General features: G+C 67.1%; 46 protein-coding genes (2 of these 46 running past the window's edge). 21 read left to right on the top strand and 25 right to left on the bottom strand.

What is annotated here, in order from left to right; genetic code table 11:
- The 7 genes from ABD679_RS01815 to ABD679_RS01785 form a co-directional block, all read right to left on the bottom strand.
- A protein-coding gene (locus ABD679_RS01815) for a DUF58 domain-containing protein (protein ID WP_344758214.1) crosses the window boundary here: on the bottom strand, positions 1-675 show its 5' portion. 627 nt of this gene lie to the left of the window's left edge; only the first 675 of its 1,302 coding nucleotides appear in the window; it begins with the start codon at positions 673-675; its stop codon lies beyond the left edge, outside the window.
- 199 nt (positions 676-874) lie between these two features.
- Positions 875-1,864 carry an AAA family ATPase gene (locus ABD679_RS01810; protein ID WP_344758213.1) on the bottom strand — a complete coding sequence of 330 codons (990 nt, stop codon included), beginning with the start codon at positions 1,862-1,864 and terminating at the stop codon, positions 875-877.
- Positions 1,861-3,018, bottom strand: coding sequence for a DUF4350 domain-containing protein (locus ABD679_RS01805; RefSeq protein ID WP_344758212.1), 1,158 nt, complete (start codon positions 3,016-3,018; stop codon positions 1,861-1,863). The genes ABD679_RS01810 and ABD679_RS01805 overlap by 4 nt, the downstream gene beginning before the upstream one ends.
- A complete protein-coding gene (locus ABD679_RS01800) occupies positions 3,015-4,580 on the bottom strand; it encodes a DUF4129 domain-containing protein (RefSeq protein WP_344758211.1) in 1,566 nt (521 codons plus the stop codon). The genes ABD679_RS01805 and ABD679_RS01800 overlap by 4 nt, the downstream gene beginning before the upstream one ends.
- Entirely contained in the window at positions 4,577-5,584 is a 1,008-nt protein-coding gene (locus ABD679_RS01795) for a stage II sporulation protein M (RefSeq protein ID WP_344758210.1), read from the bottom strand. The genes ABD679_RS01800 and ABD679_RS01795 overlap by 4 nt, the downstream gene beginning before the upstream one ends.
- Positions 5,581-6,261 (bottom strand): RDD family protein, encoded by a 681-nt coding sequence (locus ABD679_RS01790; RefSeq protein ID WP_344758209.1) that lies wholly within the window; start codon positions 6,259-6,261, stop codon positions 5,581-5,583. The genes ABD679_RS01795 and ABD679_RS01790 overlap by 4 nt, the downstream gene beginning before the upstream one ends.
- A 264-nt stretch (positions 6,262-6,525) precedes the next feature.
- Positions 6,526-7,080, bottom strand: a complete 555-nt coding sequence (locus tag ABD679_RS01785; RefSeq protein WP_344758208.1) for a gamma carbonic anhydrase family protein — start codon at positions 7,078-7,080, stop codon at positions 6,526-6,528.
- Positions 7,081-7,170: 90 nt separating this feature from the next.
- Here ABD679_RS01785 and ABD679_RS01780 point away from each other — a divergent pair, with 90 nt between their 5' ends.
- Both ABD679_RS01780 and ABD679_RS01775 read left to right on the top strand, forming a co-directional pair.
- Complete coding sequence (locus ABD679_RS01780; RefSeq protein ID WP_344758207.1) at positions 7,171-8,595, top strand: coniferyl aldehyde dehydrogenase; 1,425 nt, start codon at positions 7,171-7,173, stop codon at positions 8,593-8,595.
- Between the two features lie 227 nt (positions 8,596-8,822).
- Positions 8,823-10,052 (top strand): tyrosine-type recombinase/integrase, encoded by a 1,230-nt coding sequence (locus tag ABD679_RS01775; protein ID WP_344758206.1) that lies wholly within the window; start codon positions 8,823-8,825, stop codon positions 10,050-10,052.
- 18 nt (positions 10,053-10,070) lie between these two features.
- Here the strand turns inward: ABD679_RS01775 and ABD679_RS01770 are convergent, their stop codons facing one another.
- From ABD679_RS01770 to ABD679_RS01735, 8 genes are all read right to left on the bottom strand, one after another.
- Positions 10,071-10,631: a hypothetical protein gene (locus ABD679_RS01770; protein ID WP_344758205.1), complete on the bottom strand. Its 561-nt coding sequence runs from the start codon at positions 10,629-10,631 to the stop codon at positions 10,071-10,073.
- Positions 10,632-10,735: 104 nt separating this feature from the next.
- A complete protein-coding gene (locus ABD679_RS01765) occupies positions 10,736-11,614 on the bottom strand; it encodes a hypothetical protein (protein WP_344758204.1) in 879 nt (292 codons plus the stop codon).
- Positions 11,615-11,740: 126 nt separating this feature from the next.
- Positions 11,741-12,397: a hypothetical protein gene (locus ABD679_RS01760; protein ID WP_344758203.1), complete on the bottom strand. Its 657-nt coding sequence runs from the start codon at positions 12,395-12,397 to the stop codon at positions 11,741-11,743.
- A gap of 89 nt (positions 12,398-12,486) precedes the next feature.
- Positions 12,487-15,831, bottom strand: a complete 3,345-nt coding sequence (locus tag ABD679_RS01755; RefSeq protein ID WP_344758202.1) for a DEAD/DEAH box helicase family protein — start codon at positions 15,829-15,831, stop codon at positions 12,487-12,489.
- A 1-nt stretch (position 15,832) separates the two neighbouring features.
- Positions 15,833-19,060: a DNA methyltransferase gene (locus ABD679_RS01750; RefSeq protein WP_344758201.1), complete on the bottom strand. Its 3,228-nt coding sequence runs from the start codon at positions 19,058-19,060 to the stop codon at positions 15,833-15,835.
- Between the two features lie 5 nt (positions 19,061-19,065).
- Positions 19,066-19,977, bottom strand: a complete 912-nt coding sequence (locus ABD679_RS01745) for an Abi family protein (protein ID WP_344758200.1) — start codon at positions 19,975-19,977, stop codon at positions 19,066-19,068.
- A gap of 226 nt (positions 19,978-20,203) precedes the next feature.
- Positions 20,204-21,202, bottom strand: coding sequence for a hypothetical protein (locus ABD679_RS01740; RefSeq protein WP_344758199.1), 999 nt, complete (start codon positions 21,200-21,202; stop codon positions 20,204-20,206).
- Between the two features lie 78 nt (positions 21,203-21,280).
- Positions 21,281-24,154 carry an SNF2-related protein gene (locus ABD679_RS01735; protein ID WP_344758198.1) on the bottom strand — a complete coding sequence of 958 codons (2,874 nt, stop codon included), beginning with the start codon at positions 24,152-24,154 and terminating at the stop codon, positions 21,281-21,283.
- Positions 24,155-24,391: 237 nt separating this feature from the next.
- On the opposite strand from ABD679_RS01735, the gene ABD679_RS01730 reads away from it, so the two are divergent.
- Positions 24,392-24,694 (top strand): hypothetical protein, encoded by a 303-nt coding sequence (locus ABD679_RS01730; protein ID WP_344758197.1) that lies wholly within the window; start codon positions 24,392-24,394, stop codon positions 24,692-24,694.
- Between the two features lie 607 nt (positions 24,695-25,301).
- On the top strand, positions 25,302-26,192 hold the full coding sequence (locus ABD679_RS01725; protein WP_344758196.1) for an integrase domain-containing protein: 891 nt from the start codon (positions 25,302-25,304) through the stop codon (positions 26,190-26,192).
- 371 nt (positions 26,193-26,563) lie between these two features.
- Here ABD679_RS01725 and ABD679_RS01720 read toward each other — a convergent pair whose 3' ends face one another.
- From ABD679_RS01720 to ABD679_RS01710, 3 genes are all read right to left on the bottom strand, one after another.
- Positions 26,564-27,607: an AAA family ATPase gene (locus ABD679_RS01720; protein ID WP_344758195.1), complete on the bottom strand. Its 1,044-nt coding sequence runs from the start codon at positions 27,605-27,607 to the stop codon at positions 26,564-26,566.
- Positions 27,608-28,010: 403 nt separating this feature from the next.
- Positions 28,011-28,220: a helix-turn-helix transcriptional regulator gene (locus ABD679_RS01715; RefSeq protein ID WP_344758194.1), complete on the bottom strand. Its 210-nt coding sequence runs from the start codon at positions 28,218-28,220 to the stop codon at positions 28,011-28,013.
- Positions 28,221-28,289: 69 nt separating this feature from the next.
- Positions 28,290-29,288, bottom strand: a complete 999-nt coding sequence (locus ABD679_RS01710; RefSeq protein ID WP_344758193.1) for a hypothetical protein — start codon at positions 29,286-29,288, stop codon at positions 28,290-28,292.
- Positions 29,289-29,524: 236 nt separating this feature from the next.
- Between ABD679_RS01710 and xth the strand changes: the two genes are divergently transcribed.
- On the top strand, positions 29,525-30,295 hold the full coding sequence (gene xth, locus ABD679_RS01705) for an exodeoxyribonuclease III (protein ID WP_344758191.1): 771 nt from the start codon (positions 29,525-29,527) through the stop codon (positions 30,293-30,295).
- 102 nt (positions 30,296-30,397) lie between these two features.
- On the opposite strand, the gene ABD679_RS01700 is transcribed toward xth, so the two are convergent.
- Both ABD679_RS01700 and ABD679_RS01695 read right to left on the bottom strand, forming a co-directional pair.
- Positions 30,398-30,667, bottom strand: coding sequence for a GlsB/YeaQ/YmgE family stress response membrane protein (locus ABD679_RS01700; protein ID WP_344758190.1), 270 nt, complete (start codon positions 30,665-30,667; stop codon positions 30,398-30,400).
- A 110-nt stretch (positions 30,668-30,777) separates the two neighbouring features.
- Entirely contained in the window at positions 30,778-32,166 is a 1,389-nt protein-coding gene (locus tag ABD679_RS01695; protein ID WP_425561828.1) for an AMP-binding protein, read from the bottom strand.
- Between the two features lie 116 nt (positions 32,167-32,282).
- On the opposite strand from ABD679_RS01695, the gene ABD679_RS01690 reads away from it, so the two are divergent.
- The 14 genes from ABD679_RS01690 to ABD679_RS01625 all read left to right on the top strand — a co-directional run bounded on the left by ABD679_RS01690 (position 32,283) and on the right by ABD679_RS01625 (position 46,332).
- Positions 32,283-32,879, top strand: coding sequence for a 4'-phosphopantetheinyl transferase family protein (locus ABD679_RS01690; RefSeq protein WP_344758188.1), 597 nt, complete (start codon positions 32,283-32,285; stop codon positions 32,877-32,879).
- 31 nt (positions 32,880-32,910) lie between these two features.
- A complete protein-coding gene (gene rsmG, locus ABD679_RS01685) occupies positions 32,911-33,555 on the top strand; it encodes a 16S rRNA (guanine(527)-N(7))-methyltransferase RsmG (RefSeq protein WP_344758187.1) in 645 nt (214 codons plus the stop codon).
- 125 nt (positions 33,556-33,680) lie between these two features.
- Positions 33,681-34,508, top strand: coding sequence for a ParA family protein (locus ABD679_RS01680; protein WP_344758186.1), 828 nt, complete (start codon positions 33,681-33,683; stop codon positions 34,506-34,508).
- Positions 34,505-35,413 (top strand): ParB/RepB/Spo0J family partition protein, encoded by a 909-nt coding sequence (locus ABD679_RS01675; protein WP_344758185.1) that lies wholly within the window; start codon positions 34,505-34,507, stop codon positions 35,411-35,413. The genes ABD679_RS01680 and ABD679_RS01675 overlap by 4 nt, the downstream gene beginning before the upstream one ends.
- Positions 35,414-35,448: 35 nt before the next feature.
- The gene (locus ABD679_RS01670; protein ID WP_344758184.1) at positions 35,449-36,189 is read left to right on the top strand and encodes a glycosyltransferase family 2 protein; all 741 of its coding nucleotides are present in this window, start codon (positions 35,449-35,451) and stop codon (positions 36,187-36,189) included.
- Positions 36,190-36,416: 227 nt separating this feature from the next.
- Positions 36,417-36,764: a lipid-A-disaccharide synthase N-terminal domain-containing protein gene (locus tag ABD679_RS01665; protein WP_344758183.1), complete on the top strand. Its 348-nt coding sequence runs from the start codon at positions 36,417-36,419 to the stop codon at positions 36,762-36,764.
- An 89-nt stretch (positions 36,765-36,853) separates the two neighbouring features.
- Positions 36,854-38,680, top strand: a complete 1,827-nt coding sequence (locus ABD679_RS01660) for a DUF885 domain-containing protein (protein ID WP_425561827.1) — start codon at positions 36,854-36,856, stop codon at positions 38,678-38,680.
- Positions 38,681-38,995: 315 nt separating this feature from the next.
- Complete coding sequence (rpmB, locus tag ABD679_RS01655; protein ID WP_344758182.1) at positions 38,996-39,232, top strand: 50S ribosomal protein L28; 237 nt, start codon at positions 38,996-38,998, stop codon at positions 39,230-39,232.
- Between the two features lie 10 nt (positions 39,233-39,242).
- Positions 39,243-39,407: a 50S ribosomal protein L33 gene (gene rpmG, locus ABD679_RS01650; protein ID WP_057659899.1), complete on the top strand. Its 165-nt coding sequence runs from the start codon at positions 39,243-39,245 to the stop codon at positions 39,405-39,407.
- Positions 39,408-39,768: 361 nt separating this feature from the next.
- Positions 39,769-43,215, top strand: coding sequence for a hybrid sensor histidine kinase/response regulator (locus tag ABD679_RS01645; protein WP_344758181.1), 3,447 nt, complete (start codon positions 39,769-39,771; stop codon positions 43,213-43,215).
- Between the two features lie 233 nt (positions 43,216-43,448).
- Complete coding sequence (locus tag ABD679_RS01640) at positions 43,449-44,144, top strand: hypothetical protein (RefSeq protein ID WP_344758180.1); 696 nt, start codon at positions 43,449-43,451, stop codon at positions 44,142-44,144.
- Positions 44,145-44,345: 201 nt separating this feature from the next.
- A complete protein-coding gene (locus tag ABD679_RS01635) occupies positions 44,346-45,053 on the top strand; it encodes a hypothetical protein (protein ID WP_344758179.1) in 708 nt (235 codons plus the stop codon).
- Positions 45,050-45,742: a hypothetical protein gene (locus ABD679_RS01630; RefSeq protein WP_344758177.1), complete on the top strand. Its 693-nt coding sequence runs from the start codon at positions 45,050-45,052 to the stop codon at positions 45,740-45,742. Before ABD679_RS01635 ends, ABD679_RS01630 begins: the two co-directional genes overlap by 4 nt.
- Positions 45,739-46,332 (top strand): hypothetical protein, encoded by a 594-nt coding sequence (locus ABD679_RS01625; protein ID WP_344758176.1) that lies wholly within the window; start codon positions 45,739-45,741, stop codon positions 46,330-46,332. The genes ABD679_RS01630 and ABD679_RS01625 overlap by 4 nt, the downstream gene beginning before the upstream one ends.
- Here ABD679_RS01625 and ABD679_RS01620 read toward each other — a convergent pair.
- From ABD679_RS01620 to acs, 5 genes are all read right to left on the bottom strand, one after another.
- The gene (locus ABD679_RS01620) at positions 46,299-47,633 is read right to left on the bottom strand and encodes a hypothetical protein (protein WP_344758175.1); all 1,335 of its coding nucleotides are present in this window, start codon (positions 47,631-47,633) and stop codon (positions 46,299-46,301) included. The two genes, ABD679_RS01625 and ABD679_RS01620, sit on opposite strands and share 34 nt — an antisense overlap.
- A 93-nt stretch (positions 47,634-47,726) precedes the next feature.
- Positions 47,727-49,862 (bottom strand): phage tail family protein, encoded by a 2,136-nt coding sequence (locus ABD679_RS01615; protein WP_344758174.1) that lies wholly within the window; start codon positions 49,860-49,862, stop codon positions 47,727-47,729.
- A gap of 140 nt (positions 49,863-50,002) precedes the next feature.
- Positions 50,003-52,681: a hypothetical protein gene (locus ABD679_RS01610; protein WP_344758173.1), complete on the bottom strand. Its 2,679-nt coding sequence runs from the start codon at positions 52,679-52,681 to the stop codon at positions 50,003-50,005.
- A gap of 262 nt (positions 52,682-52,943) precedes the next feature.
- Complete coding sequence (locus ABD679_RS01605) at positions 52,944-53,615, bottom strand: response regulator transcription factor (RefSeq protein WP_344758172.1); 672 nt, start codon at positions 53,613-53,615, stop codon at positions 52,944-52,946.
- 7 nt (positions 53,616-53,622) lie between these two features.
- A complete protein-coding gene (acs, locus tag ABD679_RS01600; RefSeq protein WP_425561821.1) occupies positions 53,623-55,578 on the bottom strand; it encodes an acetate--CoA ligase in 1,956 nt (651 codons plus the stop codon).
- Between the two features lie 159 nt (positions 55,579-55,737).
- Between acs and ABD679_RS01595 the strand changes: the two genes are divergently transcribed.
- Entirely contained in the window at positions 55,738-57,147 is a 1,410-nt protein-coding gene (locus ABD679_RS01595; RefSeq protein ID WP_344758171.1) for a DcaP family trimeric outer membrane transporter, read from the top strand.
- Between the two features lie 11 nt (positions 57,148-57,158).
- A protein-coding gene (locus ABD679_RS01590; protein ID WP_344758170.1) for an MFS transporter crosses the window boundary here: on the top strand, positions 57,159-57,671 show its 5' portion. It continues 1,152 nt past the right edge of the window; the window shows 513 of its 1,665 coding nt (coding positions 1-513); its start codon is at positions 57,159-57,161; its stop codon lies beyond the right edge, outside the window.

Below are 57,671 nucleotides of genomic sequence, written 5' to 3'. Positions count from 1 at the left end.
CTGGTATTCGCGCGAGATCAGCCGGCGCGCGCGCGCCGTGGCCTTCCAGTCGATCTGGCGCAGGCTGTCGCCGACGCGGTACTCGCGCATCTGGTGGAAGTCGGTGCCCTCGCCGCGGCGGCGCTTGAGGTGCGCGCCGACCATGCGCGAGGCCTGCTCGGCCGACAGCAGCGCAAAGCGCGCCAGCGGCGCGAAGTTGGGGAACACGCGCACCGCCTGCGCCGCGCCGGCCACGCGCGACTGCCGCCACAGCCGCCACGGCGCATGCAGGCGCAGCTGCACGCCACCGAAGCGGAAGTCGCCGCGCGCGGTGGGTGCGAGCCGGTACCCGAAGCTCGACACCGTGTCCGCCGGCAGCACCAGCGTGCGCGGCAGGCCGCTCGATTCCCAGCCGCCCGGATGCAGGTCGAACACCTCCGCGCGCACGCGCCGGGGGCCGGATTCGAGGTGCAGCGTGACCTCGCGTTCGACCCCGACCGGCAGCGCTTCGGGCAGCGCGCGCACGACATCCGGCGTGGGCAGGCGGCGCAGGCGCAGCAGGTCGAGCAGGGCGACGACGACGAGCGCGGCGCCCACGTACAACCAGGCAGCTGTCGGGAGCAAGCCGAAGCTGGCGACGACGCCGATCGCACCCCACAGCGCGAGGAGGACTACAAGGAGCGGAGCGGGCCTCATCGCCGGCGACCCGTCGCCGAAAGTCCGCACGCTGTCATCCCGGGCGCAGCGAGGGATCTCCGGACCGGTGAAGCAGATCCCTCGCTGCGCTCGGGATGACAGCGCTTGCAATGGCCGCCCTGAATCGAACCCGCGCCCCACGCCGGCTCCGGCTTCCCCTCTGCGCATGGACCATGGAAGCAGCGGACACGCGATGTACTCACTGCCGCGGCGCCTCCACCTTGGCCAGCAGCGCGTGCAGCACCTGGTCGGCGTCCTGCCCTTCGATCTGCAGCTCCGGCGCCAGCGCGATGCGGTGGCGCAGCGCGGGCCTGGCGATGTCGCGGATGTCGTCGGGGGTGACGAAGTCGCGCCCGGCCAGCACCGCCTGTGCGCGCGCCGCGCGCACCAGCGCCAGGCTGCCGCGCGGGCCGGCGCCGAGCGCAATGCCCGGCCACTTGCGCGTGGCCGCGGCGATGCGCACCGCGTACTGCACCACCGCGTCGTCCAGCGTCACCTGCGCGGTGCCCAGCTGCATGGCCACGATGTCGCCGGCCGACAGCACCTGCGTGACCTGCGACAGGTCGAAGCCGGCCGCGGTGCGGCCGCTGCTGACCGCGGCGACCATGCGCGCCTCGTCGGCCTGCGTGGGATAGTCGATCAGCACCTTGAGCAGGAAACGGTCGAGCTGCGCCTCAGGCAGCGGATAGGTGCCCTCCTGCTCGACCGGGTTCTGCGTGGCCAGCGCCATGAACGGCGGCGGCAGCGGGAAGCTCGAGCCCTCGATGGTCACCTGCTGCTCCTGCATCACCTCCAGCAGCGCCGACTGGGTCTTGGCCGGCGCGCGGTTGATCTCGTCGGCCAGCAGCAGGTTGGTGAACACCGGGCCGCGGCGCACCACGAAGCCTTCGGTCTTGGGGTCGTACACGGCGTGGCCGCTGACGTCGCTGGGCATCAGGTCGGGCGTGAACTGCACGCGCGCAAAGTCGCAGCCCAGCGCCTGCGCCAGCGCGCGCACCAGCAGGGTCTTGCCCAGGCCGGGCACGCCCTCGACCAGCACGTGGCCGCCGGCGAGCAGGGCGACGAGGATCTGGTCGAGCACGTCGGCCTGGCCGATGAACGCCTTGGACACTTCGTCGCGCACCGCGGCGATGCGGGTGGCGAGCACGTCGCCGGTGATCGGGGCGGGGAGCGTTTGCGGGTCGGTCATAGCTGTTGCCTCAACTGGAGGAGTCTTGCGATGCGGTTGCGGAAGTCGGCACCGTCGTTGGGACGCGGCGTCTGCAGGGCACGTTCGATGTCGGCGACCGGCGCGCCGGTGCGGTGGGCGATGGCCTCGGCCTGGGCGCGGCCGTCGAGCGCGGCGGCCAGCGGGTCGCGGCGGCGCAGGCGCGCCATGAACGCCTCGCGCACCGCGGCGTAGAGCGCGGAGGCGCGGCCATAGCGCCACAGGTGTTCGCCGCTGGCCTGCACGTGTTCGAGCAGCGCGCGGCGCGCGGGTTCGGGCGGCGGCACGGCCGGGCCGAAGCGCTGGGTGCGCAGCCACAGCCACGCGACCAGCGCCAGCAGCGCAGGCAGCCACGCCATCCACGCGTGTTCGAGCAGCAGCCGCGACAGCGGCGGCATGTCCGCCGCGTAGACCAGGTGCACGGTGCCGCGCTTCCAGCCCGGCTGCAGCAGCTGCCGCGCCAGCGCGGCAAAGGTCGGCTGTTCGAGCGATCCGTTGGTGAGGAAACCGAAGTCGGCAAGCACGTCCACCGTGCCTTCGCCGTACGCCAGGCGCGCGTAGGCATAGCCGCTGTCGAGGTCGCCCCAGGCGTGCAGGGGCTCGACCGCGAGCATGGTGAAGCGGGTGCCGCCGCAGAACATCAACCGCGCCGGCACCCCGGCCCCGTCCGTATCCTTCGCATTCACGGCGGCCGGCGGCCGCGCGACCGGCATGCATTCGTGTTTCGGCAGCGTGCGCAGGCGCAACGCGTCGAGCAGGGCGGCGGTGCGGGTGGCCGCGCCGCGTTCCAGCCGCGGCGTGCGCACCAGCAGGTGGCCGCCGGACTCGACCCAGTCCAGCAGGCCGTCCACGTCCGCTGGCGACAGCGTGCGCGGATCGCTGAGCACCAGCACGGTGTCGCGTTCGCCCAGCGGCACCTCGTCCAGCTGCAGGCGCTGGCGCGAGCGTGCGTCCACGCCGCTGGCCTGCAGGGCAAGCTTCAGCGCATACAGCGGGTTGTAGCTGGCCTCGCCGCGCGGGCGCAGGGTCCGCTCGGTCTCGACGTACTCGTAGTTGTACGTCCACCACGCGGCCACGCCCGCGACCAGCAGCAGGCCCAGCGCGACCAGCGCGACGTTGCGGCCCGACACCCTCATGACGCCCACCCGAAGCGCTGCGCCAGCGTGTCGACGAGGCCATCGAACTCGCCCTGCGCGGGCATCCGCCGTGCATACGCGGCGTACTGCCAGACACGCACCACGCGCGCGAAGGCGTCGCGGTCCTGCGGGTCGGGCATGCGCCTTGATGCGCGCAGGCATTCGGACTCGGTGGCGCCGGGCACCAGCGTCACCGCGGCGCGCGCGGCCATCGCCTCGACGCTGGCGCGATACAGCAGCGCCAGCGCGCGCCGGCGGCGGCCTTCGTTCCACAGCCGGCGTACGGCGGCGGCGATGTCCTCGGGCAGCACGTCGGGCAGCGGCGCGTCGGCGAGCTCGACCGGCGTCGGCACCTCCCGGCGCGACAGGCCGCCGCGCAGCCACGGCAGCCAGCGCCGGGCGGTGGCGGCCAGCACCGCCAGCAGCCCGGCGAGCAGCAGCCACAGGCCGAATTCGCCGATGAAGGCGACAGCCTTGGCCAGCCACGGGAACGGCAGCGCCTGCGGCGGCTGCGCCCGCTTCGAATCGCGCGCCCGCCAGTGCGACTGCTTGCGCTTGGGCCGCAGCAGCGGATCGCGGTAGGCCTGTTCGACGGACGCCTCGAACGCCGGGTCCTCGACCAGCGCGTCACCGAAGACGTCGGCGAGCGAGTCCTGTCCGCCGTCATCGCCGGCGCTTGCATCCACGCGCGCCTGCCGCGGCACGCCGGCGTCCTGCACGCCGCGGTCGCGCTGCATGGCCGCCTGCGAGGGTGGCGGCAGCACCAGCAGCGCGCACGCCGCCAGCAGCATCGCGCCGGTCGCCGACGCCAGCCGCGCGCGCAGGCGGCGCAGCGCGATCTCCACGTCCCAGGCCTCGATCCGCGTGCGGCGGTTGAGGTAGAGGCCGAAGCCGGCGCCGATGTAGAACGGCTCGATCACGCTGGTCGCGATCCACGCCACCGCATGCAGCGCGACCTGCGCCCACGGCGGCGGCTGCACGAACAACAGCGACCAGGTCGCGCGCAGCGATTCGGACAGGAACTCGGTCGGCACGAACATCAGCGACAGCGACAGCATCGACAGCGACAGCGCGACCACGAACAGCAGGCATACCAGCGTCAGCAGGATGCCGTGCCCGCGCACCGCGTCGCCCAGCACCCGGCGGCGCTCGCGCAGGCGCGCGCCATCGGCGCCCTCGAGCAGGTCCACCGGCAGCACCAGCGCGCGCACCAGGCTGAACCGTCGCCACAGCAGGTGCCCGCGCATCGCGCGCCAACCCCAGCCGCGCTGCGCGGCCAGCGTCTGCCGCGTGCCCGGGGTCTCGCCGAACACCGCGCGCGAGAGCACGAACAGCGGGATGCGGTCGAACACCGGCTTGAGCCACCACATCGCCAGCCACGCGATCCAGAGGCGGCCCGCCGCGAGCGCGGCGACGTTGGCCACGGCGAACACCGGCACCGTCACCAGCAGCCACGGGATCCAGATCGCGCGCGCGTTGCGGCGCACCAGCGCGGTGCCCAGCTCGACCGCTTCCCACGGCGAGCGCGGGCGCAGTTCGACGCGCAGGGATTCGAGCTTCATGGCGCCGGGCCCTCGCGGTCCTTGCCCCGCCCGGCCCAGCCCAGCCAGCCCAGCACCAGCGCCCACAGCAGGCCGCCGACGGCGAACTTCACCGGCCCCGGGATCGACCCGATCGACGACCAGAACGCCTCCACGAACGCGGCGAACAGCAGCATCGCCAGCACCCCGAGGCACAGCTTGCCGCCGACCTTGCCGCCCTCGACCAGCGCGTCGAGCCGACTGCGGCGACCGGGCGCGACCAGGTCCAGCCCCAGCCGCAGGCCGGCGGCGCCGGCCACCACGATCGCCGACAGCTCCGGCGCCGAATGCCCGACCACGAAGCGCCAGAACGGCCCGCCGTGGCCGATGCCCTGCAGGTGCGCGGCGACCGCGCCCATGATCACGCCGTTGGACACCAGCACCAGCAGCGAACCGACGCCCGCCAGCAGGCCCCCGGCGAAGGTGCGGAAGCCGATGCCGATGTTGTTGGCGATGTAGTAGCCGAACATCGCCAGGTCGCTGCCGCTGTCGCGGCCGAGCTTCGCGCCCGGCGCAGCCGGGTCGTACATCGATTCGAACTGCGCCAGCTGGCGCGGATCGAACAGGCTGTGCACCAGCTCCGGCCGCCAGCGCACCGCGCAGTACATCGCCACGGTGGAGAGTACGAACAGCGCCGCCGACACCCACAGGCAGCCGCGCTGCGCGCGCACCAGGCGCGGGAAGTCCGCGACCAGGAACTCCAGCGCGCGCCGCCAGCGCGGCGGCGCCGGCCGGTACAGCGCGTTGTGGCCGCGCTGCATCAGCTCCTGCAGGCGCGCGGTGACCACCGGGCTGTAGCCGCGGCGGCGCGCCAGCGCGAGTTGCTGGCACAGGCGCCGGTAGCGCGCCGGCATGTCCTCGTCGCGCAGGCCCTGCCAGCCGCGTTCGGCGCGGGCGCCGCGCGGGCTGTCGGCGCGCTTGTCGAGCCAGTGCGCGAACTGCTCCCACTCGCGCTCGTGGCGCGCGACGAAATGCGCCTGCCTCATCGCCGCCCCAGCAGCCAGTTGGAGATGCCCAGCAGCCGCATCACTCCGGGCTGGCCGCGCGCGCCGGTGACGGGCTCGGCGATGTCGGCCAGTTCTTCCTGGCGCTCCGGCGTGAGCTGCGCGGCGCGTTCGGAGAAGGCGATCACCGCCACCTGCTCCTGCGGCTGCAGCGGCTGCGCCGGCGCCTGCACGCCGGCCATCGGCGGCTGCGGCGCGGCGCGCAGGCGCGGCGCGTGCACCACCAGGGTGCCGGCGACCATGTCGCCCAGGCGCCGGCCGTAGGGATCGGAGAGGCTCGCCACCAGGCCGAAGCCGTAGCCCACCGGCAGCATGTCGACCGTGCGCAGCAGGTTGCGCACCAGCGACGCCAGCCAGCCCACCGGCGCGCCGTCGGCCGACACCACGCGCAGCTCCAGCGCGCGCTTGCCAGGCGTCTGGCCGTCGAACATCGCCTCGAACACCACCGGGTACGCCCACAGCAGCGCGAACATGCCGATGAAGTACAGCCCGATGCCGGTCTTGCCCAGGATGCCGAGCAGGCCGGCCGAGACGGTCAGCAACAGGAAGCGGATGCCCAGGTCGATCAGCCACGCCAGCGCGCGCGGCACCGGGCCGGCGGCGGGCAGCCGCAGCGCGACGCCCTCGGGCGTATGGACTTCGCGGAATGTGTCGAGCATCAGGCGCAGGCCTTCCTGCCCGCCCCCACCATCAAGTCATCCATGCCACGCGAATTCCGAAGCCGGGCCCCGGGGCTACTGTACCGGCTCGCCGTGGTGGCGCAAACGCGCGGGATGGGGCGGGAATGGGGAACGTTGGTGCCCTGGGCCCGTTCGTTCCACCGCAGTGGATAACGCAGTCTTCGGGGAAGAGCCGGCACCGACGGCCACTCCCGGATCAGCTCCCTCCGGGCAGCAAAGCAAGACCCGTCGAACCGCGGTTGCCTATTCCCTACTCCCCATTCCCTCACCCAGATACTCATCCTTCAACCGGACGTAATGTCCCGCGCTGTAATGCAGCCCCTCGATCTCCGCATCGCTGAGCGTGCGCAGCTTCCGCGCCGGGTTGCCGACCCACAGCTCGCCCTCGCCCACCGTGCGTCCGGGCGGCACCAGCGCGCCGGCGCCGATGAAGGCGTGCCGTTTCACCAACGCGCCGTCGAGCACGATCGCGCCCATGCCCACCAGCACCGCGTCCTCGATCCGGCAGGCGTGGATCATCGCCTTGTGGCCGATGGTCACGTCGGCGCCGATCACGGTGGCGAAGCCGCCAAGCCTGGCGTGCGGGCCGTCGTGGCTGACGTGGATCACGGTGCCGTCCTGCACGTTGGTGCGCGCGCCGATGCGCACATGGTTGACGTCGCCGCGGATCACGGTTTGCGGCCACACCGACACGTCGTCGCCCAGCGCCACGTCGCCGATCACGCTGGCGTCCGGGTCGATGTAGACGCGCGCACCGAGCGAAGGAAAGACATTGCGGTAGGGGCGGATGCTGTTCATGGCGCGATTGTAGGACCTGCCGCCGGCCCGTCCGCGCGCCGCCTTCGACCGCGGGCGCAAACCGCCGTGCGCGCCCGTATAGTCCGGTCCATGGACACGCCCAGCCAATCCGACACCGCCGCCGACCTGCGCCCCACCCTCGACCGCCTGCGCGCCGCCTGGCAGCACACGCGTCCCGACGCCCGCCAGCGGCTGGACGACCTCGCGCGCCTGCGCGACGCCTTCACGGCCGGCCGCGACGCCATGCTGGCCGCGATCGCCGCCGACTTCGGCCACCGCTCCGTGCACGAGACCCTGCTCTCCGACGCGATGACGGTGACCAGCGAGATCGACCACCTGCGCCGCAGCCTGCGCGGCTGGATGAAGCCGCGCCGCGTCGGCAGCGGCTGGCGCCTGTGGCCGGCGCGCGCGCAGGTCCGGCACGAGCCGGTGGGCGTGGTCGGCGTGATGTCGCCGTGGAACTACCCGGTCAACCTGGCGCTGATCCCGCTGGCCACCGCGATCGCCGCCGGCAACCACGCCTACCTCAAGCCGTCCGAACACACGCCGCGCACCAGCGAATGGCTGCGCGACCTGCTGGCCGCGGTGTTCCCCGCCGACCGCGTCGCCGTCGCGCTCGGCGACGCCACGCTGGGCGCCGCGTTCTCGGCGCTGCCGTTCGACCACCTGGTGTTCACCGGATCCACCGCCGTGGGCCGCAGGGTGATGGCCGCCGCCGCGCCCAACCTCACCCCGCTGACGCTGGAGCTGGGCGGCAAGTCGCCTGCGATCGTGGCCGCCGACTTCCCGATCGAACAGGCCGCCGCGCGGCTGGCGACCGGCAAGTGGCTCAACAGCGGCCAGACCTGCATCGCACCCGACTACGTGCTGGTCGACCACGCCCGCCGCGATGCGCTGGTCGACGCGCTGCGCGGACAGGCCCGCGCGCGCTACGGCGACCTGCGCGACGCCGGCGACTACACCCGCATCATCAACGAGGGCCAGTACCGGCGCCTGCGCGGCTACCTCGACGACGCGCGCGAGCGCGGGCTGGAGGTCATCGAACTGGTCGCGCTCGATCCGGTGCGCGCCGAAGCCGAGCGCATGATCGCGCCGACCGTCGTGCTCGATCCCGGCGACGACGCGCGCGTGATGCAGGACGAGATCTTCGGCCCGATCCTGCCGGTGCGCGGCTATCGCGACCTCGACGAGGCCATCGCCTATGTCGAAGCGCGCGACCGCCCGCTGGCGCTGTACCCCTTCAGCCGCGACCGCGCGACGGTGGAAAGGATCCTCGGCCGCCTCCTCGCCGGCGGCGTCACCGTCAACGACACCCTGCTGCACTTCGCCGCCGGCAACCTGCCGTTCGGCGGCATCGGCGCCAGCGGCATGGGCCAGTACCACGGCCGCGCCGGCTTCGACGCGATGACCCACGCGATGCCGGTCCTGTGGCAGTCGTCCCGCGCCGCGAGCGACCTGCTCAAGCCGCCGTACCGCGGCTTCGTGGAGCGGATGGTGAAGTTCCTCGCCGGCTGACATCTTTCGTATCCTGTGGAGGCGCCCATGAAAATCGCCAGCTGGAACGTGCATCAAGGAATCCAAGAAATCCCATATTGACCCACATGGCCTGAGTATCAGCTTTTAAATCAATATCTTATGGATTGTGATTGTCTCAAGAGGCACAGGGACGATTCAAGGCATCCCAGATCTCTGGGGGTACCATTGGGGGTATCATTCAGGCCTCCAATGCTGGGACCTCCCCCATGCTGACCGCCGTCCAGATCAAGTCCGCCAAGCCGGCTGCCAAGTCCTACAAGCTCACTGACAGTGGCGGGCTGTTCCTGCTTGTCACGCCCGGCGGCCAGAAGTACTGGCGCTACAAGTTCCGAATCGGCGGGGTCGAGGGTCTGGACGCGCTGGGCGCGTTTCCTGAGGTCAGCCTTGCCGAGGCACGCCAAGCGCATGCCGAGTCACGCCGCTGCGTCGCCCAGGGAATCAATCCGGTTCACGCGCGAAAGGATCGCAAGCAGGCCCTGGCCCTGGCGTACCTGGAGCGCGAACAGGGCTCGTTCGCCACCGTGACCGCCGAATGGGCTGACGCGACCTCCCAAGGTCTAAGGCCAGCGACTCGAAGGCAGCGCGAGCGCGAGATCAACAACGACCTGCTCCCGAAGTTCCATGCCCGGCAGATCAAGACCATCAAGCGCGTCGAGATCACTGCACAGCTGAAGTCAGTGGAACGACGGGCACCCGAGGTCGCCCGCAACCTGCGCAACTACCTCTGGGGCATCTTCGAGCACGCGATCGAGAGTGGCCTGATGGACGCCAACCCGGTCCCGTCGATTCGGCTGATGAAGAAGCGCGACCAGGCGAATCATCCGGCCCTGTCGCTGGAGCAGATCGGCGAGCTCCTCGTGCAGCTCGACGATCGCTCGCAGATGGCGGAGCAGACCCGCATTGCCATGCTGCTTGTCATGCTGACCGCCTGCCGCAAGTCGGAGATCATCAATGGACGCTGGGCGGAGATCGACCTCGACGCGGGGGAGTGGGAGATCCCAGCCGAGCGCATGAAGGCGAAACGCGCCCACTGGGTACCGCTGTCTCCACAGGCGATCGAGCTGCTGCGCGAGCTGCGCAGGATCGTCCCAGTCGGCCAGGAGTTCCTCTTCCCGAACCGCCGCGACCCGAAGCGCCCCATGGCCAATCGCAGCCTCAATGCCGTCCTGGAACGCCTTGGCTATTCCGGCATCGGCACGCCACACGGCATGCGCGCAGCCTTCAGCACCTATTTCAACAGCGTTCGCGTCGACAAGGACGTGATCGAAATCTGCCTGGCCCACTCCCCCATGAGCAAGACCCGTGGCGCGTACAACCGCCACGAGTACATGGCTGAACGACGTGCCGTGCTGGAGGATTGGGCGAACAAGTTGGACGCCCTGCGCGAGAGCGCCCTGGCATCTGAAGCGGCCCCTTCAGCGACAGGGAAGCCGTAACCAACGAGCGCTCGATCACTACCAGTCGCTGCCGAATCCCGATCCTGATGATCCCGAACCGAAGGAATCCATTGACCCGGATCCAGAACCGAACGAGTCGTGGAAGTCGCTGATCCCGTGCGAGCCCGAGCCGAAGTCGGATCCAAATGGGCTGTCATGAGAAAACACGTCATCCGAACGTGATCCGTACGGATTGCCGCCAACGTCAAAGCTGGCTGGGCTGTCGGAGATCATTGGGAGGCCGGTTGCTGGATTGATCCTGGGGCCTGAGCTGTAATCTCCAAACGCTCCATCGAGCAACAGCCGATCGGCCGGATGGCGATGCATCGAAAGCGTTTCGTCGTCGAATCCCCACATGTTGCCGTCAATGTCGAATCCGCCAGGCCCGTCCAAGAGCATCGGGAGCCCGGTTGCCGGGTTGATCGAGTCAGCAAACCCAGCTCCAGACCGTTGGGGCTCTTCGGCGAAACCCGTGCCACCTTGGGCATCGCGGGCATCACGATCGGATGATTCGTCGTCAATGCGCACCAAGCGCACGGCGCCGATCGCGAGAATCGCAAGAATCAGCATCATCTCCATGCACACCCTCCAATGTCTTCAGGCAACCCGTGATGGCTGACGCGAACCATTCACTCGGCCACGTGCAGGCCATCGAACTGACGCCTTTGGCAGGTATGCCGGCCTCAGTCAGCGCACAAGTCCCAATTGTCCAGACTGTCCCAGATCGTTGTTTCATGGAATCCGGAAGGCGTTGCGTTCCCTGGCTTCCCTGCAACCGGAAAGGAACTGCGCCAGATTCGGACCTTGATCTTGTCGTTATCTGGGCTGCGGCCCTCATTGAAGCCCTGCAGCATTACCCTGCCATCAAGCTTACACAGCGAGGCTCCGATTTCTGATTTCAGCGGCCGCTCGGACTCCAACCTCTCGCGACGCTGAATGTCCCGCTCCCGGGCCTCACGAGCCAACGCTTCCGATCGCGCATCCCGCTCGGCACTTTGCGACGAGCGGAACTCTTCTTCCGTCGCAAATCGGACCAAGGGCTGGCCATCGGAGGAAAAACCAGCTGGCGTGCAGTCGAAGGTCCATGTCCCCTCGGTCCATGGCGACCCATCGAGGTATCGGCCACTTTGCGTGTACCTGACCAGCTCACGAGGAAACAGCGCCAGAGTCTCCGGATCAAACGCTACTGAGTGCTGGTAGTCCCACGTGCTCCCGGCAGAGCTGTTGTGGCCATGCTGGACGCTCTCACTGGAATTGACGCGAACAAGCAGCCAGTCGCGCTCGGTCTTCTTGTGTTGAAGCGTTTCGTCGATCCGATAAACGCCGGCATCAACCCTGATGGTTCGGGTCATCGGGCGCCCCTTGTCATCCTTGCATGACAGCTCCACGTCTTCCGTGATCTCGACATAGCGACGGGGGATGTGCTCGAACAGATTGATCTTCCGCCAATCCTTCTCGCGAATCCTCTCGCCATACTCCTGGATCACAAAAGGGGCAGGCTCAGACCCCACCACCTGGGCTGCGGCAAGGGAGAGCGCTGCGGCAAAAATCCATGTCTTCATTCAGCTGACTCCGTTCTGATGAATGGTTGTGGAGCGACGTTGGGTGCCCCAATGTCCCAATAGGTTCTACTCCAGGTTTCCAGATGCTCGAACTACAAGGGAAAATCGCGCGGCCTTTTCCGCACATCAAACGGCCGACGTCGTCGACTCGGAAGCGGCGGGCCTGCGGAACAGTCGGCTGAACCAGTGCCCCCGGCGAGCGTAGGCGTGCCGCCGCCCGTTACCGCCTGAAGCCGTCCAGTCGTCAACGCCAAACCGTTCGACCTCGTTCATATAGTGCATGGCCCGCACCAGTGCAAACCACCGCAGCCGGATCTCGGTCGCCTTCGCTTCAACCTCCCGGATCAGCTGCGCCTCTGCCTCGTGCACACCCTTGAGCCACGGAGCAATATCCGCCCTGCAGTCCCACAGCCACTTCGTTCGGGTTCGCCCCTTGGTCGCGATACCGCGCCAGCCGAGGTACATGTAGCAATCGGCCTTGTCGAGATCAAGCCAGATGCGACAGCGGTAGGGGCGAATCAGACGCTCTCCGCTCGGCCCCCTGATTTCCCGTGACAGTCGAAGCCGTTCCTGCCTCGCCCGGGCCACAAGCTCCACCGCTTGCTCGATGTACTCGTCCGCCAATCCCTGCATGTCTCGGCGAGTGGCTGTGAACGATCCCAACCCGCACCGCGACAGCTGGTCTACCCCGGCGCCGTCAGAGATCGGGATCGTGCAGTACTTCCCGTATCCCGACCTCGGGATCCAACGGCCTTGCCCTTCGCATTCCGCCTGCTTGTCCATGATGTGCTCCGAATTATCTGGTGAATACCTGCGTGTCCTACAGGTATCACCAGGCCCGGAGCCAAGCCACTGGACAATGCGGGACGGGTTCAATGGTCGGGCAAGGTCTCCGCCACCAGCCTCTCCACGTAGCCCTCATCTTCATCGAACAGGATGTTCCGCTCGGCCATCTGCTCCCGGGTCACCTTCCAGTGCATCTCCATTTCCGACGCCGAAGTGCCTGAGACGATGTAGCTGCGCAAGCTGACGTCCGGATCCCCCATGCGCGCCTCGATCTCGCGGATGGTGCGGTGGAACTGGATCTTGGCATCGTCGATGGTGTCGAGCTGGCGGATGCCCTTGGGGTCGACGAAGCTGATCCGCTGCTTGCCGCCGTCGATGCGCCAGACGATGAAGTCGGGATGGAAGTTGCCGGCCTCGAAGAAGCCGATGCCGCGGCCGCGGCTCATGTTGCGCAGCAGAAACAGCGGCCGGTCCTCGAACTCTTCCGGATGCGCGGCGCAGTATCCCTTCAGCCGGCGGACGAAGCGCATCTCGCCATCGTTCAATGACACCGGCCGCACGCTGATGCTCGCACCGCTGGCCTTTATCAGCGGCTCGTACAGGTGGCCCTTGAACGACAGCACCTCCAGTCTCGCCTGGCCGCCGGCGTAGGTCTTGTCGGCGATGCCGGCGCGCCTGCGCAGCTCGTCTCCGAGCTGCCGGAGCTGGGCGATCAGCGCTTCCTCGGACTTCTCCACCGAGACGCGGTACACGCCCTGATCCTCGCCCAGGCCGGCGCCGGCCTCAGGGAAGTTGGGGTCGCCTGCGTCCAGCTCGGCGTACTCAAGGTGCGGCTCCTCCCAGCCCTTCTTGCGGAAGCCGTAGTAGCGCTCGGCGTACTTCTTCAGCAGCGTCTCGGCGATCTCCTGCCAGATCGCCACCTTGGCGAAGCTGTCCATGGCCAGCATCGCTTCCGGGATCAGCAGGTCGTACCAGTCGGTATTGGCCAGCAGGCGCTCGACGGCCGGGCGCGGGATGTCGAAGTTGTGCCAGCCACGCTCGTTCTTGAAGCGGATCAGTTCGAACCAGGCACGGTCCAGGTCCAGCAGCGCTACATGCTTCGGCCCCAGCTTGCCGTGCTCGAGCTCGGCCACGCCGTCGCCGCCGGCCAGGCCGGCCGCCTTCATCGCCTGGATCTTCGGGTACCAGTTGAGCTGCACCCGGTTGCGCAACAGCCACTGGTCGGCCTCACCTTGCGGAGGCGCGAGTTGCGGGACCGGCGCCAGTTGGCGAAAAGCGACGCCGAACGCGGTCCGCACGCCTTGGATCTCGGGCTTGAGCCGGATGATCTTGAGCTTTTGCGTGCCCAGATTGCGCAGCACCGGCAGCACGATCTCCTCGCTGTCCTGGTCCGACGGCAGTCCTTCGTCCTCCAGGAACTGCTTGAACTGGGCCATGTAGTCCGCGTGGACGCCGAAGACGTTCAGCGTCTCCAGCAGCTCGATGTGCCGGGGGCGCTCCACGCCGGCCGGCAGGCGGAGCGCCTTGCTGCGCTTCAGGCTCCAGCCATACCCCTTCAGGCGCACGCCGCGGCCGAACAGCTGGATGATCTGCGCGCCCTCGCTCTGGCCGATCTTCATCAGCCCCAGGGTGCTCACGCGCCAGGAGTTCCAGCCTTCGGTGAACTTGCGCGAGCCGATCAGCAGGCTGATGGCGCTGCCTCGGTCATTGATCCGGCGGAACAGCGAACCGGAAAAGTCGCGTTCCTCAGCCACCACGCCCGGCGTGGCGTCGCAGATGTCGTAAAGCTTCTTGGCATCCCCGACATTGATCACCCCAAACGGTTCATTGTTGCCCAGCCTCAGCGCCAGTTCGCCGTCGGCACCCTTCAGGTACTCAACGTGCAGGGCACCGCCACCGGAGGCGTTGAACAGTCGCGCACAGATATCTTCGAACAGCTCGTTGGCAGACAGACTCAACTCCACCAGGTAGCCGAAGCGATTGGCGAAGATGTTCTTGCCATCGGCTGCGACCAACCCTGTGCTCAGCGTTTCCGTTATGGCACGTAGCGAGGCGGCCTTGTCTGCTGCAAAAGCGGCAAGAAACTTGAGGATCTCCACAACATCCGAGGCTTCGCCTTTGTTGAAGCCCTTGGTGACGCTTCCCCCGACAAAAATCCAAAGTGGCTTTTCGATGTTGAACGGCTGCAGTACGGCCTGCCTGTCGTCGAACAAACGCCGCTGCTGATAGGCGGCCAATAGACAGGCAATCAGGTACTGATGACGATGCGCGCGCTCGGTGTCCTTGTCCAAATTGAGAATCTGGTAGTCCTTGCCATACCCATCGCCGTAGAAGTAGCGGTAGGAGTAGTCGAAGACGATGCTGCGCGCGTAACGGCGCGACAGCGGCACGCTGCCCTTCACCGCCTGCTTGAAGGTGGCCGAGTACTCGAAAGAAAAACCCTTCTCGCAAAGCTGGTCGCGGCGGGACAGCCACTTGCCGGACTCGCCACCGGACGCGCCGCGGTGGCCTTCGTCCACCAGTACCAGGTTGCCGGTCTCGAAGGCGTCCACGGCCACGGTCTTGTCGCCCATGTCGTCGGCCAGCTTATGGATGTCGATGATCTCCACCGCCTTGCCGGCGAACAGACCTCGGGCGTTCTTGTCGAACAGCTCGGCCTCGATGCCGGCGGCGCTGAACTCCTGCAGGTGCTGGTGGCTCAGTCCCTCATTAGGGGTCAGCAGCAGGATCCGGTTGAGCTCACCGCCACGTCCGGCCTGAGCCAGATGGTGCTGGTACTGGCGCAGGTTGAGGTGCATAAGCAGGGTCTTGCCACTGCCGGTGGCGCACCACAGGGCCAGCTTGTTCAGGCCCAGCGCAGCGTCGCGGCCCTCGTCCGAAGTCGGGAGTTGCTGGCCTTCGTCTTTGCCATCGTTGAACTTCGCGATGTGGGTGTTGAGCGCCTGCGCCAGTTCCTGCGGGTCGCGGAAGTAGCGGTCCAGGTAGATCTCGACAAACAGCAGGGCCAAATACTGGTAGTACTTCCACACCACCGGCCGCTCGCGGCGCAGGGCGCGCTCGGCGTTCAGGGCCAGGGTGTGGCGGACGATGTTCTGGTCGAAAGCCAGCAGCTCGTCGCGGCTCACTCCAGGCAGCTCGCCGGTGATCTGGTTGACCATGGCGTGGTGGAAGCGGTGGACGTTGTTCTCGTCCAGGCCCTCCTCGCTGTGCTCGTTGAGCTGGAAGCGCTGCTTGAACGCCTCCAGCAGCGGCACCCGGCGTCCACCGTCCAGCAGGTAGTAGCCGTCGGTGCTCTCTAGCCCGAACAGGCCGAACAGCCACTGGTTGAGCACCAGCGACTGGGTGAACTCCGGCTGCGCCGCACGGCCGCGATGCCGGCCGGCCGCCTTCTTCGCCGCCTTCCGGGTGGCGGCCTTCTTCAGGGCCGCCATGTCAGTCGGTTCCCTCGAACATCAGGCGCTGGAAGTCTTCCTCGGTCAGGCGCACCTTCCAGCTTTCGTCCTCCAGCCGGATGTTCTCAAGCCCGTTGTCGCCGTTGACGTAGATCAGGTCGAACTCGGCGTCGCGCACCGAGAACGCCTGCTTGTCGCGGAACCAGGTCTCCAGCACCAGGTTGTCCTGCTCGGCGTCGCCGGTGAGCTTGCGCCAGATCACCAGGGTTTTGCGGCCTTCGGGCGTGGTACCGGTGACGGTGCGGAACCACCACGGACCGGCAGCGTCCTGCTTCAACCGGCCATTGATCCGCAATCGCCCTTCGCCATCACGCTCAAACCCGGCGGCAAAGCTGCGCGGCGCGGCGATATGTTGCACGGTCAGGCCCAATAGCCAGTTGAAGGTTTCCAGCAGATCGACATTGACCTCGCGGCTTTCGTCGCTGCCAGGTGTCTTGACCAGCAGCTTATAGGCAGTGGGTTGGGTGAAGGCAGCGATGTTGAGCAGCGAGGCGCTGCCATGGGATTCCACGTCCAACTGGTAGCGCAGCAGGTATTGCTCGCGGAGGCCGTCGGTGCCTTGAGCAGCGCCGAAGTCCAGAGCGGCCTGCTGCTGCGTGCTGCGCGACAGGGCGAGGTTGTTGAGGGTGTCTTCGTAGGATTCCAGGCGCAGGACTTTAATCAGGCGAGGGCTGTGTTCGGCTTCGTCCTGTGTGGCAAGCCGCTGCGGCTTTCCATCTTTCCAGTCCGGCGCGAAAGCCGCCTTCTTTAGACGGCACAGCAGAACACTGTCAAAGTAGCCACCTTGCTCTGCCAGGATAAAGCGCCGCCTACCTCCATCCTCTCGATTGAGGTGAATGACAGCATGCCCAGTTGTACCGGACCCTGCGAAGTAGTCGAGTACGAGTGCGCCTTTATCACTCACAGAAAAAATGCAGTCACGTGTGTTGAACAGAGATTTAGGGTAATCAAACTCCCCGATCGGAACGCCCATCTCACGAACCAGCTTTGTGCCGTTATCGCCGGCGTTATAACGCGGTGAGTACCAAACAGTCTTGAACTGGTCAGATACCTTTGCAATTTTGATCTGTAGATCTCCGTCCCGAGCGGAATCGACCTTTAACCGACACTTGATCGCCTCTACTGTTCCCCGCTCGTAACGCCACTTGCGCTCTACCCCTGTCCCGTCGATTGGATAAACCTCGATCACTCCGTCAGGGCGCCGGACATTTGCCCCCGAAGGATGTTGCGATTCGTCGGTCCACACCTCACCGAACCCTACAATTTCGTTGTCCTGAACCAAAACAGCGTAGAAACAGTTAGCGGCATCAGTGCGGAGTGACTCACCACCCCAATTTCTAAAGTTCGACCATTCCCACTCTGCCTCATCTCGCACGGTTCTGTTTAACGTTTTCCTGGCTGACGGAATGGAAAATAGCGCGTACTCGTTTGTGTAGGAGAAGTGCGCATCCTGCACGCCCTTTCGGTTGTGCTCGATTGTCACCGAAACGTTGTCGTTGAACGGGAAGATTTGATTGACCAAACGAAAAAGGCCGTTCTGCTCGTGCTTATCAATGGCAACAACGTGTGACCCGTCTTCGGCGGACAGGTTTCGGGAAAGTTGCAGCCGACCCTCCATCAACGAAAGAAACGATGAGTGCTTGTAGTCATTCTTGTAGGCAATTTCACTCTTGGGCGCGTTGTATGGAGGATCGATGTAAGTGCAATGCACTTTCGATTGATATCGCTTCTGCGCCAAAGACAGGGCGTGAAAGTTGTCACCATGCAGCAATACGCCATCAACCGTTTCATCAAGCGCGCTTGCGTTTTCAAGCAGCTTCGCCACGAATCCCGCAGCGAAATGGCGCGTATCCACCATTAGACTCGGATGCACTCGCAGATACTCCGGCGTCAGCGGCTCGCTATACGCCGGCCGCGTCAAACCGGCCGGCAGCTCATGCAGCGAATGCAGCGCCTTCCACTCCTCCAACTGCGCGGCGTTCGCGCACACCTCCGGCAGGAGCTCGTCCGGAATCTGCGAGATCGCCACCAGCCAGTCCGAGGCGATCACGAATTTCTTCTTCAGCCACAGCTTCTTCTGGAAGTTCTCAAGCTGGGCGAGGAAGTCGATGATTTTGCCGGCGATGCGGCGGATCACCTTGATCTTCGACAGGTACTGCTCGACCCGGGGCGCGGTTTCGCTTTCCACATCGTCCAGGTGCATCACCTCGTTCTTGATGTAGAAGTCGAGCTCGCGCCTCAGAAAGCCATCCAGATCCTTGTGGATGAAGTAGTCGAAGGTGTTTCGCTTGGTGTAATGCTCAATCTTCGCGTGGATGACGTTGTAATCCGCCTGCTCGCCGTTTGCCTTGACATGCGTCTTGCGAAGCTCGGTAAGCCAGTTCGCAAACTCACCGTCTGCCGCCAGGATCGATACCACCGCGAACCCTCTCAGGTCCTTCTGCGCCGGCGGCTTCTTTCTGCCGTCGCGTTGGTCGGCGGGCCAGTCCCCCAGCGTTGCCGGTCGGTACTCGAAGCGCAGCTCCAGCTCACCGTCGACTTCGGCAATGAAGTCCCCGGCCGCCAGCACGAACACCCGGTCCTTGCCCTCGGCGGCCTTGACGTTGCCGTGCTCGCCCTCGGCCGCGTCCACCAGCTTGAAGCGCACGCGCATGGGGTCTTCGCCCTCCTTCGCGTCCGGCTTCAGGCGGAAGGCGTAGTCGCGCAGGTACTCACTGGTCTTGATGTAGTACTGGTCCCTGTTGGCCCAGTGCAGGGTGACTTCCTCGCCCTCGTAGGGAATGGCGTACACGCCCGGCTTGTAGACGCGCTTGGCCAGGAAGTCGCCTTCGGAGTAGTAGCGGCGGAAGAAGCTGTAGAGGTGGTCGTAGACCTCGTTCTCCAGCGCGCCCAGGTCGACGGCCCCCTTGAGCTGTTCCCGCAGCTCTTGGACCCTCGGCGCCTGCTCGGGGTCCACGCCTGCCTCGGTGAGCTGAGCGACCATCTGCTCCAGTCGCCTCTTCAATTCGGCGCTGTCGGCCGACTGGTACCCGGCAAAAGCTTCCTTGACCTGCGGCAACAGGTCCGCCTCAAGAAACTGGGTGACCTCGTCCGCGCGGGCGTGGAGGATCCGGTAGATGCCGAAGTCCAGATCCGGCTGGTCGAGCTGGAACAGCTCCTTGAGCAGGGTGACCAGCTTGTTGAACTTGGCGGGATTGGTATCGGTCATCGGGTTCAGTCTTCTGTGGTGTGCTGCCAGATCGGACGCTGGCTGAAATCAGTCGGAAAGCCCATCACGCGAGCGGCAGGCGGGTGGTCGGTGACATGTTTGGCCACCCGCTGGACCCAGGTCTGCCCCGGGCTGATGCGCCCGATCAGCCAGCCCAACAGGGTGAGCGTGTTGTAGGCGCTGCTGGTGCCGGCGTGGTCGAGCGAGGCAACCAGGGCTTCAGGATGCTTGCGCGGCAGTTGTGCCTTGAAAGTCATCTCACGATCCCAGAAGCGTGCGTGGTGGGCACAGATGTTCCGCACCACGCTGATGTGGTGCAGGAAGGACGCCAGCAACACTTCATCCAGGCCATAAGGCGCGGCGATGGCGTTGCGGTCGGCTGCATGGCGCAGATTGGCGAACCAGCGCGAGATCTGGCCAAGGCTCATGACTTCCACGCTGGCCCAAATGGGCGGCAGCAGCTCATCGTAGGTGTCACGCAAGTGTCGGATGAAGCGCTCCCGGCTGTCTTCCACGCCGCCTACCAGGCGTGCCACAGCCTTTGGATGGCTCCAGTTCCGGCTGCGGTGCTTGAACAGGGCGCTGTCCAGATGCGCATGCGCGCCATGGCGCAGGCCGACGTCATGGGCCCAACGGGTGCGGATGGAGACTTCGAGCCGCTCCACCGCATCCAGTATCAGCAGCTTGAGGGTGCGGTCGAACAGGTAGTCGTCAAGCACCGCCTCGAAGGACGTGCCTGGCAGGAACTGGTGGGAGGCGTGATCGGCCTCATGCCGCAGCCAGTAGCCGCTGAGGCGGTAGTAATTGAGCTCGGTGAGATAGTGAGCGGCGCGTTCGGGATTGCCGAAGCTCATGCCCCGCGAGGCGAGCTGCGCGATCTGCTGCTCGACAGTGAGCGCTGGCTTGTCGTACTTCATGCAGCATCCCCATCGCGGCTTGGCGCTGCGAATTCCGGGATGCCCTCGGCCGATCGCGAAGGCCGGAAAAAAGTAACCCCCCATGGTGCGCCGATCTGACGAGAGGCGTGGGGGGTGTTGTTGATACCGATTGTAGCGCCAGCAGGGGGCAGTGCAACTACAACCGCCCCAGAAAACTGGTTCGGAGGGATGGGTCCGTTCAGCGGGCGCAAGCCTTTGATTCCGTTCATTCTCGCTCCTTTATGTACTGCAGGGCCTGGTCCCGCAGCCCCATGTCGAGCAGGGACAGGAACACATCGCAGCGATGCGCGCACCGCGCCTGGCCGATGCCTGCGTCGCGATCAAAGCGGGTGCCGGCGCGCACCAGGGTCAGCACGACCGGGGCCGGGGCCAGCACATTCGGTTCGGGCTCCAGGCCGTCATCCAGCAGGCGCATCACCGCGGGATCGAATGTCTTGTCGCTACGAGGGATATTGGCCACCAGATCCAGGCGCGGCGCGCCCATCAAATCCAGCGCCGGTACATCGGCTTGTGCGACTGGCGTTCCGGACAGCGAGAACGGCTTCCAGCCCTTCGGACCCTTGGGTCCAAGCAGTGGCACTGCGCGCTGCACCAGTTCAGCAGGCGACTTGATCCGGGCGCCCCGCTCGAAGCGGAAGCGCAGCGTTTGCGGCAAGGCGCCGATGCGGCTGAGCTGCTCCATCGACAGCGCTTCAGGCTCGATCTCCAGCCAGCGCAGGCTGTCGATCAGGCCGGCATCGCGCAGGGCGGCCAGGGCGCTGCGGACCGGCGTGGGGGAGGCACCCAGGGCATCGACCAGGCCAAGCTGGGTGCCGTCGATATGAGCCGCGATGCCGGCCTCCGGCTGTGGGCCGTCGTCCTCCAGGCTGGCGCCCAACAGCAGGCGCAGGACCTCGAACCGGTAATTCGGCTTGTCCAGATGGACAATGCTGCCTTCGGCCACTCGCCTCGCTTTCCCGGATGCGGCCTGCGTTTCATCAACGGCCAGGGTCATGCGCGCACGGACCTTGGCAGCGATGGCTGGCAGCAGGCTGTCCCACTCCTTGCGGATCGTGGCTTCGGCAATGGCGGGGTCGACCACGTGCAAACGACCCTTGGCCTGCGGATCGGCGGCGAGCTCCGCGGCCAGCGACAGGATCTCGGCCCTGAGGTCGCGGGTATTGCGCAGGTTGCGCAAGGTTCGGGGCTGAAGCGGGGCGGACACGGCGCTGCTCGGAACTATCCGGAGATTATTCTGCACATAAATTAGTATTCTGCAAGTAAATTCACATTGTGAACGCCACTACGTGAGCCGCCATCGGATCCTGAACAGCGGAACGCTGCTGCTGCTCTGGTTCAGGCGCTGCTCCAGAGCCGCGATCAGCGCGTCCCGCCTGGCTTCAATTTCATCCTCAACATCGAAGATTTCCTGCCGCTGGCGGCGCTGCTGACGCTCCAGGGCCTTGATCTCTTCCTGGATGGCGGCTTGCTCCTCTACGGTGCTGGCGGCGCGTGAGCGGCGCTTGGCGTCTTTCAGGCGGGCCTTGGTGTCGTGCAGGGTCTGCTCGGCCGCCAGCAACTGGTCATCGGCCCACCGGTCCAGTTTTTCCCGCTCGGCCTGGAAGTAGGTGTCGTTCTCCTCCAGCGCCTTGGCCAGGGCCGCCTCGATCTGACGGCGCACGTTGGCCGCGAAGCCAGGGGGCGTCTGGGCAACCTCGGCAACTCCACCCCACGCGGCTCCAGACAGTTCAAGAAGTCGCTGGCAGGCCTCTTCATCCAGCCAGCTCCCGTCATCGGCCTGGGCGCTGAACACCAGGTGCTCCTCAAGCTGGAAGCTCTCCAACTGCAGCAGGTTGAGCTCCAGCCAGCCTGACCGGGAGGAAAGCTGCTCCAGGGCCGCGATGCGCTGCGGCGCGCTACCCAGATCGAACGTGAGCTCGGCGGTGGCCGTGTCATACCGGCGCGCCGTGTCGAGCACGTGCTCACCCAGCGGGTGGGACAGGCGATGGACGTGGCCGTCCTCGGGGGGCGGTTGGCCCTTGCGGATCAGGTGGTATTTGCCAGTCGGTACGCTCGCGACGGGGGCGGTCGGCAACTCGAACGACAGTGTGCTGTCGTCGAAGCTGGCGGCATCTTCCAGCACGTGGCGGGTGAGGCGCCAGAACAGCCGGCCAATCCGGTCGAGCTGGCTGATGGCTTCTTCGCGGTTCAGCCGGAGGCGTTCCACCACGGTCGCGTCGAAGGTCGCCAGCAGCGCTTCCTCCGTCTCGCGCATGCGATCGTGGATCTGCTCCTCCAGTTCGCTGCGAAGTTTGGCGAACGCGGCCTCGATCTCGGCCGGGGTACGGCAGGTCTCGTAAATGCTGCCAATGCGGCGCTCGATGTCCACGCCGGACTCTATCCGGCCCAGGATCTCGTCGGAGGCGCCAAATACGCCGTCGAAAAGCTGGAATTTCTCGGAAAGCAACTCAAGCACGCGCTGGTCCGCGGCATTGCGCTGGTTGAGGAAGTTCACCACCACGACATCGTGCTTCTGGCCATAACGGTGGCAGCGGCCGATGCGCTGCTCGACCCGCTGCGGGTTCCAGGGCAGGTCGTAGTTCACCACCAGGGAGCAGAACTGCAGGTTGATGCCTTCGGCGCCAGCCTCGGTGGCGATGAGGATGTCGGCCTGCTCGCGGAAATGGTCGATGACGGCCGTGCGACGGTCGATGGCGGGGCTGCCGGTGACGCGATCGCTGCCCCGATGGGTAGACAGCCAGCTCTGGTAGATGCCGTTCACGGCCGGGTCGGACGCCCGGCCGCTGAATTTCACCACGCGCCCGGCATGGCCATGACGCTCCAGGAACCGGGCCAGGTAGTCCTGGGTTCGCACGGACTCGGTGAAGATCACCGCCTTGCGCGCGGCGCCAATGGCTGCCATGTGGCTGAACCCGGCTTCCAGGCCCTTGAGCAGGGCGTGGGATTTCCTGTCCTCGCGGACGCCACGGGCGAGCCCTATGTACTGCTCCAGCTCAACGATCTCGGCGCGCAGTTTCTCCCGGTCGATCTCCGGCTCCGGTTCCGGCAGGCCGCCATCGTCATCGAACGATGTTTCGTCCTCGTCGATTGCGTCAGAGTCCAGATCCTCGTCTTCAATCAGTTTGGTCAGCCAGTCTTCCTGCTCGGCCTGGTCGTCTTCCAGCCGCTTGAGGCGGGCCCGGATCGCTTCCAGGGTCGCGACGACGGCCTCGGTCGAGGAGGCGAGCAGCTTGCGCACCACCAGGCCGACAAGGTGGCGCTGGCGGGTCGGGATGCCGTAACTGTCCTCACGTAACAGGTAGCCGGACACCAGGTCGTAGACGCGCTGCTCGTCTTCCCCGGGAGAGAAAGGGAACGTCAGCGCCTTGCGCTCGGTGTACTGCACGTACTCGAGCACGTCGCGCCGCAGGGTGCGCTTGGAGAACATCGTCAGCCGATGACGCAGGGCCGGCACGCCTTCATCCCCGCGCATGAAGCGCGAGCGGAAGCTGACCCGGTCGCCAAACAGGTGCTCGTCGATAAGCGTGGACAGCCCATACAGCTCCAGGAGGGAGTTTTGCAGTGGCGTGGCGGTGAGCAGCACCTTGCGCACTCCCGCGAGCGCCCGCTTGATCGCGTGGCCCGTGCGATGGCTTTCCCGGTAGGCGTTGCGCAGCTTGTGGGCTTCGTCGATGACCGCCAGATCCCAGGGAATGGCCCCGACCACCTTCTCCATCCGCGCTGCGAAGTGGATGGACACGATGCTGATCACATCCTGGTCGAAGGGGTTGTAGATCCCGTCCTTGCGCGCCTGTTTCCAGGTCTTTGCGTCGAGTACCTGGGTGGGCAGGTGGAACTTCTCGGCCAGCTCGTTGGCCCACTGTTTGCGCAGGGAGGCCGGGCAGATCACGATCAGCCGCCGGCGCCGCTCCGCCCAGTACTGACCCAACACCAGCGCGGCCTCGATGGTCTTGCCCAGGCCGACTTCATCCGCCAGCAGGACGCCCTTGGACAGGGGGTTGTCCAGCGCGAACAGCGCCGCCTCGATCTGGTGCGGGTTCAGGTCAACCGCTGCGTCAAAGAGCGATGGGCCGATGCGGTCCACCTCGCCGCCGCGACGCTTTCGCGTGAGCTCCCAGGCGAAGTATTTCGCCTGGACATCGGTTGTCTCGATCATGCTGCCCCCTGTCCCCCTGCGTACTGCGCCACTGGTCCCCCTTCCCACGCGTGAGCTCGTCCGGCGAGCGCCGCGAAAGGATTTCAGCGAACTGTAGCTCCGTCCCCAGAGACCCGAGTATCGCAAGAAGCCTGCACGCACCGAAACACCCCATCGGACGGGGACGAAAGACCATCCAATTTCTGGATTCCATGCCTTGCGGTATATCTGGCCCCCAACTGCCCAAAGGAGACCACCATGGAAGCCCGTCTGATCGCCCCCTCCACCGTTGAGCTGGCCAAGCTCGTTGGCCTGGTGAAAGCAATCGAACCTGTTGAGGTGAGCTACGGCAAGGGCTGGGGTTTGCTGGTACGCGGTCGTGGCTTCGCCCGGCTGGTGGAAAAGGAGATCCTGTACTCGCCGAACTTCATCTGGCCGGTTGAACGTCCAGCCCCGGTGCCGCTCACCTTTTCCAACAAGACAGAGGCGCTCGCCTACGCCCAACGCTCCGGTCTGCACCCACGACGCAAGGCATGGGTCATCGAATCGCAGCAGCAATAGCAGGCGCCCGTGGCATCGCCGGCATCCTCGATCGCGCAGTCCTGCGCATCGGCGGGCCGAGTGATGCTCCCATAAGGCCCCAGAAGATGTCGGAAGCCCACGGGTTTGCCCTGCGCGCAGGGTCGACTTAGCTTCTCTTCAAGTTGTCCGAGCGAGCCTGGCGCCCAATCCAGTGCCTCACGTTTTCCGGCTCCCTGCCGGCATCATCAGCTCCCAGGCACAAGCTGCCTTTCCGAGCCTTGCAACTCCGATCAGCCGCGCCCGCCCGAAAGGGAGATTGCGCCTCAGTTCCGACTGCTCACTCCCTTCGCGAATCGCGAGAGTGACGCAACAACGCTGGCCATCAAAAACCTCAATGCCATGCGGATTTGACGCCGCTGCGCGTCAGTGACGCCGCAAATTCACTTCAGAAATCACGTTTTTGCACGCCAGACCCGCCTCCCTGAGGCCGCCCCAGCAGCCGCAACTGCGGCGCCATCGCACGGAGCTATCCGCGCGACCGGCGGGGCCCGTTACTCACCGAACTTGCAGCCGCGCTGAAGGCTGTCGTGCACGCGGTCCACCCGCACCCATAGCCGTTGGCGCGGCACCAATTTTGGAGAAGATGATGAGCAGAAAGAACAAATTTCGTGCATCCCTCGCGGCAGCGAGCGCCCGTCTCGGCGGATCCCATCTCACCCGCGAGGCGAGGCAGCGGACAACGGCGGCCTTTACGAAGGTGATGTACGAGGAGGGCTTCACGCACCTGGCCCATGCAAAGAACATCAGTGGCCGACATTTGCGCATCTACGTCGCCGTCAGGAAGGCGCAAGGTATCGGGCAGCGCACACTGCAGAACGAACTGGCCCATCTGCGGGGCATTCTCAGGTCCGCTCGCAACCATGCAGTCGCGGATGCGCCGGAGTTGACAAACGGGGAGCTGGGTATCGGCGGTGGTTCCCGCTTGGGAACCAACACAGCCCTGACCGGACCCACGTACGACCAGGTCTTCGCGAAGGCGGAGAGTCAGGGGCGCCTTGGATTGGCCGCCATACTGGGGCTTGAGCGCTTCCTGGGGCTCAGGGGCAACGAGGCGCTTCATGCGAGGACGGACACGCTTCGCCGCTGGTCCCAAGAGCTTTCCAACGGGGGCAAAATTACTGTCCTCGCGGGAACCAAGGGCGGCCGCCCCCGCACGGTGACGATAGGATCGATCTTTGAGGCAATGGCCGCCGTCAGTAACGCCCTCACGATTGCCGAAGCGCAGGGCGGGTTCCTGGTTGTCCGCTCTGACGGCTTGCCAGCTGGCGGATTGCTGCAAGCCCGCCGCATTTACCACAGCTGGGCGCACAGGAACGGCATCAAGCCCCACTCCGCCAGGTACGCGTTTGCCCGGGCTCAGCGGGACTTCTACCTGGAGAAGGGCTACTCGGCCCGGGAAGCCCTGATTGCAGTCAGCCATGACCTGGGGCACGGCGATGGCCGCGGGCGCTGGGTCAAGAGTGTCTACATGCGTTGAAGATGCCCCTGATTTGCCAAGGTGCCCCGCCAAATGCGAGGGCATCTTCGGAGTCGCGAGGGCATCTTGGGGTGGGCTACAAAGCTTCAGGAGGCCCGTACGCACGGCGATAGACGTGATGCTCCGCACGCTCGGACACTAGGCCCAGCATATTTAAGATCACGCGCTCCGCGCTTCCGGGGCGCCGTGAGCCAGTTGCGATGGCGTCGGCCGTCCGGTAGAGCACGTCCTCGACAACTGCCTTCTGCCACAGGGGATCGGCGTCTAGGAGGGACAGCATGTACCTGAGCTCTGCTACGACATCTGCATCCAGCGATATCTGGAATGTCTCTTTCCTACCGGTCATTTCCGCTCTCTCGCGTGCTTGGAAATCACAGGGACCACACCCAGCCTTCCCGGACCCCGGTTTTCACCGTTTTCACTCCTACTCGCTCCCGCGCTCTGCGCAAGACCTTGGCGCTGAATCCATAACCGTCCGCCTGCTTCATGAGCTCGGATGCCTTGGCGCCCCCTCCGGAGAGGACCGTTCTTAACCAATCTGCGCAGTCATCCGTTGCGCTACGGTCATCCGAGGATCCCGTGCCTACGCTCAAAACGTCGTCAGCCGTCAGCTGGACAGGCTCGTTGCACCATTCCACGTATGGGATCCGCGCATCGGTGGACCGCAGCCAGTAGGCAACGCCTGCTCCGTCGGGCCCGAGGTTGTTCTTGATGGGCAGGAGCAAGCGCTTATCGTCCGCGTCATCAGATCGCGCCAAGAGATAGGCGGATCTCGCGGCGGCGACGAATGCAAGGGACCCCGTTGAACGATAGATTGCCGCGGCTTTGCTCTTGTTCAAATGTGAAATGGCCACCACCGCAACCCCCCGCGCCGCTGCCATTTGAGTGATCGGCGCCAAGAGCCCTCGTACGTCCGCATCTTTGTGGGTGTCAACGCCAGCCAGATAGGCACTCAGTGGGTCGATGATCACCAACTTGACCGCTGAGTTGCGTTCGATGAATTCATCCAGAACTTCCACGTCCGCGAGCTTGAACGTCCTCGCGCGGTGCAGGTGGGAGTCCACTACGTCATCAAGAAGGTGAACGCGCTGCACATCCGCTCCTGCCGCGTCCAAGCGCGGACGAATCGTATCCGCTGGGTCGTCCTCGGCATTGACCATCAAGACATCCCCTTGGGGACAGCTCGTCCCATCCGGCCAGTCGCGGGAATTGGTCACGTGCGCAGCGAGCGCTGCCGTCAGCGTGCTCTTCCCGAGCCCCGGGTCGCCGACCACCATGGAAAGCTTGCCAAGTGCGAGGTGCGGCTCCCATAGCCATGCCACTGGCTGGGGCTCAATATCGGCAGCCCGCCGAGTTCTGGCTTGCATCCGCAAGGGCGGAGTCACGGTCGGGGCAGCGACGACGATCCTGGTCATGACGGGAGCTCGCCGGCGCGCCGGACATTCAGCCACTCGGGCTCATGTTCGATCGCTGCGTACCGGACGCCGTCCCGCATGAGCGCTTGCGCGAGTAGGAGCTTGGAACGGTAGTCAGAACTCAGGGTCGTCGGCCAGCAGACGAGCACAGCATCCACCGCTGGCCACCTCAGGTCGCATGGATCGGTGTCAGCGGGGAGCACCAATGCTGAGCCGGCTCCATGGATCTCGCGGCGATTCTTTGCCCGAGCCCAGCAATCATGACCAGCGTAGATATAGACATTTGGCGCGACGCCGGCCAGCAACATCAACTCGATCTCGCTGCAGTATGGGGCCCGCCGACGCGCGCGACGATCAGCTGCTTCGATCTCGATTACAGGTTGCACGACACGATTCGACGAGCTCATCGCGACGCGCTCTGGTTGCTCAGTTCGATCTGCCGCCGGATCCACTGCTCAACGTCGCGCTCAACCCAGCCGACTGCGCGGGTGCCGAGCTTCACCGCGGGAGGAAACGACGCATCACTGATCAACCTGTGGATCTGGGATTTGGACAAGCCAGTCCGCCGGCAAACTTCGACAATCCGAAGCATCGTGGTGTACTGGGATTGCATGGGGTGTCTCCTGGACCCAAACGGTCTTTGGCGCCTACCCGGGTGCGTCCGGATCGGTCTGAGACAAACCTAGGCTTCATGCGCTCCGTTTTGACCTCCAGAATCGCCCGAACTTCTTTTCGTTCTGGACTTGACTTTCTGCGTTCTCCGCTTCAGGCCGGATCCGGCAACGGCGTTCCTGACTGTGCTTTCGCTGACATCTTGACCAAGAGCTATGGTCGCCAGTATCTGTGTTGCAGTTAGCTGATGGCAGCCAATCCAGCCATGAAGGCTGGCGGCAATGTGTCGGATGACATCATTGCGTCCCCAGTTACATGTGTCACTCCACTCTTTAGCCCCGTCGGCAAGTGTCTTGATCGACGGACGCGGATCCAGATAGACGCTTTCCACTCCATCTTCCATCGAGTATTGGAGCGCCGCGAGATCATCGATGACAGCCTGGCGTACAACACCCGCGACACCCGCGCCATCAAGGCGTTTGAGAATGCGCTCTTTCGCAACGTCAAATTGCTTAGGGATGCGCTCATCAACGCATTGCCATGCCCCACGACTCACCTCTGATGCAATGGCCGCTGGATACATCCCAAACATCGCGCCGTTTCCCAAGCGATCAAGCTGCTTGCACAGCCCCATGACGTGCCCCTCTACAGCCGCCGCAATTGCTGCACGATCGGCGTTGCTCCGTTCAAGCCCAGGATCCACGTCTGCCATCACGAATTGCAGCATCACCAGAAGCGACCTCACCGGCCCCCAGGGTCGTCCGCCCTTCTCACGATAAGTAACTTGGGATCCACTCAGAAGATCAGCAAGTATTCCGAGCAGGTCCTTGTCACTGGCAGATCGATCGAACTCCTTTATCCGACCATCTTTGCGAGCCTGCTCTCCAGCTCTTTCAAAAGCGTCGCGCTTCGAATAGAGCAATTCCCAGACTGGATGCATACTGGCGCCATGCCGGACCAGCGTGCAGATCACCTCGTCGTAGCCTGCGAAATACTCAACGTCCTCTGCAAGCTCGGCCTTGACCCACTGCGGGAGTGATCGCCATTCCTTGGGAAGTGCTTTGTTCAAGACGTGCATCTCGGCCCCATAGCTGTGTCCGGACGGATCTCCTTTGCTTTCGGCAACCTGCCTAATGGAGACCCATGGACTACCATGGGATGACTGACCTGCTTCCGGAAGAGGACAATCCACAGATCCTCACCTGATCGACTTGGGGTCACCAAAGCGTTGTGGGGGTACGTGTGGGGGTATCTGAACCAGCTTCCTGACACGAAATCCAATTAAATCAAATGGATATCGCGATCATGAAAATCGCCAGCTGGAACGTTAACTCCCTCAACGTGCGCCTGCCGCACCTGGAACAGTGGCTGCGCGACGCGCAGCCGGACGTGGTCGGGATCCAGGAAACCAAGCTCGCCGACGAAAAATTCCCCGACGCGGTGCTGGCGGGCCTGGGCTACCGCAGCGTGTTTTCCGGGCAGAAGACCTACAACGGCGTGGCGATCCTCGCCCGCGAGCGCGCCCTCGACGCAGTGCAGGCCGGCATCCCCGGCTTCGAGGACGAGCAGAAGCGCGTCATCGCCGCCACGGTCGACGGCGTGCGCATCGTCAACCTGTATGTCGTCAACGGCCAGGACGTGGGCACGGAGAAATACGCCTACAAGCTGCGCTGGCTCGACGCGGTGCACGACTGGCTGGCGGCGGAACTCGCCGCGCATCCGAAGCTGGTGGTGCTGGGCGATTTCAACATCGCGCCCGACGACCGCGACGTGCACGATCCGGCGGTCTGGAACGACACCCACATCCTCACGTCCACCGCCGAGCGCGACGCGCTGCGCCGGCTGCAGGCACTGGGCCTGCACGACGCCTTCCGCCTGCACCACGACGACGCCGGGATCTTCAGCTGGTGGGACTACCGCCAGGCCGCATTCCGCCGCGACCTGGGCCTGCGCATCGACCTGACGCTGGTCTCCGATGCGCTGCGCACGCAGGCCGTCGAGGCCGGTATCGACCGCGAGCCGCGCACCTGGGAGCGGCCGAGCGACCACGCGCCGGCCTGGGTGCGGCTGGGCTGAGCCGCGGTTGCCGTGCCGCTTCCACGTGGGCGGGCACGCATGAAAAAGGCCCGGCGATTGCCGGGCCTTTCGTCGTTTCGGGACGTGTCCCGGAACGCTGGATCAGCGCACGCGTCCGCGGCGGAACAGGTTCACGATCGCCAGCAGGATGATCGCGCCAATCAACGAGGCGACCAGTCCCATGATGCTGAAATCACCGCTGTTGACCGTTCCCGTACCGAGCAGCGGCGCGATCAGCCAGCCGCCCAGGAAAGATCCGACGATGCCGACGACGATGTTCAGGAGCAGCCCCTGCTGCGCATCGGTCTTCATGATCAGGCTCGCAAGCCAGCCGATGATCCCACCCACGATCAACCAGATGATAAAACTCATGCTGTGACTCCTTCAGTTTGGCCAGACATCGGTCTCCTCCCCGCGAGGGGGGCCTGACGAGTCTGTCCGCGGCCGCGTGACGGCCGCGTGCGGATACGCCGCGCCGAAGGTCAGGCGTCGGTGTTGCCGTGCAGCAATCGCAGCAGTGCGGCGCGCGGCAACTTGCCGGTCTCGTTGCGCGGCAGTGCGTCGACGCGGTGCAGGCGGCGCGGCAGGAACACCGGGTCGATGCTGCGTCGCAGTGCGCGCAGGATCGCGGCTTCCTCCAGTCCCGGTGCGACGACCAGTGCGGCGATGCGCTTGACGCCAATGTCGTCGATGTCGTCGAGCTGGAACACCGCGCCGTCCTCGACGCCGGGGATCGCAAGCAGTCGCCGGGTGAGGTCGGCGAGCGAAGCGCGCTTGCCGGCGATCTCGAGCAGGTCGGCCTGGCGGCCGCGCAGTTCGAAGCGGCCGTCGGCGTGCACTTCCACCAGGTCGGCCAGCGCCACCGGCTGCGCCAGGTGCGCGGCGTGGACCAGCGCGCCGTCGGGCTGCGGGACGACGCGCACGCCGGGCATCGGCGTCCACGCGGTTTCGGACGCGGTGCGGCGGCGGGCGATCACGCAGGTCTCGGTGGAACCGAACACTTCCCGCACCTCGCAGCCGAAGCGCGCCTCGGCCGCGGCGGCCAGCGGCTGCGGCAGCGGCGCGGTGGCGGTGACGATGCCGGCCATCGGCGGCAGCGACACGCCGGCTTCCACCAGCGCGCGCAGGTGCACGGGCGTGGTCACCAGCAGCCGCGGCGCCAGCGCCTCGTGCAGGGCGTCGGCCACGTCCTGCGGGAAGAACGGCCGCGCGCCGTGCACGGCGACGTTGCCCAGCAGCGGCATCAGCACCGACATCTCCATGCCGTACATGTGCTGCGGCGGCACGGTCGCCACCGCATGCACGATCTCGTCGTCGGGCCACAGCCCCGCCAGCGCGGCCAGGTTCTGCGCGGTGCTGGTGCGGAAGCTGCGCCAGGTCTTGGCATTGGGTTTCGGCGTGCCGGTGCTGCCGGAGGTGAAGCCGATCGCGACCAGCGCGTCGTCGTCGACCTGCAGGGGCTCGCCGTCGCACTGTGGCAGTTCGTCGGGCATGCGCACGTAGTGCGGCAGCGGCGCGAGCGAGGCGTGTGGACAGCCGCAGTGGTCGCCGTCGCCGAGGCAATAGCTGTCCGGGTGCTGCGCGCGGACCTCGTCGATCGCCGCGCGCGTGCGCGAGGGCGGCAGCAGCGTGGTCTGCCCGCGTAGCGCCACGGCGCAGAAGGCGACCAGGAAGCGGTAGCGGTCCTCGCACAGGTTGACCGCGTGGCTGCCGTCCGGCAGCTGCCGGGCAAGGCCGCGCACGTGGGCGAAGAAAGTGTCCAGCGACACCGCGCCGCGCGCGTCGTACGCGATCGCGCGCGCGCCGTCGCCACGGGCCAGTGGCTGCCGCTTTCCGGATGCCGTTGCGGACGGCGCTGGCTGGGTTTCGATGACTGCCGACATTGCGTTGCGTTGCCGGGCGGCAACCGGCCGCCCCTGTCCTCTATCCGTAAATCCCCGTCGATTAGCTTACGCTGAGCGCGATGGTCGACGCCAAGCCCCGATTCATGTTCAGCCTGTCCGGCGGGCTCGCGATCGGCCCCGTCCGCTGCGCCTGGGGACCCCACCTGCGCGGTACGCCGGCCGAGGCGCTGGCGCGGCCGTGGCTGGCCGAAACGCTCGACCTGCCGGCGCCGGAGCTGCCGCTGCGGCGCGATGCGCACGGGCGGCCGCGGCTGGACGTGGCCGGCGTCGACGCCAGCTGGAGCCACAGCGGCGAGCACCTCCTCGTGGCGCTGGGCCACGACGTGCAGGTCGGCGCCGACCTGGAGCTGCTGCGGCCGCGGCCGCGCGCGCTGGAGCTGGCAGCGCGCTTCTTCGCCCCGGACGAGGCCCGGGCGCTGGCGGCGCTGCCGGCGGACGCGCGGGAGCAGGCGTTCGTGCAGCTGTGGTGCGCGAAGGAGGCGGTGCTCAAGGCCCACGGCCGCGGGCTGGCCTTCGGCCTGCACCGGCTGGCATTCGCGCGGCGCGGCGACGGCTGCTGGGCGCTGGTGGCCTGCGATCCGGCGCTGGGCACGCCGGCGGACTGGACGCTGCACGCGTTCACGCCGATGCCGGGATACCTGGGCAGCCTGGCGTGGCGGCCCGTCCCGCATCCGATGTAGGGGTGGCTTCCGCCGCTCCTACAATGCGCGAATGAACGACGCCTCCGATCCCGCGCTGCGCGCCGAACTCGACGCCGGCCTCGCCGCGCTCGGCCTCGATGCCGCGCTGGCACCGCCGCTGCTGGCCTATCTGGCCCTGCTCGCGCGCTGGAACCGCACCTACAACCTCACCGCCATCCGCGAGCCGCGGGCGATGGTGTCGCTGCACCTGCTCGATTCGCTGGCGATGCAGCCGTTCGCGCGCGGGGTCGGCAGCCTGGCCGACCTCGGCACCGGCGCCGGGCTGCCCGGGATCCCGCTGGCGATCGCGCTGCCGTCGCTGCAGGTGACCCTGGTCGAATCCAACGGCAAGAAGGCCCGCTTCCTGCGCGAGGCGGTGCGCACGCTGGGGCTGGGCAACGCGCGCGTGGCCGAGTCGCGCGCCGAGGCGCTGGACCAGCCGGGCGCGTTCGACGCGATCACCGCGCGGGCGATGGCGACCCTGGCCGACCTGCTCGCCGCCGGCGCGCACCTGCTGCGGCCCGGCGGCCAGCTGCTGGCGATGAAGGGCGCCCGCCCGGACGCGGAAATCGCCGCGCTGCCAGCCGGCTGGCACATGGCCGCGGTGCACCCGCTGGCGGTACCCGGCCTGGACGCCGAACGCCATCTGGTGGTGGTCGAACGCGCGCCCACCTGAACCGGCACCGCGCGCCCCTGGCTGCAAAGGTCCCCCGGGCCAGCGGCAAGGGTGAGGCATAATCACCGGCCCGGCCGCCGGCCCGTCCTGCGTCCGCACCCCATCGCACCGAGGCTCCGGACCCCATGGCCCGCATCATCGCCATCGCCAACCAGAAAGGCGGCGTCGGAAAGACGACCACGGCGGTGAACCTTGCCGCGGCGCTGTCGCGCACGCCCAAGCGCGTGCTGCTGGTCGACCTCGACGCGCAGGGCAACGCGACCATGGGCAGCGGCGTGGACAAGCGCGAGCTGCAGGCCTCGACCTGCGACGTGCTGCTGGAGGAAGTCGACGCCGCCGCCGCGATCGTGCGCACGCCCGAAGGGCTCGACCTGATGCCGGGCAACACCGACCTGACCGCGGCCGAGATCGAGTTGATGGACGAGGACGGGCGCGAGCAGCGGCTCAAGCGCGCGCTCGACCCGCTGCGCGACAAATACGACTACATCATCATCGACTGCCCGCCGGCGCTGTCGCTGCTCACGTTGAACGCGCTGACCGCCGCCGACTCGGTGCTCGTCCCGATGCAGTGCGAGTACTACGCGCTCGAAGGCCTGACCGCGCTGCTGCAGACGATCGACGCGCTCAAGGCGCGGCTCAACCCGGCGCTCGAGATCGAGGGCGTGCTGCGGACCATGTTCGACGTGCGCAACAACCTGGCCAACGCGGTCTCGGCCGAGCTGACCAACCACTTCGGCGACAAGGTCTTCCGCACCATCGTGCCGCGCAACGTGCGCCTGGCCGAGGCGCCCAGCCACGGCCAGAGCATCGTCGGCTACGACCGCGGCAGCCGCGGCTCGGTCGCCTACCTGGGCCTGGCCGGCGAGCTGCTGCGCCGCCAGCGCGAGCGCGAGAAGGCCCGGCGCGGCCAGCAGAAGACACAGGAACCCGCAACGATGGAGAATCCGGCATGAGCGCCAGGGCGCCCGCCAAGAAGCGCGGCCTCGGGCGGGGCCTGGAGGCACTGCTCGGGCCCAAGGCCGCCGCCGAGGCACCGGCCCTGGAAGCCACCCCCGAGGACACCCTGCGCACCCTGCCGGTCGACGCGATTGCGCCCGGCAAGTACCAGCCGCGCAAGCAGTGGGACGAGGACAAGCTCGCCGAGCTGTCGGAGTCGATCAAGGCCCAGGGCGTGATCCAGCCGATCGTGGTGCGCGAACTGCCCGACCGCACCTTCGAGATCATTGCCGGCGAACGCCGCTGGCGCGCCTCGCGCCTGGCCGGCCTGGCCGAGATCCCGGCGGTGGTGCGCCGCGCCGACGACCGCACCGTGGTCGCGATGGCCCTGATCGAGAACATCCAGCGCGAAGACCTCAACCCGCTGGAAGAAGCGCAGGCGCTGCAGCGGCTGATCGAGGAATTCGACCTGACCCACGCGCAGGCGGCGGGCGCCGTCGGCCGCTCGCGCGCCGCGGTCTCCAACCTGCTGCGCCTGCTCGAACTTCCGCCGGCGATCCGCGCCTTGCTCGAAGCGCGGCGGCTGGAGATGGGGCACGCGCGCGCGCTGCTGACGCTGTCGCCGGAGCTGGCCAGCAAGCTGGCCTCGGACGCGGCCGAGCACGGCTGGTCGGTGCGCGAGGTCGAACACCGCGCGCAGCAGTTCGCCGCCGGCAAGGTGCCCGCGACCGGGCGCAAGGCAAGCGCAGGCAAGGCCCGTCCGCAGGCCGACATCGCCGCGCTGGAGACCGAGTTGTCCGAGACCCTGGGCACGCGCGTGAGCGTGGTCCACGGCCGCGGCGGCAAGGGCCGGCTGGTGATCCACTACAGCGACCTGGACACGCTCGACGGCGTGCTTGAACGGCTGCGCACCCGGGCCTGACACCGGCACCACACGCCAGCGCGCACGATCGCAGCATGCACGCCCCCCGCCTCACCGTCGTCGTCCCGGTGTTCAACGAACAGGACAACATCGCGCCGCTGGTCGGCGAGATCGTCGCCGCCCTGCGCGGGCGCGCGGCCGGGGACGGCGGCAACTTCGAAATCGTCTACGTCGACGACCACTCCGGCGACGGCACGCTGCCCGCGCTGCAGCGGCTGAAGGCCGAAGTCCCCGAACTGCGGGTCCTGCGCCACGCCATCCAGAGCGGGCAGAGCACCGCGATCCGCACCGGCGTGCGGGCCGCGCGCGGCGCGTGGATCGCGACCCTCGACGGCGATGGCCAGAACGATCCGGCCGACATCCCGAAGCTGCTCGCCATGCGCGCGCGGTCGCCTGCCGACGTGAAGCTGTTCGCCGGCTGGCGCGTGGACCGCCGCGACTCGGGCAGCAAGCGCTGGGCCAGCAAGTGGGCCAACGCGATCCGCGCGCGGATGCTGCACGACGACACCCCGGACACCGGCTGCGGCACCAAGCTGTTCGAGCGCGCCGCCTTCCTCGACCTGCCGTATTTCGACCACATGCACCGCTACCTGCCGGCGCTGATGCAGCGCGCCGGCTGGAAGACGGTCAGCGTGCCGGTCAACCACCGCCACCGCGCCACCGGCGTGTCGAAGTACAACAACCTGGGCCGCGCGCTGGTCGGCATCAGCGACCTGCGAGGGGTGGCGTGGCTGATCCGCCGCGGCAAGGTCACCGCGGTCGAAGAAGTCGATTGACCCGACCGGATTCCCGCCCGACCAGACTCCCACTCGACCAGATTCCCGCCCGACCAAACTCCCGCCGGACCCGATTCCCGCCCGACCCGATTCCCTGTCATCCCCTTCCACTTCACTGTCCTCCCGAGCGCAGCGAGGGATCTGGTTTTGCCCGCCCAGCAGATCCCTCGCTGCGCTCGGGATGACAATCCACAGGATGACAATCCAGACACCACAGAGCCCCGCCGATGATTCCCGCCACCGACTTCATGAACGCCCCGATCGAATGGCTGGCCTGGACCGGCCTGCACATGTCGCCGTGGAAGCTGATCGGCCTGACCGGCGCGCTGATGTTCGGCGGGCGCTGGGTGGTGCAGTTCATCGCCAGCCGCCGCCACCGCAAGCCGGTGATCCCGCGCCTGTTCTGGTACATGAGCCTGCTCGGCAGCGTGATGACGCTGAGCTACTTCGTGTTCTCGCAGAAGCAGGACGCGGTGGGCGTCGTGCAGAACCTGTTCCCGGCCTTCACCGCCGCCTACAGCCTGTACCTGGACATCCGCCACCGCGGCTGGCGCCGCGACCGCGCCACGCACTGAACCGGGACTTCCGCCACCCGTGGCGCGCGCCGGCAGCGGGTAGCATGGGGCGGATTCCATCGGCAAACGGGAACACCGCCTTGAACCGCATCCGACTCCACGGCGCGCTCGCGCTTGCGCTCGCCCTGACCGCCTCCCTGCCGCTGGCCGCGCTCGCGGCGGACACGCCCGCGGCGGGCACGCCCGCGCCGGCCGCCGACGCGACGCAGGCCGCGGACGCCGCCTTCCGCGCGATCTACGAGAAGGAATGGGCCTGGCGCGAGAGCGAGTTCGGCATGGCCGGCGACGAGGACGATGCGGGTGGCGACGACCTGCCGCGCCTGCCCGACGTCGGGCCCGATGCACAGCAGCGCCGGCTGGCGGTGTGGGACGACGTGCTGGCGCAGCTCGACGGCATCGACCCGGCCGCGCTCTCGCCCGCCGAGCAGGTCAACTACGCCGTGTACCGGCCGCAGGTGGAGAACCTGGCCGCGTCGGCGCGCTTCCGCGACTACGAGATGCCGTTCAACGCCGACAGCTCGTTCTGGTCGAACCTGGCCTTCATGGCGCGCCAGCCGATGCGCGACGCGCGTGCCTACCGCAACTACATCGGCCGCCTTGCGGACGTGCCGCGTTACTTCGACCAGCAGATCGACAACATGCGCGCCGGCCTTGCGCGCGGCTTCAGCGTGCCGAAGGCGGTGCTGGCCGGGCGCGAGGTCTCCATCGCCAACGTCGCCGAGCTCGACGATCCGGAAAAGTCCGCGTTCTGGAAGCCGTTCGAGAAGATGCCCGCGTCGATCCCCGCGGCGGAGCAGGAACAGCTGCGCGCCGAGGCCCGCGAGGCCATCAGCGGCAAGCTGGTCCCGGCGTACGGCAAGCTGCTGGCGTTCTTCCTCGACGAATACGTGCCCAACGCGCGCGACACACTTGCCGCCGAAGCCATGCCCGACGGCGAGGCCTGGTACCGGCAGCAGATCCGCGAATACACCACCCTGGACATGACCCCCGACGAGATCCACGCCATCGGCCTGCGCGAGGTGGACCGGATCCAGGCGGAAATGGACGCGATCATCCGCAAGGTCGGCTTCAAGGGCGACTTTGCGGCCTTCCTGCACTTCCTGCGCACCGATCCGCAGTTCTACGCGAAAACCCCGGAAGAACTGCTGCGCCGCGCCGCCTGGATCAGCAAGCGCGTGGACGGCGAGGTCGGCAAGATCATCGGCACCCTGCCGCGCGGGCGCTTCACCATCGTGCCGGTGCCCGACGACATCGCCCCGTTCTGGACCGCCGGCCGCGGCGGCGCCAGCACCTACTGGGTCAACACCTACGACCTGCCCTCGCGTCCGCTGTACAACCTGCCGGCGCTGACCCTGCACGAGTCGTCCCCCGGCCATTCGCTACAGGGTTCGCTGGCGATGGAGCAGGACGCGCAGCCGGCCTTCCGCCGCGAGAACTACATCTCCGCCTACGGCGAGGGCTGGGGCCTGTACAGCGAGGACCTGGGCGTGGAGATGGGCATCTACGAAACCCCGTACGAGGACTTCGGCCGCCTGACCTACGCCATGTGGCGCGCCTGCCGGCTGGTGATCGACACCGGCGTGCACCACATGGGCTGGACCCGCGACCAGGCCCTGGCCTACCTGCGCGACCGCACCGCGCTGTCCGAGCACGAGGTCACCACCGAGGTCGACCGCTACATCTCCTGGCCGGCGCAGGCGCTGAGCTACAAGCTGGGCGAGTTGGCGATCGTGAAGCTGCGCAAGGAAGCCGAGCAGGCGCTGGGGCCGCGCTTCGACGTGCGCAAGTTCCACGACGCCGTGCTGGCGCAGGGCTCGGTGCCGCTGCCGGTGCTGGAGCAGCAGGTCCGCGCCTACATCGCCGAAGCCGGGTCGGCATCCGGCGAACCCGTGGACGCGCCGGCCGCAGGCGGCTGAACGCCCCCCGGGGCCCCTGTCCCGGCACCGGCCCCGTCCGGGGATTGCCAGGCCTGGCCCGGGACCGGGCGGGGGAGACTGCCCGGGCCGGGACGCCGGTCTTGCCCCGGAGCCGGGCCGGGCGGCATAATGCGCGGCTCACTGCGTCCGGTCGGCCCTTCCAGGCCTGCGACCGGGCGGGTCCGGAAGCGCGATTCCGGCCCGCCGCCGGCAGTGCGGATTCAACCCGTTTTGCGTGGCGCCATCCCGTCGGGATGCGTCGGGGCCGCCGTCTCCCAGGCCATGGGCGACAACAACTTACCTTCGAGGTGCGTCATGTCCCGGACCTGTCAGGTCACCGGCAAGCGCGTGATGAGCGGCAACAACGTCTCGCACGCCAACAACAAAACCCGTCGCCGTTTCCTCCCCAACCTGCACGAGCGCCGCTTCTGGGTGGCCAGTGAGAACCGTTGGGTGAAGCTGCGCGTTTCCACCGCTGCCATGCGCACCATCGACAAGAACGGCATCGACGTCGTCCTCGCCGAGCTGCGCGCCCGCGGCGAAAAGGTCTGAGGAGGACACCATGGCTACCAAGCGCGACAAGATCCGTCTGATCTCCTCGGCCAACACCGGCCACTTCTACACCACCGACAAGAACAAGAAGAACACCCCCGGCAAGATGGAGATCAAGAAGTACGATCCCGTCGTCCGCAAGCACGTGATCTACAAGGAAGGCAAGATCAAGTGACGATGTGCCAGCCAACGCGAAAGCGTTGGCGCCGGCAAATCGTCATCCCCGCGCAGGCGGGGATCCAGTGACTTGAGCTGCAAGGGAAGCCCGCCGATTGGCGGGTTTCTTTTTGTCCGATCCAAACGCCGGATCCTCACCCGGCGCCGCGCGCCTCCCGCTCCCGCTTCGCAGGAGAGGGGCCATAGTGGCGGCGCCCGTACCGTCTCCTGCAGGAGCGGCTTCAGCCGCGAGCTTTTGATGCTGGACCGAACTGGCTGCCGAAGAAAAGCTCGCGGCTGAAGCCGCTCCTGCAAGATCAACTGCAATCCACGCCCCGGCCTGCCGGCTACACTCGTCCTGTCGCCGTCGAGGGCACCGCATGCTGCCTGGCTGGATCCTGTTGCTGGTTTCCGTGGCCTACGCCGCGCTGCTGTTCGTGGTGGCGTGGTGGGGCGACCGCCATCCGCAGTATTCGCAGGGGCGCAGCTGGCTGCGGCCGCTGGTCTACAGCCTGTCACTGGCGGTGTACTGCTCGTCGTGGACGTTCTACGGCGCGGTCGGCACCGCGGCGCGCACCGGCATCGGCTACTTCCCGATCTACCTCGGCCCGCTGCTGATGCTGCTGTTCGGCTGGCGCATCCTCGAACGGCTGGCGTTGATCGCGCAGTCGCAGGGCACGGTGTCGATCGCCGACTTCATCGCCGCGCGCTACGGGCGCTCGCAGCGGCTGGCGGCGATGGTGTCGGTGATCGCGCTGATCGCGGCGGTGCCGTACCTGGCGCTGCAGTACAAGGCGGTCGCGGTGAGCCTGGGCGTGCTCGGCGGGCGCGCGGTGTCGCATTCGGCGCTCGGCGACCCGGCGCTGTACGTGGCCGGGCTGATGGCGCTGTTCGCGATCCTCTACGGCACCCGCCAGGTCGACGCCAGCGAGCACCGGCCGGGCATGATGCTGGCGATCGCGCTCGAATCGATGGTCAAGCTGGTGGCGCTGGTCGCCGTCGGCATCTTCGCGATCGGCTGGTTCTCCAGCCGCGACCTGCACCTGGTGGAAGCCACCCGCACGCTGCTGGTCGAGCAGCGGCCGGTCGGTTTCATCGGTCAGACCCTGCTCGCCTTCGCCGCCATCATCTGCCTGCCGCGGCAGTTCCACGTCGCCGTGGTCGAGTGCGTGGACGTGGCCGATATCCGCCGCGCGCGCTGGATGTTCGGCACGTACCTGGCGCTGATCTCGCTGATGGTGCTGCCGATCGCCAGCGCCGGCGTGGCGCTGTTCAACGCAGACCCCGGCATCGCGCCGGACAGCATCGTGCTCGCGCTGCCGCTGGCCGAGGGCCGCGACTGGCTGGCGCTGGCGGCCTACGTCGGCGGCTTCTCGGCCGCCACCGGCATGGTGATCGTGGCCAGCGTGGCGCTGGCGACGATGGTCAGCAACGACCTGGTGATGCCGCCGCTGCTGCGCCGCGGCTGGGCCCAGCGCCACGGCGGCAACGTCGCCTCCACGGTGCTGTGGATCCGCCGCATCGCGATCCTGTGCTTCGCGACGATGGCCTACGGCTACTACCGCGTCAGCGGCAGCGATACCACGCTGGCGTCGTACGGGCTGATGTCGTTCGCGGCGGTGGCGCAGTTCGCGCCGGCGCTGATCGGCGGACTGTACTGGCGCGGTGCCAGCCGCCAGGGCGTGGAGGCCGGCCTGCTGCTCGGCTTCGGCGCATGGCTGTACACGCTGCTGCTGCCGGCGCTGACCGATGCCGGCTGGTTCGATCGCGGCTGGGTCGACCACGGCCTGTTCGACATCGGCTGGCTGCGGCCGCGGCAGCTGTTCGGGCTGGTCGGCTGGGATCCGCTGACCCACGGCACGTTCTGGTCGCTGCTGCTCAACATCGGCGCGCTGTTCCTGGTGTCGGCGCGCTGGCGGCCCGGCTTCGACGAGCGCCTGCGCAACGCGCCGTTCCTCGATCCGTATGCCGCGCGCCCGGCGCTGGTGCCCGGCGCCTCGCACAGCGGCGTGCAGGTCGCCGACCTGCTGGCGCTGGCCGGGCGCATCGTCGGCGAGCGGCCGGCGCGGCGCGCCTTCGCCGAGCAGGCCGAGGCGCGCGGCGACGCACTCGCCCCGCACGCGGCCGCCGACCGCCACTGGGTGCAGTTCACCGAGCGCATGCTGGCCGCGGCGATCGGCTCGTCGAGCGCGCGCCTGGTGCTCACCCGCGCGCTCAAGGGGTCGGGCATGGACGTGGCCGAGGTGGTCGCGGTGCTCGACGAGGCCGGGCAGGAAATGCGCTTCAACCGCGAGATCCTGTCGAGCACGCTGGAAAACCTCGGCCAGGGCGTGAGCGTGGTCGATCGCGACATGCGCCTGGTGTCGTGGAACCGGCGCTACCAGGAGATGTTCGAGTATCCCGACGGCATGCTCTACGTCGGCCGCCCGGTTGCCGACCTGATCCGCTACAACGCCGAGCGCGGCGAACTGGGCAGCAACGAGGTCGCCGACGACGACGTGCAGGCGCAGATCGACAAGCGCATCGGCTACATGCGCGCCGGCTCTCCGCACGTGTTCGAGCGCGTGCGCGCGTCCGGGCAGGTGGTCGAGATGCGCGGCCAGCCGCTGCCCGGCGGCGGCTACGTCACCAGCTACAGCGACGTCACCGACTACAAGCGCGCCGAGACCGCGCTGCGCGAGATCAACGAGACGCTGGAGCAACGCGTGGCCGCGCGCACCCGCGAGGCCACCGACGCGCAGCAGTCGCGCACGCGCTTCCTGGCCGCGCTCAGCCACGACGTGCTGCAGCCGCTCAACGCCGCGCGCCTGTTTACGTCGGCCCTGCGCGAGGCCAGCGAACCGGCCGAGCAGCGGCACCTGGCCGAACGCGTCGACACCTCGCTGCGCGCGGCCGAGGAATTGCTCGACGGCCTGCTCGACGTCTCGCGCCTGGACGCCGGCGCGCTGCAGCCGGAGATCGAGGATTTCGACGCCGGCGACCTGCTGCGCCAGCTCGCCGCGCAGTACGCGCCGATGGCCGCCGCGCGCGGCATCGACCTGCGCCTGCACCTGCGTTCGCTGCCGGTGCGCAGCGACCGCCGCCTGCTGCGCCGGGTACTGCAGAACTTCCTCGCCAATGCGCTGCGCTACACCCGCGAGGGCCGCATCGTGCTGGCCACGCGCCCGCGCGGCGACCGGGTCGAACTGCAGGTCTGGGACACCGGCCCGGGCATCCCCGACCACCACCTGGGCCAGATCTTCGAGGAGTTCATGCGCTACGAGCAGCCCACCAACTGGGGCGAGCAGGGCCTGGGCCTGGGCCTGTCGATCTGCCAGCGCATCTCGCACATCCTCGACCAGCCGATGCGCGTGCGCTCCACGCCGGGACGCGGCAGCATGTTCTCGATCTTCGTCCCGTGCGCGAATGGCCCCGTCGCCGCGCTGCCGATGCCGCGCAGCGGCCTGCCCGACTCGCTGACCGGCATGCGCGTGCTGTGCGTGGACAACGACTCCGACATCCTCGCCGGCATGGCGGCGCTACTCGGCCGCTGGGAAGTGGAGGTCTTGCGGGCGGCCACCGTCGACGAGGCGCTGGCGAAGATGGCCGGCGAGCCCGACGTGCTGCTGGTCGACTACCACCTGCACGACCGCCTCGACGGCCTCGACACCCTCGACGCCCTGCGCGCGGGCAACCCGCAGCTGCCCGGCGCCCTGCTCACCGCCGACGGCAGCGACGCCCTGAAACAGGCCGCCCGCGCACGCGGCTACCGGGTGCTGACCAAGCCGATCAAGCCGGCATCGCTGCGGGCGTTCCTGGCCGCGCAGCGCGGTCCGGCGCCGGGTTGAACCACCAGCGGAGCCCGACGCACCGGTTGGCGGGTCCGGTGCCGTGCACGAATTCGCAGGCCACCCGCGCGCGACGCATCGCGCACCCCGAAGGCCCTTTGCAGGCCGTCGTCTGCGATCATCCTTGCGACGCGATTCGCGGCCCCATCGCGCGTCGCGCATGGCAGCTGCATGCGATGCGCCATCACCCTCTTCTTCCCCGCACGACCGCACCGACGGCCGAGGAGATCCGCTTGTCCCCACACCACTTCGCCACGACCCTGGGCCTTGCCTTGCTGGCAGCGACGGCGCCGGCCCTCGCGCAATCCCCGTCCGCGCCGTCCCGCCCGTCGCTGGACGCCCTGCAGCACGCCATTCTCGACCGCGCACCCGAGACGCGCGTCGAAGCGGTCGATCATGAGCGCATCACCGCCCGGCGCATTGACATCATCGACGACGACGGCACCATCCGCATGACGCTGGCCGCCGACACGCCACCGCCGATCATCGACGGCATCCAGTACAAGCGCGTGTTCGGCGTGTCCGGCCTGATCCTCTACGACGCCGAAGGCAGCGAGCGCGGCGGCTTCGGCGTCGCCGACACCGAAGGCGGCACTGCCGCCGTGCTTGCGCTCGACCATCCGGCCATGGACGCGATCGGCTGGCGGGTGATGCCCGACGGCGCGGTGGCCTTCTCGATCAACCAGGCGCCGCCGCTGCTGCGCGAACCGGCGCTGGACAACCGGCTCGTGCCCGGCGTCGACACCCCCACACGCATCCGCCTGAGCGTCGCCGCCGACGGTACGCCCGCCGTCGCACTGGCCGATGCGGACGATCAGGCACGCGTGCGCATGACCGTGACGCCGGAGGGCTACGGCGCGATCGAATTCCTCGATGTCAAGGGCAAGGTGATCCACACGCTGGCGCCAGAGCGCGACATGCGCCGGTAGGCGGAGGCACGCCTGCGCGGCGCGGCACCCGATCATTGCAAGCGCAAGTGGCGATCACCGCGCGTCCATGATCGCTTCGCGCAGGTTTGGCATGATGGCCACTACTCCCATCACGTCTTCATGCCTCCGCATGTTCGCCAGGCCGCCCGACACGGAAGTCATCGCGTGCACCGCATACGCCTGCACGCCGGGGGGCGCCGCTTGAATCCGCCGCCGTCCGGTTCGCTGAAGGCGCGGGTCCTGTCCGACGCCCGTGACGCGCTGGCCGGCAACGGCTACGTCAAGCTCCTGCGCCACCGCTGGGGCCGGGTGCTGGCGGCGGCGCTGGCGGTCGCTGCGGCGGCCACGGGATTGGCCGGGGGCTTCGACCGGGTCGAGAAGCCGACCGGCATCGCCGCGCTCGAACCGCAGCCGGCCGGCGCGGCCGTCGACGCGGGCCTGTACGACGTCACCGTGCACTCGGCATGGCGCTCGCACCGGCCATCGCAGAAGCTCGACTACGTCGACCCCGACTCCGACATGCTGTACGTCGCCGCCACGGTCACCTGGCTCGACCGCAGGAGCATGCCGCCGGCCGGCAAGTTGGGCCAGGACCTGGTATGGCTAGCCGGCGAAGCCGGGGCGCCGGGCGATCCGCGGATGGCGACCAGTGTCGAACGCGTCGGCGGCGCGCAGCTAACGCTGCAGCCGGGCATGCCGACGCAGGCCGTGCTGAGCTGGCGGCTGTCGCCACGGGACCCACCCGTCCCCGCGCTGCTGCGCGTCGCGGTGATGGGCTATACCTTCAGCCCCAGCACCTGGCTGACGCAGAAGGAAGGCTGGGTGCGTGCTGCACCTGCCGGGCTGTGGGAGATTGCGGTCGAAGACCGGCGACCGGGCGAACTCACCGCAGTGGAGGCGGGCCGGTGAGCGCGGCCGTGGCCGATGCGTCGCGATCGCGCTGGCGCCGCGTTGCCGCCAACACCATGGTCCTGCTGCTGGCGGCCAGCACCGTCTTCTGGCTGCGCCGGCACGAACCGGACTACGTCGAGCGCTTCGCGCCGATCGTGGTGCGCGGCGCGCCCGGCGAGGTTGCGCAGGCGCGGGGATTCAACGTGCAGATTCCCGCGGACGAAACGCTGGAAACCGGCAGGATGCTGGCCACGCCCGGCATCACCGGCAGCGCGCCGCTCGAGAAGTTGCCCAGCAGCGGACTGTGGCTGTCGGTGCCGGTGCGCGTGGAGGTCACCCTGGACCCGGGCCGGGTCACGGCCTTCCTGCGCGACCGCGACGGCCGCGAATACGCGGCGATCGCGAAATCCCCGGTCGAGCCTGGGCATCCCTTCGACCACGGCGGCGAAAGCGGGCGGATGTTCGAATCCAACGTCGCCGGGCAGTCGCTGGCGCCGGGATTCCCTGCAACCGGCCGGCTGTACTTCGAAGTGCCCGCCGACCGGCTCGAAGGCCTGCGCGCGCGATTCCATCTCGGCGCGGTGATGATGCCCAACGACAACGTGGTCGACATCGACCTGGGCATCGACCGTCGTCGCGCTGACGCGCTGCGCGGCGAAGCAGCAGCGGAGTTGCGCACGTTCGTGGTGCACGGGGGCGTGCTGTGAGCGCGGCCGGCTGGTGGCGCCGGCAGGGGCCATGGCTGCTGGGCGCGGCCGTGCTGGCCGCGGGCGCGGTGGTCGGGCCACATTTCGACCGCCACCGCGAGTTCCGCATCCACCGGGCAGATGCCGCCCGCACGGTGCCGGCCGGCGCCTGGGGCCGCTACGCCGGCGCCGGCTGGCGCCTGCGCGGCATCACCGTGCAGGACCGGGCCATGCTGCCCCGCGACCTGCGGTTGCCGGACAACGCGCGCGTGCTACTGGCCGAACTGGAGATCCGCCCCGACCAGACCGCCACCGGCGAAAGCAACACCTCCCGCTGCTCGCTGCTGCTGCGCGACGACCGCGGCCGGGGTTGGCGGTTTGCGCCCGAAACCCTGGTGACGTACAGCCGTCGTGCCGGTTTCGCGCTGGACTGCACACGCCCGCACGATCGCCCCATCGGCCAACCGTACGTGGTCCGCCTGCCCTTCCTGCTGCCCGACGACGTACCGCCTTCGGACCTGCGGCTGGAGCTGCAGCTGTTCCCGCTGCCCCCGGAAGCTACCGAACCACCCGGCGCCTATCTCGACATGGCGCTGCCCGGCGGCCGCTGAGTGCTGCGCAGGCGCGCGATCGCGCAGTCGAACGTCGCCGCCAGCAGCACGGTCCGCAGCACCTGCACCAGCAGCGTGGGCTGCACCGAGGTCGGATCGCCGACAAGCATCCCCGCAGGCGTCGCCACCGCCCGCCAGGTGTCGTGGTCCATCGGGCCGATCAGACTCACCACCGCCCGCCAGCCCCACGCATCGACGAACACCAGCAGCTCCCAGCCCACGCACAGCGTGACCAGGGCCGGCAGCCCGGCCTGCAGTACCAGGCGGATGCTGTTGACCACAGGTACGCCCTTGCTGACCCAGCCGCCGCTGACCTTGCGCACGAAGCGCTGCACCAGCACGTTGCTGCGCTGGTAGCGGGTGGCGAGCGTGCCCAGGCGCTCGTCCGCGGCGTCGATCCGCTGCCGGCGCCGCAGGTCCAGGCCGTAGATGATCGCGGTGATGGCCAGCCACACCAGCGCCGGCAGCGCCGCACCCGACACCGTGCGCACGAACGCCATCAGCGGCAGCGCGAGTTGCTTGGCACCTCCCAGCGACACCTGTGACACGGCGGGATCTTCCCACCATGCCGCCACCGCCACCCAGACGCGGGTTTCGCGCCAAGCCTGCTTGACGTCGCCCATGACCGACGCGATCGCGGTGACGCCGATGAACACCCAGTACGCCTCGCACAGCGTCGCCAGCAGCACCCAGCCCAGACGGTTCGTTGCCGTCGCGCGCAGCCTGGCGAAGTGGCGCACCATCGCCGACACCAGCAACGCGATCCACAAACCCGGCAGGCCCATTACGTTGCGCCAGTTCACGTAGTCGGGCGCCGCCTCGCCCGTGCCCACCGACTGCAGCGCTTGCTCGAGCGCGGCAGCCAGATCGTGCTCGAAGAACGCGGCACCGAAGTCGCGCTTGACGTTCTCCAGCAGTCCCCAGGTGACATAGAAGGCGAAGAACGGCAGCAGTGCCGCCCCCAGCGAAAGGCTCCAAGGCTGCATCGGCGGCAGCCAGTCGCCCGCCCGCGCGCTCGATACCGCCGGCAGCGATGGCTTGACCGCGATGAACAGCATCGTCGTGGTGACCAGCTGCACCAGCACCAGCAGCGCGATGCCCGCATAGCCCAGCAGCGGCGACTGCAGCGCCAGCGCGACCGACAGCTTCATCCCGAGGTAGTACGACACGCGCTGGGCGAAGAACCAGAACAGCAACTGCGGCCAGTGATTGCACAGCAGGCGCGCGGCGAGCCGTGGGATCTGCGCCCACGCTTGCCCGTCCGGAAGCGACGAAGCGGATTCCGCGGCAGCGCTGTTCAAGACACGATCCTCGTGGACGACGATCGCCGTGGTATCGCACAAGGGCGATTTTCGCTCAAGCCGCGCGACACCGGCCTTCTTGCCCGCTCAGGACTAGAACAGGTCAAGCTCCTTGTCCGGATCCACGCCGTAATCCATTGCCATCACGAGCACGACTTCCTTGGAAATATACGGCTCCTTGGCGAGCAGCTTCAGCACTTCGACCCGGTACGCATGGTCGTCATTCGCCTTGAGCAGCGCCTCGGTCTTGTCGACGATGTCGCCCAGGGATCCACTGCGGATGCCCGCGTAGTCATCCGCGGCCTTTTCCTCCGGAGACTTGGTCGTACCGTCGGGCCTGGTGTCCGAGGTTTCCTGGCTGCGCGCGTACTCGTGCGCATCGTGGAAGTTGTTCTCGATGAAATCGCGCATCAGCGGCGCGTAGTTCACGCCCAGCGTCGGCGCCTCGCCGAACTGCTTCATCAACTCGAGCAGCGCATCGGGATTTTCCGATCGCAGCTGGTTGAAGAATTCCACCACCTGGTCGCCCTGCAGGCCGTAGGCGGCCGCGGCCTCCTTGAAGATCATGGGCCCGAAGGCCAGGAAGCCGTCCTTCGCGAGCATGCCCTGCCACTGCTCGCCGGTGAGGCCCAGCTCCGCGGCCGCCATGTTCTGCGCTTCGCCGCTGCCGAGCAGCTGGTCGATGGTGGCCTTGTCCAGCCCGGTCGCTTCCATGTAGCCGCGCAGCTCCTGCGCGGTCTGGTGCTTGTCGATGGCGTCGCCGATGAATCCGCCAATGGCGGAGATCACCGCGCCAATGCCGTTGATGACGGCACCGGCCGCGGTCCCCGCTCCGGGAATGAGTTCGATCGCGCTGCCCAGCATGCTGAAGGTGTCGCCGACGATCGCGAGGGCGTAGCCGACGTTCTTGCCATCGGCCGCCTTCTGGGTATTGATGGCCAGCGACGTGGCGCTGGCAATCACGCCCAGGCCCGGGGCGAGCCTGGCGGCGAAGCGGGCGAACTTCGCCGCGTCGTCGGCATATTGCGCGAACTTGCCGGCGTCGGTCAGGTGCTTGGTCGCGCCGGCCAGGAGATTGAGGCCGGACTCGCCGGCCGATGCGAATCCGTTGATCGCTTCGAGGAACTCCCCTTCCTTCGCGCTCTGGCCGGCCTTGACCGCGCCGATCACGATGCCGGCGGCGGACATTGCACGCGAGAACGACGAGGATTCGCCGAACTCGTCGCCCATCTTCTTGAGCGCGTCGAAGTTGCCCTCGGCCACGGCGTCCAGCATCGCCATGCCGTCCTTGAAGCTGCCGACGCCGCCCTTGACGCCGTCGAACAGCCCCTTGACGTCCTTGAACGGCTGGTAGGCCTCCTTCAGGTCGGCGACGGCCGCCTGCAGGTCGCCGTCGTGGCGCGCGATGATCTCGGTGGTCGCGGCGCTGGAAATGCGCTCGAACAGCTCGCCCTGCAAGTCATCGGTGTGCCCGGCGAACGCCTTGCCGAGGTCGGACGCCGGGTCGGCCATGATCTTGCCGAGCATGTCGAGCGCCAGCTCGCCATTGCCCGAATCGGCCAGGTCGCCCAGCAGCTTGACGACGTCCTCGGCCAGCGACGGATCCTTGGCGGCGGCCTCGAGGATCGCGTCGCGATGCTCGATCACGTAATCGCCAAGCGCCTTGGCCGCGTCGGCTTCGGCCTTGTACACGTCGGCGTGGCCGTCGGCCGACTTGAATGCCTCGATGAACTTCGCGCGCTGCGCGTCGGTCAGCGGACCGGCGCGCAGGAGGAACGTGTTGAGTTCCTCGTTGAGCTTGTCCGCGTCCTTCTTCGCATCGGCGTAGGCCTCCTGCAGGCCCTCCACGCCTTCCGCGCCCGTGAACGACAGCGGCTTCGTCGTGACGTCCTGCGGTGCGGCCAGGACCAGATAGTCGGCCTGCGTGACCGCGCCGGCGTGGCCCTCCACCGCGGAGGCAACGGCGTCGGCGCCGAAGGCGGGGTGCAGCTTGACCAGGTTTTCGGCCTCGAGCTTGCCCGCCAGGTCATTGAGCAGGGTCTCGCGTTCCGCCGCCGGCAGTTGCTTCACGTCGGATTCGAACGTCTCCAGCGCCGCCTCGTCCATCCCGGCCACAGTCTCGTTCGCCTCTTCGGGCGTTGCCGCGGGCAGGGACTCCACCAAGGGCTTGACCGGCTCGGGCTGCTGGTGGGGAAGCGGACCGTACGGATTCGAGGGGTTGACCGACATCGACAGAACTCCGGGCGAGCGTTTCAGGATTGCCCGGAAACTAGCATCTGCGACAGGAGTCGAAAATCGGGGTTTTCCCTAGCCGGGAGGAGATGCCGACCGTATCGGACAGGGGGAAGCAGCGCCCCGCAGCGGGTGTATCAGTTCTCTTCCAGCCAATCGGCCGCAAGTCCGAACGCCCGCTTCCATTCCGGTTCGAAATCCTGTTGCTGCAAATTCCTGAGACCTTCGATCAGGTGTGTTCTGGAGTCGGCGAGGTGGGCTTCAGGGAATCGACCCGTACTGAGTGCTGTCAGCAGAGGAAGAATGCCGCTGCCGGGAGTGGCGCCGGCATCATCTACATATTTCAGCATGCGGTAGAACTGGTCGCCGTTGATGCCAGCCTTGTCCAGGGTTGCCGACATCATGTCGAGATCATACGTGTGGATTCCCGCCGTCAGCTTGAACAGATTCGGGCATCGCACTCCCAATTCCTGGAGCTGTTCGGTGCTCATCCCCAGGCTCAGAAGCTTGTCTACCTGGCCTGCATCGCCAGCAACAATCGCCTCGCGCAAGTCGGGATCCACGACCTGTTCCAGGTAGCGATTCAGATCCCTGTCCTGTGCGTCGGCATTGATCCGGCCGCTTATCCACTCGCCGATCCCCTTGAGCAGTATCCCGCCACCGGCAATCAGCCAGCCAACGGGGCCGGAGCCGAACATCACGACTGAGCCAACCACGCTGAACAACCCGCCTGCAATGCCCAATGCCTCGCCGGCATCGACGTCCCCATCCGCTTTGGCAGCGTCGATGGATTGCACGAACTCGATCGAACTGAAGAGGGTTTGCAGCCCCGGCGCGATTTTTTGCAGGAACTTGTCTCCAAGCTCCACAGTTGTATTGGACAGGGTTCCCGGCTTGAACATATCCTTCACGGCGGCCATCGTGATCTGCGACACATCCAATCCGGCCCGGCCATAGGCCTTGATCTGATCATCAAGACCCTGTGCACTCACTCCATTGGCTACGTTCACGAATAATCCGAGTGCCGCCAATCCGCACGAAAAACCTTTGCCAAGAGCACTGGCGGATTTGAAACTGTCCGCCATGGTTTGCGCGGAGAAGGGACTGGCCTTCGGGCTGCTGGCCATCATGCCGATTGCCTGCCAAGCGGCGGCGCCTGCCTGAGTATTGACGACGAAAGGCTCCAGGTTTTTACCCAGTTCTACCAATGCCGCTTCCGTATCTCCACCGTTTCTCGCCATGATCTCGAGGAACGCACTGGGAATCCCCTGTTCCAAATATCCGTCCACGAATCCAGGCTGCTGCGATTCAAATGTCTGAAATGCCGCCTTGTCGTTCTTGATGGCTGCCAGCAGCTTGATTGCATCATCGGCATGCCCGGCGTTCCTCAAACCCTCGACCAAGTGCTGGACGTACCCGCTCAATTCCGGATCGTGAGCAAGGGCATACAGCATGGCCTGGCGACTTTCCGCACTCTCCCAGGAGGCAACCAGCTGTCGTGCGGCTTGTTCGCGATGGTCGTAGACCTGCTGGTTCTTTTCATCGGCACGGAAGGCTTGAATGAATATTTCCTTCTCCCCGGAGGTCAAAGGCTCCGCACGCATCAACAGAACAGCCAACTTCTTGTCGGTCTCGTTGGCGGCCTGGTTGGCTGCCTCGAATTCCTGCAGCGGGCCACCGGTGCGCTTGACCATGCCATCCCGGATACCTTCGGCCGACCTTGTCTCGACCTGATCCGCCAGATCAAGTTTTCCGGTCGAACGCAAGCCTTCAGCAACAGCCACTGCCAGTCTTGCATCCAGTGAGTTCAGGCTGCTGCCATAGAGTAGATCCGCCAGCCCACCTCCGTTTGACTCCGAGCCCCACATGTCTTGGGCATCGAGCATGGCCTTGGCGACATCATCGATGATGAGATCGGATTCGTGACTTCTATCCAGCCGTCCCAGGCTCGCCGTGACGAGGAACAACGGATACGTGTCGTCGCCCACCGTATCCCGAACGATCTGACGGATGTTGGGCAACTCCTCGCGAACGAGATTCGCGATCAGGGCCGGGTGGAGTTGATCGGTCAGTTCGACAAAGCGTTGCGCGGACTCGTACGCTTTGATGGCCTTGTTGTCGTGCGCCGCATCCTTCATCGGCGCATCGATGTAGGCGCAAGCGTCCTTGATCCACCCGTGCACATCTGGATCACCGAGGACTTTCTCGACGACGCTGCGTGGCTGCCCGTCCAGGACTTCCGTCAATGAAACAAGCTTCTGTTCACTGCTTATACCGGAATCACTCTTGATCTTCTCCACCTGGTCAAGGATTGCTTCGTTCCTTGTTTCAGCGGTGTTCCTCAGAGCGGACGAGATCGCACGGTCAATAACGGACGCAACTCGCGGATCACCCGCATAGCGGTCCCGGATGGATTCACCATAGGTCCTGATCAGTTCGTTGGTGGAGTAGGGAGTGCCTTGTCCGTAGGCATCCTGGATTTTGCCGTGGATCTCCTCAAGCACCGCCCACTTGAACGCTTCTTCGGCGCCGCGCCTTACTTCGAATCGCTCACCCGGCTTCGCTTTATCCAGATCAGACAGCGTGCCGGCATACTTCCGGTGAGCCTGATCCGTGCGCTGCTGCAGTGTTTGCTGCGATGGCGTGTTCTGATAGCCATCTGGGCGCTCGGATTCATTTGTCGGAACCGGTTGTCCCGCTTTGTTAGCGTCCTGCCGATCCCCGACCTGCTGCGGAGCCTGGCCAACTCCATGATTGTGCGTGGATGGATGTGCGTTTCCATCGGGGCGCATGGCGCCGGTACCGATCGTGGTCATCTGGGACTCCTACTCATGCGGCCAGCCCGGTCGCAGCCATCCGGAGTTTCATTGTCCTACGCCTGCGAGGAGTCACCAGCTAGGGAAAGCCCCATGCGGGCACCTGCTAAAACTAGGGAAGACGCCTCGAGTAGTCACCGGAGCGCTCGGCTTTAGTGGTTTGGTCCCCCGTTATCAGGTGTCCGAGTTCGTCGGGACACTCCAGACGCGATTAATTCTCTCGGCCTGATAAATTGCCTCCACTCCTCTCGGTACCGGCAAGCTACTCGCCTTCCTCCGGCTGCGGCTTCACCGCCCCCGGATCCAGCGCCAGCCTGCCGGCGACCAGCACCGCCTGCGTGCGGTTGCTGGCGCCGAGCTTGCGCAGGATCGCGGTCATGTGCGCCTTGATGGTGGCTTCCGAGACGCCCAGTTCGTAGCCGATCTGTTTGTTGAGCAGGCCCTCGCCGAGCATCTGCAGCACGCGGAACTGCTGCGGGGTGAGGTCGCGCACGCGCTGGGCGGCGTCGTGTTCGTCGGCCGATGCGGCGGGCGCGGCGCTGGCGGCGGCGGGGGCCCAGCGGTCGCCGTCGAGGACGCGGGTGATCGCTTCGCCAAGCGTGGCGGCGTCGGCGGACTTGGGGATGAAGCCCATCGCACCGTGGTCGAGCGCGCGCCGCATCACCGCCGGCTCCTCGCGCGCGGACACCATCACGATCGGCAGCTGCGGATGCAGCGCGCGCAGGTGCACCAGCGCGGAGAAGCCCTGCGCGCCGGGCATGTTGAGGTCGAGCAGCAGCAGGTCGGCGTCGGGTTCGGCGTCGACCAGCGCGTACAGTGCGTCGACATCCTCGGCCTCGCGCAGCTGCACGTCGGGCAGCACGCGCTGCACCGCGCCGCGCAGCGCTTCGCGGAACAGCGGATGGTCGTCGGCGACGAGGATGGTCGAAGCCATCGGGCGCTCAGTCGGGCACGCGCCGCTGCTTGACCAGCGAGTCGACCACCGACGGATCGGCCAGAGTGCTGGTGTCGCCGAGCTGGTCGGGCGCGTTTTCTGCGATCTTGCGCAGGATGCGGCGCATGATCTTGCCCGAACGCGTCTTCGGCAGGCCCGGCGCCCACTGGATGTAGTCCGGCGTGGCGGTGGGGCCGATCTCGCTGCGCACCTGTTTCACCAGTTCCTTGCGCAGGTCCTCGCTCTCCTCCTCGCCGGCCACGAGCGTGACGTAGGCGTAGATGCCCTGGCCCTTGATGTCGTGCGGGAAGCCGACCACGGCGGCCTCGGCCACCTTCGGATGCAGCACCAGCGCGCTTTCGACTTCGGCGGTGCCGATGCGGTGGCCGCTGACGTTGATCACGTCGTCCACGCGCCCGGTGATCCAGTAGTAGCCGTCGGCATCGCGGCGGCAGCCGTCGCCGCTGAAGTACATGCCCGGATAGGTCTTGAAGTAGGTATCGATGAAGCGCTGGTCGTCGCCGTAGACGGTGCGCATCTGGCCCGGCCAGGAGTCGAGCATCACCAGGTTGCCCTCGGCCTCGCCTTCGAGCACCTGGCCGTTGGCGTCGACGATCGCCGGCTGTACGCCGAAGAACGGCCTGGTGGCCGAGCCGGGCTTGGTGGGGATCGCACCGGGGATCGGCGAGATCAGGATGCCGCCGGTCTCAGTCTGCCACCAGGTGTCGACGATCGGGCGCTTGCCGTCGCCGACCACGTCGTAATACCAGCGCCAGGCTTCCGGGTTGATCGGCTCGCCGACCGAACCGAGCAGCCGCAGCGAGGCGCGCGAGGTTTTCTTCACCGGCTCGTCGCCCTCGCGCATCAGCGCGCGGATCGCGGTGGGCGCGGTGTAGAAGATCGTCACCTTGTGCTTGTCGATCACCTGCCAGAAGCGCGAGAAGTCCGGGTGGTTGGGCACGCCCTCGAACATCACCGCGGTGGCGCCGTTGGCCAGCGGCCCGTAGACGATGTAGCTGTGGCCGGTGACCCAGCCCACGTCCGCTGTGCACCAGTAGACGTCGTCTTCCTTGAGGTCGAACACCGCCTCGTGGGTGTAGGCGCAGAACACCAGGTAGCCGCCGGTGGTGTGCAGCACGCCCTTGGGCTTGCCGGTGCTGCCGGAGGTGTAGAGGATGAACAGCGGGTCTTCCGCGTTCATGCGCTCGGGCTCGCAGGTGTCGGGCTGGCTGTCGACCACGGCGTCGAACCAGCGGTCGCGCGGCATCTGCATGTCGACCGCGCCGCCGGTGTGGCGCACTACCAGCACGGTCTCGACGGTGTTGGTGCCGGGCATCTTCAGCGCGGCGTCGACGTTGGCCTTCAGCGCGATGGGCTTGCCGCCGCGCAGGCCTTCGTCGGCGGTGATGACCACCTTCGACTGGCAGTCGCGCACGCGGTCGGCGATGGAGTTGGCCGAGAAGCCACCGAATACCACCGAGTGGATCGCGCCGATGCGCGCGCAGGCCAGCATCGCCACCGCGGCGTCGACGATCATCGGCAGGTAGATGGTGACGCGGTCGCCCTTGCCCACGCCAAGGCTGCGCAGCGCATTGCCGAGCCGGCACACGCGCGCGTGCAGTTCGCGATAGGTGACGTTCTGCGCCGGCGCGTCCGGGTCGTCGGGCTCGAACACCAGCGCGGTCTTGTCGCCGCGCGTGGCCAGGTGTCGGTCGAGGCAGTTGACGCTGGCGTTGAGTTCGCCATCGGCGTACCAGCGGATGTGGAAGTCCTGCAGGTCGTAGCTGACGTCGCGGATCCTGGTCGGCTTGCGGTCCCAGTCCAGGCGCTCGGCGACCTTGCCCCAGAAGGCATCGGGGTCGCGGACGGACTCGGCGTACAGGCGCTCGTAATCGTCGTGGCGGATGGCGGCCCTGGCCGCGAAGTCATCGGGAACGGGATAGATCGAAGGGATATCGGACATGGCTTCCACCGGAATGACACGGGAACCACCCAAGTGTGCCCCATCGCCGGATGGCCGGCGTTAGACCTTCGTCTAGGCGACCAATGGCGAATCGACGCGCCAGTGGCGCTCGCGCACCCTGCCGGCGCATCCAGATCGCAGCCCTCGGGAGGGAACGCCATGACTGTCATCGGCAATACCGGCGGACGCCTGTCCGCCGTGACCGGACACCGCCGCCTGCTGGCGCTGTCGGTCACCGTCGCACTGCTGCTGCCCGGCGCAGCGCTGGCGCAGACGGCAAAGGAGAAGGAACTCGAAGCCCGCGTCGCGCAGCTCGAGCAGATGGTCCAGCAGCTGGTGGCGCAGCAGCAGCAGACGCAGGCCACGGTCGCCGACACCCAGGCACAGGTCACCGAAGTGAAGACCGCGCAGGCGCAGGCGCCCGCCGCGGTGCCGGCCGGCAAGCAGCCGATCCAGGCCACGGCGATCAATGCCGGCGGCAACCCCGGCACCACGTTCACCTACGGCGGCTTCATCAAGTTCGACGCGATGGCCACCGACACCAGCGACGGTCGCATCGCCGACGGTTCGGCGGGCCGCCTGTTCTACCTGCCCAGCGCGATCCCGGTGGGCGACGCGGGCGCGGACGGCGGCGACCCGTACACCGACGTGCACGCGCAGTTCTCGCGCTTCTGGTTCAGCTCGGACACCGTCACCGACAACGGCGACACGCTCAAGGCCTACATCGAGGCCGACATGTACGGCGGCGGCAACAACAACTTCGCCGGCAACGAAACCTCGACCAACACCTACGCGATCACGTTGCGCCAGGCCTACGTGAGCTGGAACAACTGGCTGGCCGGCCAGACCTGGTCGAATTTCCAGGACACCGCGGCGCTGCCCGAGGCGGTGGACTTCGTCGGCGTCACCGACGGCACCACCTTCGTGCGCCAGGCGCAGCTGCGCTACACCAGCGGGCCATGGTCGTTCTCGATCGAGAACCCGCAGACCACGGTCACCTCGTACCTCGGCGCCTCGCGCTTCAACAGCGGCGACGGCGTGCTGCCGGACTTCACCGGCCGCTGGATCACCAGGGGCGACTGGGGCCACTTCACGGTGGCCGCGCTGCTGCGCCAGTTCAAGTACGGCGATGAAACCGAGACCGGCGGTGCGGTCAGCGTGTCGGGCAAGTTCAACCTCGGCGCCAGCGACGACATCCGCTACATGGCCAACGCCGGCAGCGGCATCGGTCGCTACATGGCGTTCGGGCTGGGCACCGACACGGTGCTCGACGCCAACGGCGAGCTGCACGCGCTCGACGGCTATGGCGGCTTCGTGGCCTGGCGCCACGCCTTCAACGGCAAGCTGCGCAGCAACCTGATGTATTCGGCGGCGCAGTTCGACAACGACAAGGCGTTGACCGGCTTCGGCGTGACCGAACGCGCGCAGTCCTTCCACGCCAACCTGATCTATTCGCCGATCCCGAAGCTCGACGTCGGCGCCGAACTGATGTGGGGCCAGCGCTCGCTCGAGGACGATCGCGAGGGCGACCTCAAGCGCATCCAGACCACCGTCAAGTACAGCTTCTAAGGGGAGACACCATGTCCAGCATTCCCGTGACACCGGCATCCAAGGCCGGCACGCTGACCCAGGGGCACAAGAAGGTCATCTTCGCCTCCAGCCTCGGCACCGTGTTCGAGTGGTACGACTTCTACCTGTACGGATCGCTCGCCGCGATCATCGCCAGGCAGTTCTTCAGCGGCCTCAACGAGGCCAGCGCGATGATCTTCACCCTGCTGGCGTTCGCCGCCGGCTTCGCGGTGCGCCCGTTCGGCGCGCTGCTGTTCGGCCGCATCGGCGACATGGTCGGGCGCAAGTACACGTTCCTGATCACGATCGTGATCATGGGCCTGTCGACGTTCGTGGTCGGCCTGTTGCCCAGCTACGCCACCATAGGCATCGCCGCGCCGGCGATCCTGATCGCCCTGCGCCTGCTGCAGGGCCTGGCGCTGGGCGGCGAGTACGGCGGCGCGGCGACCTACGTCGCCGAGCACGCGCCCAACGGCAAGCGCGGCCTGTACACCAGCTTCATCCAGACCACCGCGACAGTGGGC

It is taken from the genome of Luteimonas lutimaris (genome assembly GCF_039537065.1).
GTDB classification, from domain to species: Bacteria; Pseudomonadota; Gammaproteobacteria; order Xanthomonadales; family Xanthomonadaceae; genus Luteimonas; species Luteimonas lutimaris.
The sequence above is the reverse complement of the archived record's forward strand: the minus strand, read 5'-3'. Positions and strand labels throughout refer to the sequence as shown.

Coding starts and splice junctions, on each gene's coding strand:
- ABD679_RS01670 (WP_344758184.1), top strand. CDS start 35,449: ATGCACGCCCCCCGCCTCACCGTCGTCGTCCCGGTGTTCAACGAACAG.
- ABD679_RS01735 (WP_344758198.1), bottom strand. CDS start 24,154: ATGATCGAGACAACCGATGTCCAGGCGAAATACTTCGCCTGGGAGCTC.
- ABD679_RS01715 (WP_344758194.1), bottom strand. CDS start 28,220: ATGCAATCCCAGTACACCACGATGCTTCGGATTGTCGAAGTTTGCCGG.
- xth (WP_344758191.1), top strand. CDS start 29,525: ATGAAAATCGCCAGCTGGAACGTTAACTCCCTCAACGTGCGCCTGCCG.
- rsmG (WP_344758187.1), top strand. CDS start 32,911: ATGAACGACGCCTCCGATCCCGCGCTGCGCGCCGAACTCGACGCCGGC.
- ABD679_RS01605 (WP_344758172.1), bottom strand. CDS start 53,615: ATGGCTTCGACCATCCTCGTCGCCGACGACCATCCGCTGTTCCGCGAA.
- ABD679_RS01615 (WP_344758174.1), bottom strand. CDS start 49,862: ATGTCGGTCAACCCCTCGAATCCGTACGGTCCGCTTCCCCACCAGCAG.
- ABD679_RS01765 (WP_344758204.1), bottom strand. CDS start 11,614: ATGAAGACATGGATTTTTGCCGCAGCGCTCTCCCTTGCCGCAGCCCAG.
- ABD679_RS01750 (WP_344758201.1), bottom strand. CDS start 19,060: ATGACCGATACCAATCCCGCCAAGTTCAACAAGCTGGTCACCCTGCTC.
- ABD679_RS01810 (WP_344758213.1), bottom strand. CDS start 1,864: ATGACCGACCCGCAAACGCTCCCCGCCCCGATCACCGGCGACGTGCTC.
- ABD679_RS01770 (WP_344758205.1), bottom strand. CDS start 10,631: ATGGAGATGATGCTGATTCTTGCGATTCTCGCGATCGGCGCCGTGCGC.
- ABD679_RS01775 (WP_344758206.1), top strand. CDS start 8,823: ATGCTGACCGCCGTCCAGATCAAGTCCGCCAAGCCGGCTGCCAAGTCC.
- ABD679_RS01790 (WP_344758209.1), bottom strand. CDS start 6,261: ATGCTCGACACATTCCGCGAAGTCCATACGCCCGAGGGCGTCGCGCTG.
- ABD679_RS01610 (WP_344758173.1), bottom strand. CDS start 52,681: ATGACCACGATCGGTACCGGCGCCATGCGCCCCGATGGAAACGCACAT.
- acs (WP_425561821.1), bottom strand. CDS start 55,578: ATGTCCGATATCCCTTCGATCTATCCCGTTCCCGATGACTTCGCGGCC.
- ABD679_RS01645 (WP_344758181.1), top strand. CDS start 39,769: ATGCTGCCTGGCTGGATCCTGTTGCTGGTTTCCGTGGCCTACGCCGCG.
- ABD679_RS01700 (WP_344758190.1), bottom strand. CDS start 30,667: ATGAGTTTTATCATCTGGTTGATCGTGGGTGGGATCATCGGCTGGCTT.
- ABD679_RS01680 (WP_344758186.1), top strand. CDS start 33,681: ATGGCCCGCATCATCGCCATCGCCAACCAGAAAGGCGGCGTCGGAAAG.
- ABD679_RS01675 (WP_344758185.1), top strand. CDS start 34,505: ATGAGCGCCAGGGCGCCCGCCAAGAAGCGCGGCCTCGGGCGGGGCCTG.
- ABD679_RS01800 (WP_344758211.1), bottom strand. CDS start 4,580: ATGAAGCTCGAATCCCTGCGCGTCGAACTGCGCCCGCGCTCGCCGTGG.
- ABD679_RS01760 (WP_344758203.1), bottom strand. CDS start 12,397: ATGGACAAGCAGGCGGAATGCGAAGGGCAAGGCCGTTGGATCCCGAGG.
- ABD679_RS01690 (WP_344758188.1), top strand. CDS start 32,283: ATGTTCAGCCTGTCCGGCGGGCTCGCGATCGGCCCCGTCCGCTGCGCC.
- ABD679_RS01725 (WP_344758196.1), top strand. CDS start 25,302: ATGAGCAGAAAGAACAAATTTCGTGCATCCCTCGCGGCAGCGAGCGCC.
- ABD679_RS01665 (WP_344758183.1), top strand. CDS start 36,417: ATGATTCCCGCCACCGACTTCATGAACGCCCCGATCGAATGGCTGGCC.
- ABD679_RS01730 (WP_344758197.1), top strand. CDS start 24,392: ATGGAAGCCCGTCTGATCGCCCCCTCCACCGTTGAGCTGGCCAAGCTC.
- rpmB (WP_344758182.1), top strand. CDS start 38,996: ATGTCCCGGACCTGTCAGGTCACCGGCAAGCGCGTGATGAGCGGCAAC.
- ABD679_RS01755 (WP_344758202.1), bottom strand. CDS start 15,831: ATGGCGGCCCTGAAGAAGGCCGCCACCCGGAAGGCGGCGAAGAAGGCG.
- ABD679_RS01780 (WP_344758207.1), top strand. CDS start 7,171: ATGGACACGCCCAGCCAATCCGACACCGCCGCCGACCTGCGCCCCACC.
- ABD679_RS01795 (WP_344758210.1), bottom strand. CDS start 5,584: ATGAGGCAGGCGCATTTCGTCGCGCGCCACGAGCGCGAGTGGGAGCAG.
- ABD679_RS01720 (WP_344758195.1), bottom strand. CDS start 27,607: ATGACCAGGATCGTCGTCGCTGCCCCGACCGTGACTCCGCCCTTGCGG.
- ABD679_RS01745 (WP_344758200.1), bottom strand. CDS start 19,977: ATGAAGTACGACAAGCCAGCGCTCACTGTCGAGCAGCAGATCGCGCAG.
- ABD679_RS01595 (WP_344758171.1), top strand. CDS start 55,738: ATGACTGTCATCGGCAATACCGGCGGACGCCTGTCCGCCGTGACCGGA.
- ABD679_RS01805 (WP_344758212.1), bottom strand. CDS start 3,018: ATGAGGGTGTCGGGCCGCAACGTCGCGCTGGTCGCGCTGGGCCTGCTG.
- rpmG (WP_057659899.1), top strand. CDS start 39,243: ATGGCTACCAAGCGCGACAAGATCCGTCTGATCTCCTCGGCCAACACC.
- ABD679_RS01785 (WP_344758208.1), bottom strand. CDS start 7,080: ATGAACAGCATCCGCCCCTACCGCAATGTCTTTCCTTCGCTCGGTGCG.